The following is a 57,671-nucleotide window of genomic DNA, read 5'->3' on the forward strand; positions in this document are numbered from 1 at the left end:
TTTTGTATTAAACAAGCATTGTTTTATTTGAATAATTCAATCACTTTGTCGTACGACAGTTCCTGGTAATCGTTGATGTATAAATCACATTTTGGCAGTTCTTCAATGGTATGGGAGGTCAAAACACCTACTACACGCATTCCTGCATTTAAAGCAGCCGAAATCCCCGAATAAGAATCTTCAAATACCAGGCATTGATCCGGTGTGACGCCCAGATTTCTTGCAGAGGTCAAATACACTTCCGGATCTGGTTTATGTTTTTTTACATCTTCACTGGCCAGGATAGAACCTAATTTTTCCCTGATGGCTACTTTGCTTAGGATCAACTCGAGGTTGGCATAAGGGGCAGAGGTGGCTACACCTAATTTTACACCATGGTTTTCCAGGTCGGCAATGAATTCTTCAATTCCGGCAATTGGCTCGATGTGGTCTTTGTAGATTTCGCGAAATAGACCTTCTTTTTCTTCTTCCAGGTCCAGGAGCTCAGTGCCAGTAATTGGTCGGTTAAAAAAGTGGCTGAAGATGTAACTATTGCTTTTTCCATACATGTGCTGGGCAAATTCAGCTTCGGTAGGGGCCAGGTTTCTAAGTGCAAAGAAATCACGGAAGGCAAGAGAATGATAAGGATTGGTATGGCAGATGACGCCATCCATGTCAAAGATGACTGCAATTTCTTTATTCATTCCGTAAAGTTAATGACTATAGGGAAAGATAAAAGCTTATGGAATGTATTCTGGCAGTTTTGACAAAAAAACAACCGCCTGCATTTTCCGGGGGAAGAAAATACAGACGGTGTTAAATTAGCTGTAGCTAATTATTATTATTAGGGTATTAGAGGAATTTCGGATCGGAGGTCCCTGCGATTTCGGCAGTGATGTCTCCAATTTTAGATACGAATTTTTTATTGGTCGCATCCCACTGGAAGAAATAAAAGGTCTTGCCTTCAAACTCAATACCTGGCATAATGTAAATGCCTTTGGTACCATAACCTAAACCTGCTCTTCTGGTCAATGTTTTGGTTACCGCTCCAGTAGTTGGATTGGTTGTTTTGGTATATAAGGCCACAGTTTTAGTTCCAGTCTTTGTCAAAGTAAGTATAGAATCTTTTAGTTTCGTACCCTCACGTGAGGCGCTGAATAGATAACCTGGTGCTACGAAATCAGTAGCCAGAATATTGCCAATCGTAGCATTCATATCTACCCAATCCTCTTTCGTTGCTCTTTCGAATCTCAGCTCCACATGTTTTCTGTTGGTTTGGAAAATCAGGTCTCTGTCGGCTCTGCCATAACTTAAAAACTCAAACTCTCCGCCTCTGGCTCTACCGCCCATCCCTGGTTCTGCGAAAGAAGCATCTGCCAGGTCATGAAGGATGCTGTAAGTGCTGAATTCTAATTTCAGGGTTGATCCTAGTTTAAGCGCGTACTCGCTGGTCTCCAGTCTGCTTAGGTCTAAAGTAGACTTCATCTGTACATGCGTATCGTCAGTGAATTTGAATAAGAAGGAATAGCTTTTGTTTGCGCCAGGTACAACTGATAATGCCTCAGTCGACATTGGGAAATAAACCAGCTTCCAGCCTTCCGGTGAGGATTTTAAATCTGCACGCAGTTCCTGCTTGGCTGTTTCCAGTCTGATTGTCGAGCTTTCCTCGAATATTTTATCGTCTTTTTTACTGCAGGAGGCCATGAGGATGACTAGTGCCATAGCCGCGGTAGTAAATTTTATTTTAGAAGTGGTCTTCATCTTTGTAAGTTTCATTTTCTATTAAACAATTTTGAGTGATGGTTCTTCCCGGTTTCCCGGGCGGTACAATTAAGGTTTACTCAAATAAGCGGTTCTTTTTTGCGCTGTTTTTTCCTGCAGTTTATAGATGTCAATGCCATAAACTTTAGTGAAATAACTCACTACCAAGCCTTCTTTTCTTCTCAGGTCTTCTTTGGCTTTAGTGGCCGTAGTAGATCCGTCGACATCCTCAATGCTATTGATGAAATTGTCCCATTCCGGGCGGGTCATCGTTAGCATAAATTTCACCATTTCGGCAAAATCTTCACCTACATTCATTCTTGCATAACTCGATACAAAGCCTTCCAGATTGGACTCCCAGTCATCGAAATTCTGCCAGTTGGCGGTATAACCTGCAGGGGTAATCTGCTTATAGGCAGCCTCGTCAAAATTTCTGATCTGATTCAAAATGTGTGCGTACTCATGGTGAATTAGGCCACTGTAACCGTTATAGACACCTGGGGTTTTCAAACGCTGGGCGGTAATTTCATTGACACTGAAAAGCGTAATGGTTTTTCCTCCTGAAGCTTGTCCCCATGCACCGTTACCACCATTTGTGGTCAAGTCATCACCACCTCTGAAAATTAGTTCTCTTGGGGCAATTTTCTTCACAAAATCAGGACCTGCAATCTCCGAATAAGACTCGATCCAGGTATTTTGAAGCAGTTCCAGTAAAAGTCTTACTTTTTGTGGCTCAGGTGGGATGTTGTATCTTCCGAAGTCGCTCATGTCGCCTTCATCCCATTTGTATTTCACTTTGATGTTGTAAGGGCTGGTATAATTGCTGGTAATCCATTCGTCAAAAGCAGTTTTAACGGGATCACTAATGTCCAGCTGACTTTGATCAGGCAGCACTTCTTTTTTAGCGCAGGACGTGAGTATTAATATATATAGGGCGAAAAAGGGAATTATTTTTTTCATGATTATCTTTCGTTAGGTTCTAAGCCAAATTCCAAAGCCACTTGTGGGATTTGAAGTTGTTTTCTCGGGTCATTTTTGGTCAATACAATATTTTGCAATCCGGTTAACGTATGGGTTACTTCCATATTGAATCTTCTATTGTCAAACCACCTCATGCCTTCAAAAGTGAATTCTCTTCTTTTTAATTCCGATACTGCTTGTACTAAACTCGCCTGGATATCTGATGTGAATGGATAAGATGGCGTTAGTAAGGTTTTTGCATTCGGGTAAGTCGTCAATATTCTGGCTTCTGTCAATGGTCTTGTAGCAGGGTTGTAATTCACCAGTTTTTTAGTGTAAAGCAGGGTCAAATCTGCGATGGCATTGGCATTGTCACCTTTCATGGCATAAGCCTCTGCGCGGTTCATCAATACCTCATCGTAAGTCAGGGCTACATAAGCCATGTAGTCATTTCCAACTCCAGCCTCAGCATTGGTATACACGAAATTGTTTCTGAATTTTCTGATCACAATATTTCCACCCACTTCATACTGCACATAACCGTAAGCCCATGAAAGTCCTAATGGATTGGTATTTGCAGGAAGAATGACCGTTTGTCCAAGTCTAAGCGTCAATGAGAAACGGTTGAAAATGCAAAAATACCAGTACTGACTGCAGTTACCACTGGCTACCATCACATTGGCAGGCTCTTCAGTAGAAGAATAAAGCGGTAGTACATTGTCAGAACCCAATGCTCTGTATTTTACAGCCCAGTCTCTCAGCAGGGTACCAGGATTTTTCAGGATATCCGAAGAGTACTGAATTACTTTATCCCAATCCCCTTTATACAGGTAAAATCTGGAAGCAAAAGCTTTGGCTGCTTCTGGAGAGAATTTGAATTTTGGGGCAGTAGCATTGGTTTGAATGAGTGCCATTCCTTCCAGCATATCTCTCTCTATAAAGTCGTAAACTTCTTTTACAGAAGCACGTTTGTAACGTTTGAAAGGCTCATCTTCTACTTCCTGAACATAAGGAACACCAAGATCTGTTGCAGCAGTAGCAGGATTGTAGTGTTTAGCCCAAAGGTTAACCAGCATAAAATGGTAGTAGGCTCTGATTAATAAAGCTTCTCCTTTTGATGCGGCGATATCAGTTGCGCCTTGCAGTTTCTCGATGCTGGCCAGGGCTTGATTAGCTACCGCAATAGATTTATAGCAAGCCAGCCAATAGCCGATCGGACTGGATCCGTCTTCATCAATATCATTAGTTTTCCAGCGGTAAGAGAAATCATTTACCTGATCGAATGCAGTCACCTTTCCGCCATCTAAGACGTTGTCTGACATGGTTTCGGTGAATGCGAAATGCGCAGGGCCATCGTAGGCACCTGCCAATAATTTATCCACCTTTTCTTTAGAATTGATGGTTGTTCTGTTATCTGGCATTTCTGACAAATACTTTTTGCAGCCCGACCCGGTGATGCAAATCGCTAAGACAGCTAGTGTATATAGTAAGTTCTTATTTTTCATGATAATTTCAGGGATTAAATACCAATGTTCAAGGATAGGATGTATTGTTTAGAAACGGGTTGAGCTACCCCACCAACGTTATAAAATTCAGGATCTGCACCGTTAAGTTTTTTATCCGAATAGATTAACCATGGGTTGGTTGCTGCAAGACGCACAGAAACATTGTTCAAGCCAATTCTTCTCACTAAGGTTTCATTCAATTTATAAGATAGTGCCACATTTCTCAGGCGCAGGAAAGTACCATCAGCCACTTGTGCAGTAGAGAAATTGTAAGAGTTATAAGCTCTTGCCAGGTTTCCATCCTCTGCCAGTAAACGCTGATCCGCAATTACAGGCACGTTCGTACGCAGTTCATCACCAGCTAACAACCATCTGTTGGCAAAGTCTTTTGTAGGGACAAAACCTTCGGTATAGCTAGAAGAGAAAATTGGTGTTTTACGGATTTTATTTCCTGTAGAACCATATAGGAAGAAACTGAATCCCCAGTTTTTGTATTTAAAATTGTTGGATAGACCCATGGTCATGTTTGGATCTACTGAACCCTCATTTACCAGGTAGCTCAACACGTTATTACGGTCTTGCATGTTTACATCACTTACTGTGATCAGGTCGCCTTGAGCATCTTTAACTTTGAATTGAGGTAATCCTTTATCATTTAATCCTACAAAATTCAGGGAGAATAATGAACCTCTAGGGTAGCCAATGCTATTACCACCATTCTGCTGAACCAGGTCAAACACAGAAGATCTTACTTCCAGTTTTGTGATTTTTTGTTTGAAATGGTCAAAGTTAAGGGTGGTCTGCCAGCTGAAATCACCATTGGTAATATTGGTGGTCTGGATAGCTACCTCTATACCTCTTGTAGTCATATCTGCATTATTTGCTGTTTTTAACAGCTCACCACCGATACCGCTGGCCTGAAGATCATCGATCAAATCAAAAGATTTTTTCTGATAAACATCCGTGGATACCGTCACTCTATTGTTTAGGAAACCTAAGTCTAAACCAAGGTTGGCAGAATATTGTTTCTCCCAGGTCAGGTACCTGTTGGCCAGTTCACTGATGTTGATCACTGACTCTCTGTCTGCACCATTCACACGGTTAATGCTGACGTTATTTTTGTAAATCGTATAAGCATTTGTCGCAGGACCAGTATTTGCCGTTAAACCATAAGAAGCACGGAATTGTAAAGCACTCAGGTCAATGCTTTTATTGAAATCCTGCATGAATTTCTCCATATATAGATCCCATTTACCACTCACCGTCCAGGTAGGTAACCATCTTGCAGAAGAGGCTTCTCCCTGTCTGTTGGAACCATCATATCTTCCTGAGGCAGAAATCACATACCTATCCAGGAATCCGTAAGTTGCCTTACCAAGGAAGGCCACAGAACGCTCTCTGAATGCTGGCACTTCGAAGTAATTGATTCCTTCATTGAATGCTTTTTTCAAGATTGAAATGTCTGTGTACGGTACATAGCCATCGTCAAACTGCATCCCGAAACCAGTGAATGAACTTCCACCACGGTCGATGTAACGCATTTCCTGAGCAGCAAGGATGTCTAAATCATGTTTTCCATTAAATTTATCATAGTAGTGTAGGGTATTTCTCAGGTAATAATTGGTCAGAGAGTTGTCGTATTTAGAGTAAATACCACCGTTTGGAATGGCTACAGTTGGAACATAACCCACTACATCCGGATCTCTGTATAAGAACCTGTTATTTTCTCTGATTAAAGCAGTAGAAGCTGATCGGTAGGCGCCAACTCTGTTTGATTTTTCCAAAGCAAAAACTTCTCTTTCTGAGTTCACAAAACGTGCAGAACCAATAGAAGAGAAATCGATCTTATCGGTAATTTTGTATTTGAAATCTGCCTGGAACTGGAAATCTTTAACATTGATGTCCATGTAATTGTTCTCAATTTCATTCAGGATGTTAAAAGGAGCAAAGTTTTTACGGTAATATTCCAGATTGCCATTTTCGTCATACGGTCTTAACACACGACTGGTAGATAAGGCGTAACTGAACGGATTGATGTCAAAATCTCTGGTCACTGTACCGAAATACGAGTCAGGAGAGGAGTTTAATGTTCCTGGTGCTTTTTGCTTCCTGATCGAACTTAAAGTCGACAAGGTCAGGTTCACTTTATCTGAAAAATAGAATGTGTTTTTGAAATTTACTGCCAGCTGATCTACTTTGTCCGCTTTTGTCCATCCCGGATCATTCAGGTAACCTACCGAAGCATAGTAACCATTTTTAGCACCACCACCAGAAAAAGTAAGGGTATGGTTGTTCATCAGTGATGGTCTGAATAAAGTGCTGAACCAGTCGGTATTGGCCATTTCATATTTCTGAAGGAAACGGTTCAGGTCCTGATCTGTATTGCCCAATTGGAAGGTTTTCGTAATTGGGTCATAAGTATTCATTTTGTCATAAGCCATTCCATAAACACCGGAATTACTTACCCCAGCTAAATTGCTTTGGTTCAGGAATCCTTTAGATTTTAATTCCGTTAAAATACCCATGTTCTCATAAGAATTCAGGATGTCAAACTGGTTGTAACTTGGGGTTTGACGTACCGAGAATTCTCCAGTGTAAGTCACAGCAGTAGGGGTATCTCTTCTTCCTTTTTTTGTGGTGATTACAATCACACCATTCATGGCTCTTGCACCATACAATGAGGTTGCAGAAGCATCTCTAAGGATGTCAATACTCTCAATGTCATTCGTGTTGATACCGGCTACGGTAGAACCGATTAAGGTTTCCGCATTTCCTGAAGTCAGGTCATTTGTAGTTTGTTCTACAATATCTTCCCTTACTACTCCGTCAATTACCCATAATGGTGCAGTCTGACCTTTGATCGAGGAACCACCCCTGATGCTGATCTTTGGTGCAGCCCCAAAAGTACCCGAGATATTCTGAACGTTTACCCCGGCAGCACGACCTTGAAGCATACCGGTAATGTCTGTAGCTCCGTCCAGTTTGATCTGATCCATTTTCAGTGTTTGTGTAGCTCCGGTAAATAGCTTACGCTTGATGGTCTCCATACCGGTAACGACTACGCCCGATAAAAGATTTTCATCTTCTTTCAGCGTTACATTCATTACGGTTTGGCTGCCCACTGCTTTAGCCTGGGTCATATAACCGATATAGCTGAATATCAAGGTAGAACCCTGGTTTTCCAGTTTAATTGAATATTCTCCTTTGGCATTGGTGCGGACTACATTTTTAGTATCTTTTTCCGATACACTGGCCCCAACTAATGGACCGGTTGCGTCGGATACCTTACCTGTAATCACTTGCTGCTGAGAACGAATCAGGAAAGCCTGTTCCGCTTTTGGCGACAAAGGATTGATCAGAATGATATTGCCTTCAATTTCAAATTGAAAAGGCTGATTGCTCATCGCCTGATAAAGTGTTTCATTGATGGTAGCGTCTTGTACCGAAATACTTACGGGCCTTGATTTTTGCAAGAGGTCTGTGTTGTATACCAGTTTATAGCCGCTTTGTTTTCTAATTTCCTGCAAGACTTCTCTCAGTGGTGTATTTTTTACCGATAAGGTTATCTTTTGAGAGAAAGTTTTAGCTGAAATCTGCAGACTGGCAATGACCATTAAAAATGCTGTCAATTTCATGGTTAGTGAAAGTTTGGTGGTTAGGTTTTTCGCAAGGATTATATTCCGCCTAAGGCAGAGCAATAGCTTGCGCTGAACATTTAAATTCATAGATTTGTTTAGTTGTAAGGTAATTGGTTAATTAATTGTTTTCGGTTGCCTGAATCATCGCCGGTTGCATTGCAGTGCAACCGGCTTTTTTCTTTAGTAAACTTTTACATAAGCATTGGTTTTTAGTGGTTTAGTTTGATGGTGTTATTTACGATTTGAAATTTCAGATTCCCTGTTTTCTCCAGCATTTGAAGCACTTTTAAGAGTGTTTCATTTCGGGATACCAGGATATTATATCGGGTGTTGGGAATGTCATTGTAATCGACTTCTACATTGTACCATCTGGCGAATTGCTTTAAAATTTCTTTTAAATGCACATCCTCAAACAGGAAATTGCCATTCTTCCAGGCACGGGCGCTCTCCGGATTTACTTTCAGCACGGAAAGCTGATGATCGGAGTTCAGGATCGACTGTTCTCCAGGGCTTAGTGTTTTACTGTTATTGCCTGTTTTGCCACTCACATTGACTATTCCAGACATTAAGGTGGTTTTTACCAATTGGTCATCTTCGTAAGCGCTGATGTTGAACTCAGTACCCAATACCTGAACGACTTGTCGGGATGTCTCTACAAAAAACGGAAGCCGCTTTCCATCCACAGTTACTTTCTCTACTTCAAAATATCCTTCTCCACTTAAAGAGACACGTCGCTCATTTTTTGCGAATTTCAGTGGATACCTTAAGGAAGAAGAGGTGTTTAACCATACGCGGGTGCCGTCTGGAAGCAATACTTCATACTGCGCTCCTTTAGGCGTTCTCAATTCATTATAGGCCGGGACTTCAGAAGTCACGTTTTTGCTGTCTACTTCATAAACAAGCATGCCGTCTTTAGTTTTACTGATGGTGATGCCTTTTTGATTCAGCACGGTATCGCTGTCGTCAGCAGTCAATGCAATCGTAGAACCGTCTTCCAGTACAAGCGTAGCTTTACTACTGCCCGGCTGTACATCATGAACCACCGCTGGTGTATCATTAATGACGCCTTTTTGATACTCCTGGAAAAACAGGTAAGCTGTGCCCAGCATTAAGCCGGTCATCGCTGCTGCAACCAGATATTTCTTATAACGGTATAAGAAGAATTTATGGGTTTCTTTTTCAGGGAAGAGCGTGTTTTTCAGGTATTGATCTGTTTGCTCAAATACCGCAACCACCTCCGGCTGTGATTCGAAATCTTCTGGTGCTGCTTGAGCAAGTTCTTCCAGGATCAGCGATTTTAGTTCCGCATCCTCCTGAATTTTGCCAAAATGGTGCAGCAATGCTTTCACTTCTTCAGGACTGCATTGATTACTTAGGTAAAGATTAAATAGCTGAGAGACTGGTTTCATTGTATTCCTCTTTTAAGCTAATACGCTTGAAAAAGAAAAAGCAACTACTCCAATTGTTGATTTTAGTTAAAATATGTTAAATAAATGATGAACAATACAAAATCTATATGCGAAAGATTCTTTTTAAGGATGCTGGTAGCCTTCACAATGTGATTATTTACCGTAGCAGGGGAGATATTTAACATCAAACTCACTTCATTATAACTTTTGCCATCAATTTTACAAAGCTTAAAAACGGTGCGGCATTTAGGAGGCAATTGCTCTATTTGCTGTTCAAGCAGGTTAAAGTTTTCTTTGAGATGAAAAGCATCTTCAATCGGATTGTATTCCTGCCCGATGGTCAAGGCGATCAGTTGCTCTTCCAGTTTTTTATCACGACTGGCTTTTCTGAAAAAATCATAGACTTTATTCTGAGCAATACGGAAAATATAATGTTCAATGGGTTGTTTGGGATCTATGTAATCCCTGTTGTGCCAAATGGTGACAAACGTTTCCTGAAGCAGGTCGGAAGCCAATTCCGAAGACTTTACCATTTTTAGAATATTCGCATAAATACGACCTCTGTATTTCTTATAAAAGAAATCAAAAGCACTGCTGTCTCCGGTTTTTAATCGAACAAGCATTTCCTCATCTACAATCAACTTACTTTTCTCCATCCTATGAGTGTAATTCTAGTTCAGTTATACTTTTTGTTGTTTTTATACGTTATGCTTTTCCTGTTTTTTATTAGAAAAATGGCTGCATATTGCCCATTTCTCCCTATTAAAGCATGTTTTATTTGTTTTTTGGCTATTATTTTGATCTAGAGTTAGTCAAAATTTTGATTCAAATTAAGAATTTTTCCAACAATAGATTGAAAAATAAAAGAATTATATTTTTATTGATTTATCGACATAGGGTTTAAAGAAGATTTTTTTTAATTGTTTTTAAGGGAAATAAAGGAGGATGGAATCTTTTATTTTACATTCAAAAACCGGGAAAGAAATCCTGAAAAATAACACAGCCCTTGTAGGATTTTCTACAAGGGCTGTGTTGTTTTTAATTTTTTAGAGAAGATTTAAAGGGTCTTATTTATGCGTTCTCTTCCTATCATTGTCTTTATTGGAAGTCTGATCAGATCGTTGTCCACCACCATTGGTAATGCCTACTTTTTTCTTGTCGTCTTTAACATTGTGATGAATGCGATCTGAGGTCGGATTCCCCTGGCTGACGCCACTGTTTTTGGGATGCTGTTCTTTGTTCATGATGATTCCTTTCTTTTGTTATGATTAAAAAACAAGTCCTGAGGTGTTTAGTTTTAATAACCTGTTATGTGGAGTTAAATAAACTGGAGTATTTAAGTTAAATCGCGGTATCTAGAAGATTTTCCAATTCTGTTTCTTCGAGCACAAAGCGTTTGGAGCCGACATCCTTAATAAATTTCCATTTGATCAGGCGGATTTTTCCATCTCCGATCTCTATGCCGGTAATGTCTCCATCATTAAAACAACAGCATCCGGTATTGAAGTAGGTGTTCTTAGAATATACTTGCCGGGGACTGGTTTCCCCGCTAATTTTACCGGCAATCAATTCAGCCTCCAGTTTCTGGACCCTATCCTGCTGTCCGTTTTTTCTGGCTTCATCCAATCGGATGTAGGTTCTTTCCAGGTGGGTGAGGGAGTTGAATACCGGTTGATGGGTATGCCCGGTGATTAAAGCCATGTTATTTTGCAGGGCAGTCCAGTCGTACATGATCGCATTGTGCGCAGATTTTAACTGGTTGTCGAAAGCAGGTGTATTCGGGTTGATGCGGAGGTAAGCCTGAAAAGGGGCCCATACATTGGAGACAAACCATTTGCTGAACCAGTTGCCGTCACTTTGCAGGTCGCCCTGGTGGCCATGGGTTAACAAAATATCCAGGATTCTGGAATCCAGCCGAATGCGCAGTACCATGCCCTCATAAATTTTCACTTTGCGCCCATATATTTTTTTTAGATGGTATCCGGCCAAAGGGTCATTGTCCCAGTATAAATCATGATTCCCAAAAATCTTAAAGAAAGCATCCCGTTTTAAAAACTGGGCTTCCTGCTCAAAAGTTGCTTTATTGTGTTTCAGGACACTCCATACCGGGTATTTCCAAAATTCTTCACTATCTCCTAAGCTGCAGTATAGAAACTGCTCCTCATTGTAGTACTGTAATGCCGCGAGGTAGTTTTTTTCCGATAAAGCGAAATCATCCCCGGGATTTCTGTTGCCCTTGTGCTGATCTGAAAATATGATGAGTTTTTGGTCTGAATGGAAATCAAGGATTAGCCCCTGCTTCCCCTGATCTTTCAAAATATTTTGAAATAATGCGCTGAGTGCCTCATGTACGTGTTTTGGCGATGGTTTGGAGCTGTATTTATTGGCCAGTTTAATGACCCGTTCTGTGAGTAGCTTTTGTAAAAATACGCGCATGTTTGTAAAATATTTTCGATTTTATGTAACCTTCTGTCGGTTAGATACATCTTATACATAGAAAATACCATCACCATAACCATTCACCTTACCTGATGATATGCTTAAAAGCGTAGGTGGAAAAACTATGTCTATATGAAAACGAAAATATACTACTTCTTTCCCTTGTTGTTCAGTCTTTTGTTATTTATTTTCAGTGGAACACAAGCACAAAATTCGGTTGTCATTTCGGGAGAGATCTCAGGGAAAGTCCTTGATGAATCACAAAAAGCATTTCCTTATGCCAGTATCAGTTTATTGAATGCCAAGGATTCCAGTTCTGTAAGGGGAACTTTAACCGGTGACAATGGAAACTATGAGTTCAAAAGCATTCATCCTGGAAAATACCTGGTTTCAATTTATGTGGTAGGTTACCGGAAAATAGTAAAAGGTCCTTATCAGATTGGAACGGATCAACGTTTACATCAGGTTGCACAAGTTCAAATGGTGGTGGATGCGCAGGAATTGAAAGGTGTCAATATTGTGAAACAAAAGCCTTTGATAGAAAGACAGATTGATAAAACCGTCTTGAATATAGAAAACAGTATCCTCGCGACTGGCAATACTGCATTGGAGATTTTACAGAAATCTCCGGGCGTGACAGTAGATAAGGACGGGAAGATTGCCTTGAGGGGAAAACAGGGAGTGACGGTGATGTTAGACGGGAAACCTACCTACCTTTCGGCAGAACAGCTGGCCAATTTATTGCGTTCCACAGAAGGCAGTGCCATTCAATCTATTGAGTTGATTACCAATCCTTCTGCTAAGTATGATGCGGCTGGAAACTCAGGGATCATCAATATCAAACTAAAGAAAAACCGTAATTATGGTACGAATGGCTCCTTATCGGCAGGAGTTGGTTATGGCACAAATTATAAATTCAATACTGGCCTGAACCTGAACCATAGAGAGAAGAAGTTCAATATTTTTGGAAATGCAGATTTCGGTCTGAACAACCGTTTCCAGGAAACTGACATTATGAGGGTCAACAATACGGCTACTAATCAGACTTATTTCGACCAGACTGGTCATACCGATGCCAGACGCAGAAACCGGAATTTTAAAGCCGGAATGGACTATTTCATCAATGACAATAATACCATCGGCTTCTTTGTAAATGGTTACCATAGCAACAGAAAATCTAATGCAGATGTGCTGACTTTAATCGGCGACAAGCCCGGTAAGACGGATTCTTCGGTTGTAGCGCCAAATACCAGTACTGGAAAGTATACCGGAATTACCTATAATTTAAACTATAAAGGAACATTGGATACTTTGGGACAGGAGATCAGCATGGATGTCGATTATTCCCGTTACAATGGTGATGAAGATAATATTTTCAATAACCAATTTAAGAATGCCAATGGAGCACCTTTAAAACCATCTTATATTTTTAGAAATTCAACTCCCTCACTGGTGAAAATATGGGGTGCAAAAGTAGATTATACCTATCCCATCAATAAAACGATGAAGCTAGACCTCGGGGCAAAATCCAGCTTTGTGAGTACAGACAATAGTTTCCTTTTTGAAAACTTTGTTCAGGACCAATGGCAGATTGATGGGGTAAAAAGCAACCAGTTTATATACGATGAAAACATCAATGCTGCTTATGCGAATTTTAAAACTAAATTTAAGAGTACCACAATTCAATTGGGCTTGAGGGCGGAGCAAACCAATTCTAAAGGAAATTCCATCACGGAAAAGAAAGTGGTGAAAAGAGATTATATCAATTTGTTCCCTAGTGTATTTATCAATCAGGAATTGTCAAAAGACCATGAAGTAGGGGTATCGTATAGCCGCAGGATCGATCGTCCGGATTACAGTTCCTTAAATCCCTTTATCGATTACCTGGATTTATATTCTTACAGACAAGGGAATCCTTTCTTAAAACCACAGTTCACCAATGCATTTGAGTTTTCATATTCCTTCAAAAAGACCTTAAATGTGACCGTCGGCTATAGCCATACCAGTGATGTAATGACGGATGTATTGCTCACCGATACCGCAAGGAAAACTATTTTTATCTCTGTGCAAAATCTGGCCAAACAGGATTCTTATAACCTGAATCTGAGCTATCCAATAGCCATTACAGAATGGTGGAGTACCAATAATAATTTAACCACCTATTACAACCGTTTTCAAACTCCTGATATTTTAGGGAATCCTTATAAAAGCGGCCGATTGGCTTATAATCTGAATACAACACAAACACTGACCTTAAACCCAACTACAAAATTTGAATGGTCAGGTTATTTACAGTCCAAACAAGTCTATGGAACGCTGTTGATTGCGGCGCAGTATGGAATAGATCTGGGCGCCAGTAAGTCCTTTATGGACAATAAGCTGAACATTAAATTCGCTGCCAATGATGTGTTTAAATTGCAAAAAAGCAAGATTACCAGTGCGTTGGCCGATCAAAATTATGTAGTGAATGAAAGATGGGAAAGTCAGGTATTTCGCCTAACTTGTACCTATCGTTTCGGAAGTAAAGATGTTAAGGGGGCCCGTCAGCGCTCAAGTAGTTCCGAAACAGAGGGAAGACGGGTAAAATCCGGCCGTTAAGGCCATATAAAATGATGGGTATATGATGTATACTTCTGAAAGAGATTATCATTCAACAAAATTGATTAAAAGGGGAGAGAAGGAATTGGATAGTTCTTTTTCCAAATTTGCAGACTGGGTTTTAGAAGAATTTGGCTGCCGGCCTATCAATATTATTTACGATAAAATTGACCCGAATGACCGGCCTAAACTCAGCCTGATTTTTGAACTTCAGGGACAGGCCTCGGTTTTTCATAATGGCCGTGGTTACGATGAAGTGAAGAGAAAGGCCGTTGTCGATAAGTTTAAAACTTTTGCCCATGAAGGCAGTGGTATTTCTGATAACTCGGATATCTGGGTGATTTTTCAGGAGTTCGAATCTGCAGAGCAGGCTGCTTGTAATGAGCGGATTTCAAAGGAAGAAGTGGAAGCTTTTAAAGCAAAATATGCAGATCAAAACCTTTGGGAGATTTCCCGTTTTGGCGCTTATACCACCTTTTTCTTTTTAACCAAAGACCAGATGCTGCAGAGTAAAGACAGCGGAATACAGTCGGAAATCAGAGCTGAATACCTGAAACTGCTGAAACCTTACGATGAGTTTAATTATTTCAATCTGGAGAATTTACCGATTGTATTTGATAATAAGGAAAACTTTGATGAGCATTACCAGGGAAGCTGGCATCAATTTTACAGATAGAAAACCAGATGAGGTGATACCTGCGGAACTAATCCGCAGGTATCACTGGTTCCAGGTCTTTCAATTCTTCCTCAGTAAATAACCGGGAGTGGATTAGAAAGCCCATATCAAGGGTGGATTCAAGAGAAAAACTAGCTGCTCTTCCAGGGATGACATCCAGTGTCAGCTTCGTATGTTTCCAATATTCAAACTGATCTCCGGCCATGTAAAATTTACAGCCTTCAATTTCGCCAATACACACATCATTGGAGCCAACGAGGAAACCTCCTTTCTCAAAGCAATGCGGATAGGAGCCTTCGCAGCATCCACCACTTTGGTGAAACATGAGTTCTCCGTATTCTTCCTTTAGTTTTGCGATGATGGCTTTGGCTGCTGCTGTCGCCTCAATTCTCTTGATTCCCATTTTCTTATGATTTATTGATCCGCAATTTGTAAGACCATCCTTCCATCAATCTTTCCGGCCTTCATCTGATCGAATACTTCATTGATGTCTTCCAGTTTTGCTGCGGTTACCGTTGCTTTAACTTTTCCTTCAGCAGCAAATTCGATCGCTTCCTGTAAATCTTTTCGGGTACCTACAATGGAGCCACGGATCGTGATCCTGTTCAATACCGTATCAAAAATAGAAAGGTCGAAATTTCCCGGGGGAAGTCCGTTTAAAGCCATGGTTCCTTTTCGTCTCAGTGTTTCCAATCCCTGTTTAAAGGCAATTGGAGAAACAGCAGTGACCAATGCACCGTGCATCCCACCAGTTTCTTTTTTGAGGAATTCTCCTGGGTTCTGTTTCATCGCATTGACCACTAAATCTGCGCCAAGTTTGGTGGCCAGCTCCAGCTTATCATCGGCCACATCAATTGCAGCCACGTGCATGCCCATCGCTTTTGCATATTGAACTGCAACATGGCCCAATCCACCAATTCCAGAAATGGCTACCCATTCTCCAGGTTTTACTTCTGTCTCTTTTAGTCCTTTATAAACGGTTACCCCGGCGCATAAAATTGGCGCCATTTCCAGCAAATTGGAATTTGCAGGTAAATGACCTACATAGCGGGCATCAGCAATCACGTACTCCGCAAAACTGCCATCTACACTGTAGCCGCCATTTTGCTGGCTTTCGCAGAGGGTTTCCCATCCGGTAATGCAGTGGTCGCAACCGCCACAGGCACTGTAAAGCCAGGGTACGCCTACCAGGTCGCCTTCTTTAACATTAGTCACTTCAGGGCCAAGGGCTACTACATAACCTACGCCCTCATGACCAGGAATTAAAGGCATTTTCGGTTTTACAGGCCAATCTCCAGATACGGCATGTAAATCTGTATGGCATACGCCACTGGCAATTACTTTAACCAGTATCTGATTTCTGCCTGGTCTTTTAACTTCTACTTCTTCAATCTGCAATGGTTTTCCAAATTCGGAAATCACAGCGGCTTTCATCGTTTTAGGGAGCATAAAATATGGGGGTATAAATGAGAATAAAAAAAAATCCCGGAAAACTACCTGCTGTCCGGGATTGAATCATCAACCATTAAAAGAATCCTAATTTGTTTTTATCGTAAGAGATGAGCATGTTTTTGGTGCTGCGGTAATGATCCAGCATCATTTTATGGTTTTCTCTTCCGAAACCTGATTTTTTATAACCTCCGAAAGGGGCGTGTGCAGGATAGGCGTGGTATTGATTTACCCAGATTCTTCCTGCCTGAATCGCGCGTGGCACCTGATATAGTTCATGTGCATCACGGGTCCATACGCCTGCACCCAATCCGTATAAGGTGTCGTTTGCAATTTCTATCGCTTCTTCTACCGTTTTAAAGGTGGTCACACAAAGTACAGGACCAAAAATCTCTTCCTGGAAAATGCGCATTTTGTTGTGTCCTTTTAATATAGTAGGCTCGATGTAATAACCAGTCCCTAATTCTCCTTCCAGCTTGTTGGCCGCACCCCCAATCAGGAGTTCTGCACCTTCTTCTTTACCAATGTTGAGGTAAGAAAGTATCTTTTGATACTGCTCATTTGAAGTCTGCGCGCCCATCATACTGGTTTTGTCTAATGGATGGCTGATTTTTATCGCTTTAGTACGCTCGATCACGCGGGCGATAAATTTGTCGTAAATGCTTTCCTGAATCAGCAGACGCGAAGGGCAGGTACAGATTTCTCCCTGGTTTAAGGCAAACATCACGGCACCTTCCACCGCTTTATCGAAAAAGGCATCGTCTTTATCTGCTACCGATTCAAAGAAAATATTCGGAGATTTTCCACCCAGTTCCATCGTGGAAGGGATGATGTTTTCTGCCGCATATTGCATAATTAGACGGCCGGATGTGGTACTTCCTGTAAAAGCAACTTTCGAGATCCTTGAAGAAGTAGCCAATGGTTTACCTACTTCAATTCCGTATCCGTTCACAATGTTCAGCACACCTGGAGGCAGGATGTCGCCGATCAATTCCATCAGAATGATGATCGAAACCGGGGTTTGCTCAGCAGGCTTCACTACCGTACAACAACCTGCTGCCAGCGCAGGCGCGATTTTCCAGGTCGCCATCAATAAGGGGAAGTTCCAGGGAATGATCTGGGCAACTACGCCGATTGGCTCATGCAGAGCAATGCTCACCGTATGCTCATCATGCTCTGCAATCGAACCTTCATCAGCCCTGATCACTCCTGCAAAATACCTGAAATGGTCTACTACCAATGGTAAATCTGCAGCCAGTGTTTCCCGGATCGCTTTTCCATTCTCTATGGTTTCTACGGTAGCCAGGTATTCTAAATTGTCTTCTATTTTCTGTGCAACCTTTAATAATATATTACTTCTGTATACTGCCGAACTTTTGCTCCAGGTTTTGAATGCCTCATGCGCGGCATCTAATGCCAGTTCTACATCTTCTTGACTCGACCTTGCGGCTTTTGTGAATACTTTTCCATCTATCGGAGAGATGTTGTCGAAGTAAACGCCCTTTACAGGAGCTACAAATTTGCCGCCAATGAAATTGTCGTAATGCGATTTAAATGACGGTCTTTTTACTAGATTTTCCATGAATATATCGTCTTTTTAATGATTTTTAAAGTAAATTGAACTTGAGAGGGCAAGTAGCCGCTATACAAACCTAGGGCAATAGCGCAGGCGGAGGTAGGAGAATTGTTTCATAGTATAGCACTATCGTCTCATTGTATGAACCAAATAATATTTTTGATATGCAGCACAAATTAAATCCATTCGGACTCAGCAGAGCGGAAAGTTTAAAGACACTCGTAGAAAATAGAACCGCATATACCTTGCAGAACTGTGAGTTAAATGTCTTTGAGACCTATACGGAATCTTATCGCGTGCCGCTTGTATTTAATGATTTTGTGATCACCAGTATGTTAAGAGGGAAGAAGGTGATGCACCTGTCGGGGAAATCTGAATTTGAGTATTATCCCGGACAAACGGTGATTGTACCCCCTGCATTGTGTATGAATATCGATTTCCCTGAAGCAACAAATGAGAATCCAACGCAATGTATTGCACTGGCGATTGATCCCGACCAAATCAGAAAAACAATCACTTATCTCAATGAATTTTTTCCTAAAGAAGCTGCCACAAGTTTGTGGCAATTGAATTTTGAGGAATGTCATTTTCAGAACAGCGAAGATATTGCAGGCTTAATTAATAAAGTGGTCAGAATTTGCTCAGAACGCTCTGGAGCCACAGATATTTTAGCCGATCTGACTTTAAAAGAATTGCTGCTGCGCATCATGCAAAAACAGCATCTGAAAAGTCTGGGGGCAGATTTATCGGAGCAGAACCGCAATCCATTGGCTTATGTACTCCATTATATCAAAACTAATCTGAATGAAAAAATCAATATCAATAGCTTGTCGGATAAGGCCTGTATGAGTAAAGCCACGTTTTATCGCTTATTTAAACGCGAATTGGGATTAAGTCCGAATGAATTTATCCTTTCTGAGAAAATCGCAAAAGCAAAACAGCTGTTGAGTAATCCAAAAGCCAAGGTCGCTGCCGTTAGTTATGAGCTTGGATTTAGTGATGCTAATTATTTTATACGTGCATTTAAGAAGTTAGTAGGCATGACACCTGGTCATTACCAGCTGCAGGTAAATGCCGGTTTTTAATCGTTTTACGGAATTTTGACTATGTTTTAAGAAATTAATTTTGGTGTTTTATAGTTTTTAGGAATATAATGAATGAATTGAACGGAGTGAATTTCTTGATTATTAGCTAATTTTAGTTAAATCCCCCAGCAATAGAAACGCTCCTCATAATCATTTTATGAAAAGCTGAAGGTCCTCCTTCAGCTTTTTTTGTAGCAATCCCTGGCATAAAAAAAGCAGGTTAATTTTTTAGCCTAATCAGTAGGTAAAGAGTAATCATTGTGATTTACTGTTTATGTTTTATATTTTGCAGCATTAACCTAGCATTTGACCCACAGCTGAAACACCAAATAAACCAAATATAAAATGAAACATTTAATGCCTGCAAAGCTCTTTTTGAGCTGTTGTCTGCTGTTTACAGTATCTAGCAGCCCGACTTTTGCAAAAGAACTCTACATTTCTGTAAAAGGAAATGACCATAATCCGGGTACAAAAGAAAAGCCCTTGGCCAGCTTTAAAAAAGCGCAGCTGATGGCAAGGAAAATCAATGAAGCGCTGACCATTTATGTTCGTGGCGGAACCTATTACCTAAATGCCCCAATAATTTTCGGGAGGGAGGATGACAGGTCAGCAAAAACAGCAGTAGTCTATAAAGCATTTCCTGGGGAACAGGTGAAAGTAAGTGGTGGAATACCGCTGCAATTGACCTGGGAATCATTTTCCGCTGGAATTAAAAAAGCAAAGGTTGCGGATGATATCGCTTTTGATCAGTTATTCGTTAACGGAAAACAGCAGCGCATGGCGAGGTATCCGAATTACAATCCTGCAGTCCGGTTTTTTGGCGGAGCTTCGGCTGATGCCATCAGTCCGGAAAAGGTGAAAAGTTGGAAACATCCGGAGGGAGGATTTGTGCATGCCCTCCATAAACATGAATGGGGAGGATACCAATACGAGATCAGTGGGAAAGATGAACAAGGAAAATTAGCGCTGAATGGCGGCTTTCAGAATAACCGGCAATTAGGAATGCATGATAAATACCGTTTTGTAGAAAATATTTTCGAAGAACTGGATACCGCCGGGGAATGGTATTTTGATAAAAAAGGTAAAACACTGTATCTGTATCCAGAAAAAGGAGTTGATTTAAGTAAAACTCTGGTAGAGGTTGCACAATTAAAATCACTTTTTGAATTCCGTGGAACTGCCGCACAACCGGTTCGAAATATTCGACTGGAAGGAATGGAGCTCAGCCATACGTTAAGGACTTTCATGGAAACCAAAGAACCCTTATTGCGGAGCGACTGGACGATTTATCGTGGCGGAGCCGTAGTAATGGAAGGTGCGGAAAATTGTGTCATCAGCAATTGCTTTTTCAATACAGTTGGTGGAAACGCTGTTTTTATGAGCAATCATAACAGAAAAAATGTGGTCACAGGTTGTCATATTCTCAATGCAGGTGCCAGTGGGGTTTGTTTTGTGGGTGATCCAGCTGCAGTGCGTTCTCCAAGTTTTGAATATGGACAGTTTGTTCCTTTAAAGGATATGGACCGGGAAAAAGGCCCTAAAACGAATAATTATCCTGCGAATTGCAGTGTTGAAAACACTTTAATGAATGGACTGGGCAGCGTAGAAAAACAGGTTGCCGGTGTAGAGATTTCTATGTCGATGGACATAAAAGTAAGCCACAATACCATTTACGATGTGCCCAGAGCAGGAATAAACATCAGCGAAGGCACCTGGGGCGGACATTTGATTGCTTATAATGATGTGTATGATACTGTATTGGAATCGGGAGATCATGGTGCTTTTAATTCCTGGGGCAGAGATCGTTTCTGGCATCCTGATTATGCTTCAATGGCCGAAATTGCTAAAAATAATCCCGAACTGATTAAAGCTGATGTGATCAAACCGATCGTCATTCATGACAATCGGTTCCGCTGTGACCATGGCTGGGATATTGACCTGGATGATGGTTCTGGTCACTACCATATTTATAACAATGTTTGTCTGAATGGCGGACTCAAACTAAGGGAAGGTTTTTTCAGAACCGTAGAAAACAATGTGATCCTCAACAACTCGTTTCACCCTCATGTCTGGTTTAAAAATAGCGGAGATGTTTTTAAACACAACGTGGTGATGCGTCCTTACTATCCGATCCGGGTGGAAGATTGGGGTAAAGAAGTGGACTATAATCTTTTTCCTGATCAGGATGCCCTGCTGCAAGCTCAAAAAGCAGGCACAGATGCACATTCGGTATTTGGAGACCCTCAGTTTATCCATCCTGAAAAAGGAGATTATCGTGTAAAAGCAAGTTCTCCTGCCTTGAAAGTAGGCTTTAAGAATTTTGCAACAGACCAGTTTGGGGTAAAGAGCGCCAGCTTAAAAGCATTGGTTCGTCCGGTAAAGCTGCCGGTAATCGTTTCCGATGGGAAGTCTGATGAGGTGGTCTATTATCACTTCCTTGGCGCAAAGGTGAAAAATCTAAATACGCTGGGAGAACGTTCTGCCACAGGCATGGCTACTGAAACAGGTGTGTTAATCCTGGAAGTCCCAGAGAAAAGTATTTTGCATGGCTTGCTGCAGGAAAATGATGTGCTGCTGATGTGCAGTAATCAGCAAATTGGTAACTGGAATGATCTGGCTAAGGTACAGCGAGCTTTTAAAGCTGGACAAAGAGTACCCATCTCTATTTTTAGAAATCAGAGTTTAAAGAAAATGGAGATCCTGATCAAATAGTGTCGGATGAGTAATGAGCAGCTGCTGATGCTGCTCATTAAAAAATTGGTAACAATATGGTACTGTTTTGAGGATAATGAATGGGTTTCTTTAAGTTTGAATGTTTAACCAAGCCAATAACCGGATTCTATGTCAGATTTTCGTCTAGAAGTATTCTATACCGTAGCCAAACGTCTTAGCTTTACAAAAGCCGCTGAAAGCTTATTCATTACCCAGCCAGCTGTGACAAAACACATCCATGAATTGGAGCAGCAGTATAATAATAAGTTATTTGTTCGTAAGGGAAATCGGATTGAATTGACACCTGCAGGTGAATTGTTATTGCAGCATGCAGAAGAATTATTTGCGATCTATAGAATCATTGATTTTGAGATGAATGCCCTGGTAGACAAGAAAGAAGGGCTCTTAAACCTGGGTGCCAGTACCACGATTGCGCATTATGTCGCCGCTCCGCTGCTTGCCGGTTTTAGAAAGAAATTCCCCGACATTCGTTTGAACCTGATCAATGGCAATACCGAGCAGATTGAAAAAGCTTTGATTGACAGAGCAATTGATCTGGGGATCGTAGAGGGCAAATCTAAAAACCAGGAAATCAGTTATACGGAATTTATAAAGGATGAAATTGTGCTCGTTTGCGGGAAAGATCATCCATTGGCAAAGAAAGACCAGCTGAGTCCGGAAACACTCAAAGATTATGCTTTTGTGCTGCGGGAACAGGGATCTGGAACGAGAGAGGTGCTCAGCCATGCGCTAAAATCCATAGGCTTAAAAATGTCCGATCTGAAAGTTGAAATCCAGCTGGGCAGCACAGAAAGTATGAAGTCCTATTTAATGAATTCTTCTTGTCTGGCCTTCATCTCTATTCATGCCCTTAGTAAAGAACTTCAGAATGGTAGTCTGACTGTGATCGATGTCAGCGGATTGAGTATTGAACGCTATTTTTACTTCATTCATCTTCAAGGGAAACCGGATGGTTTGTCTGACGTATTCTTGCGCCATGTTCAGTTGGTGTATAACTTAAGGTAATACCGGATCAGGTTTTTGAATTTGACCAGTCTCCCCATTCTTCTCAATTTTGTGTTACAGAAAAGGAGAAATTATGGAACTGAGCGAGCGAACACGGAAGGTTATTTTTATCACAGCAGCATTGTTTTGTCTGCTGCCATTTATGTCTGCTCCATTGGCCTTATTATTAGGTTTGGTTATGGCGCAGCTGATGAAACATCCGTATCAGGAACTCAACCACAAAGCGACCAATCTCTTATTGAAAGTATCTGTGGTCGGCCTAGGTTTTGGAATGAACGTATTTGCCGCCATGAAAGCCGGAAAAGAAGGGGTATTGTTTACCATAGCCTCCATTGCAGGGGTGCTGATGCTCGGCTATTTCCTGGGCAAAGTCTTCAAAATTGAACGTAAAACTTCTTATCTGATCTCCGCCGGAACCGCAATCTGTGGTGGTAGTGCGATTGCCGCATTGTCGCCGGTGATGAAAGCAGAAGAAAAAGACATCTCTGTTTCTTTAGGGATCGTCTTTATTCTGAATTCTGTAGCCTTATTCCTTTTTCCAATGATTGGACATGCGCTTGATTTAACGCAAACCCAGTTTGGAATGTGGTGCGCTATTGCCATTCATGACACCAGTTCAGTAGTGGGCGCGGCCAGTAAATATGGCGAAGAGGCACTAAAAATTGCGACTACAGTGAAATTAGCCCGTGCGCTATGGATTGTTCCACTGGCATTCGGAACGGCCTTTCTCTTTAAAAGCGATCGCTGTAAAGTGCAGCTGCCTTATTTTATTGGCTTGTTTATCCTGGCCATGCTGGCCAATACCTACCTGCCTTTTGTGAGCGTAATATCGCCTTATGTGCTGAGTATTGCTAAAGCCGGATTGACACTAACGCTGTTTCTGATTGGTTCCGGATTGTCCTTTAAAGTAGTTCGGGTGGTGGGCATCATGCCATTTTTGCAAGGCCTTATTTTATGGTTGGCGATCTCCGGCGCTTCCCTCTGGGCAATTGTAACTTTAAGCTAAAAAGACGCCATTTTATTTCATTAAAATGAGAATAGATCCTTCGTTTTTAACGATTTTTGAAGACACACCAACCCCATCGTTATGACAAAACAAGATTACATCCATATTTACGAAAGAGATCTTCAACGATTAATTACGGAAATGGAGGCTTATGGCCAGCAAGAAGAAATTTGGTTAACAGCTCCTGGCATCAGTAATACTGCCGGGCACCTGGCACAGCACCTGATTGGGAATTTAAGAACCTTCGTCTGCCTGCCAATGGGTGGTTTTCCTTATGAACGCGATCGCGAAGCTGAATTTAAAGCAGTCAGGTTTACTTATGAAGAATTACTAAAAGAACTGTATGCTTTAAAAGCAGATGTAAAGACAAGTATTGAAAAGGTGGAAGACCTCGATGCGGCTTATCCAATTGAAGTCAAAGAAGTATGTGAAGGCCAAACGAACGACTTTATGCTGTGTCATTTATTAGCTCATTTGGCCTACCATACCGGTCAGATCAATTACCACAGGCGATTGCTGACCAAATAAATTGATTGCTGAGTTTATTCCAGTTCAAAAATAGCCTGGATTTCAACAGCGGAATTCATTGGGAGAGAGGAAGCGCCAACAGTAGCCCTGGTGTGCATTCCACTCTCTCCAAGTATTTCTACGAGAAGATTTGAAGCTTCATTCATTAATAAGGCATGCTTGGTATATCCTGCGGCAGTGTAAAAGAATCCGGTTAATTGTACCGCTTGTTTCACCTGGTCTAAATTGCCGCCAGCCGCTTGTTTTAACACCGCAAGTACGTTTAAAAGCGTTTGTCGTGTTGCCAGTTTAGCCTGTTCTTCTGTAACCTCAGTACCCACCATTCCTGGGTGATCTACTTTCCCTGCATTTAAAGCAATCTGGTTAATGAAAACCTGTTTTCCGGAAATGCGGAAAGGTTTGTAATTTCCAACGGGTGCAGGAGCTTCAGGTAAAGTGATGTTCAATGCTTTCAGACGCGCTTCAATTTTACTCATTTTAGCTGCTGCAATAGTACTGCTGCCAGGAGCAAGGGTACCAGTAATGGAATGGGGATGGGCACTGTTTTTTGTCTCCTGATAACCTTTAGCGGCTTTCGCCAGGGCATAGCCTTGAAGTGCTGCCAGGTGTAATTCGCCTGCTGAAGGTCTGGTCACCGCATTTGCACCTGCTAATGAAGTAGTGCCAAATGCCGTATTTCCCTGTGGGATGGTTTTGTCAATTTCCTGATTTCCCATGATGCCCGTAGGAACGATCAACATGCCATGTACGGCAAGCGTACTCCAGAACGATAAAATCGCAGCCTCGCGTCCAGCACCACTTCCTGCCGACATAAATACTGTTGCAGGTTTGCCTTCCAGCTTACGGGCTGTCCAGATGCCTACACTCTGGTCCAGAAAATACCGCATATCTGCCGACATATTTCCAAAATGAACCGCTGAGCCAAAAGCGATCCCGTCATATTCTGGTAATTCGTCAATCACAGCATATGGAACGTTAGCAAATGCTTGTTTATCCTCATTGGCCAAAGGTTTAATTCTTGGCACCTGCTTCAATACCGCAGTTGCACCCGGAAATTTTTCTATGCCGTCAGCCATCGCTTTGGCCATTTTATAAGATCCACCACTTTCTGTATTGAAAAGTACCAGAACTTTCAGAGCTGAAGATTTTGTGTTCATTTTACGCTGGGCTTTTAATGATACGATGCTCAACAGGCATAATCCAACTAACAAACCTGTTTTTACACGTATTGAATTTATAAAATTCATTGAATATTGATTTAAAGATGTAATAAGAGCACAAAGGTCGCTAAAGCTGCTTGTCTTTAAATGTCTATATTTGCCAATAACATGTCATTTTACGACACATGAATAAAGCAAGATTTTGTCATTTAACGGTTGATTCGGTAAAAAAGGAAGCCTATGTATGGCATGAAGCAGATTGGAAGTTTTCTGACGATTGGCATGCCCATCAAATGGGACAGTTGATTTTTGTAGAAAAGGGACTCCAATACCTCCATACGGCAGAAAGAACTTATTTATTGCCTAGTCAGCATTGCGCCTGGATTCCTCCCGGATTGGCCCACCGGACCTCCAGCCCCTTGAACCAGGTATACCTGCGCTGTATCTTTTTAAATAAAACCAGCGACAGTCCCTTTTTTAAGGAACTGAATATTTTCCATACTTCTAAGGTGCTGCGGGAGATGATCCTGTTTACAGAACAATGGTCGAGACTGGAAGAAGAAGAACCCCTGGAACAGGATTTTATAAAGGCCCTGATTGGTATTTTACCACTTACTTTCAATGCCGCTTTGCCATTGGTACTTCCGGTACCCAGAGATCCCAGGATTACTAAAATGGTAGATTACCTTGCTGAATGTGTAGATAATGGAGGTGTGATGGTCAATGAACTCAAAATTCCTGATGTCGCTGCAAAGTTTAACCTCTCTGCAAGAACAATGGAAAGGTTGTTTAAACAGGATATTGGCATCACCGTGGCCGGATACCTCAAATTGTATAAAATGATCAAGGCTGTAGAATTACTTTCTATCTCTGGAGAAACCGTGAAAGGAGTATCGATGAAAGTCGGCTATGATAGCGTATCTACTTTTAGCAATACCTTTCAGCAGGTATTAGGGCTTCGGCCGCATGAAATGATGGTACCTTAATGGAGCAGATATTTTAAAAAAACAAAAGGCTCATCAGTGTTTGCTGTGAGCCTTTATATAAAGGGGGCATTAATAACGTGTGGAAATAAAGGGTAACTTATACTTTGGAAGGATCGTAATGTAATCCCGGCGACAACCAGTATAAAAGCACCATTCTGGAATACCTGTAATTGAATGGGGAGAATAAGAATACACCCACCAATAAGATGGCCACATAGTACCACAGGTTCTCATAAGTTAAGGGCAGGCCTAAAACATACGCTGCAACACTTATAGAGATCATTTGTGCTACGTTCATCGCATAACTCACAAACATCGCTACATAGAAATAGCCAGGTTCGCGCTCAAATTTTAAACCGCAGTGTGGGCAGAATTCATTCATTTTCTGTACTTTGAAACCGTAGGTAGCGCCTGTGAAAACATTACCTGTACGACATCTCGGGCATTTAGAATGGGTGATACCATACCATTGGGAAACATGCGGTGTGTGATTTAACTGGTCCGTACTGCTCATATCTTGTGTTTTATTTATCTTGTTTTCTAAATTTATCTGGGGTTGAACCCACGTGTTTTTTAAAGAATTTTATGAAGTAAGAGGGGTCACTAAAAGCGAGCTTATCTGATATTTCAGCAATGGAAAGCTCCATATTAATCAGTAAACGCTTAGCTTCTAAAATCACCCGATCCCGGATGAGCTGACCTGCAGAGATGCCCAAAAGATCATTGCATAGTGCATTCAGATGATTTGGAGTGATGTATAACAGCGCTGCATATTGTTTAGGAAACCTCAATTCTATAAAATTAGTTTCAATTAATCTTTTAAAACTCTTCAGCAGCGTCTGGTTGTAGGAATTGGTTTGTGGCTGCTGTTTCAAACTCAATCCTCTCGATACCTGAATAAAAATATTCAGCATCAAAAGCCTTACCAGATCGGCATCAAATGGCCTGGCTTCTTTTCCTTCATGCAGGATCTCTTCAAAAAGGGAAACCACTTTTTCCATCGTCAATTCTGGCAGTACCAATACTGCATCACCGGAATGCTCGTCAAAGAAGCTGAAATTCTCCAGGTATAGCGGATTGTATAAAAACGACTTGAAGTAATTTTCAGAGAAATTGATGATATATCCTTCCACTTCCGATTCAAAAGCCCAGCTGTGCACCTGTCCTGGAGTCATAAAATAAATCATGCCCGGTAGTACAGGGTAATTTTTAAAATCAATCGTCTGATTGCCGCTTCCTTTTGTGAAGCAAACCATGTGGTAAAAGGAGTGCCGATGTGCCGAATGTAAGTGTAAGTACTGCTTAGAATAATGGCCAAACCTGCTGACTAGGATACCCGCATTTTTGTATTCTTCAAAAGTACTGATGTCATAAACAGGGATGTCATTCTTCATATACAAAGATACTGCTTCAGCTGGATTTTTAAGCGGTACTAATTCTTCATAAAATGGTACTTTTTACTGATTGTAATGTGGCGTTTTATCGGATATTGCCCAAATTAGCCTTTTAGGTCTGCTGGCTGTGGTATTTTTGAATCAGTAGTACTTTTTTTAAAGACCCAGTATTTTTGCAGGGTATAATTAAAGCCCAGCGATACAAGGATGTCTACCATGATCCTGGTTATTTTATAATCCAGGCGCAATAGATTACTGAAAAGATAAGTTCCTGAAGATTTCAGGAGAATACTTCCGGCAACTACAAATACGAATTTGACCAGTTGATTGCCTACAGGTAATTGCGTGGATTTATTTGCATTAAAGGTCCAGTAGCGGTTAATGGAAAAATTAACGATGGCGCCGATGACGCCCCCAATAGCGATGGAAATGGTATAATGAATGTGCAGGAATTCTGTACAGGCGATCATGATCAGGTAGTCGATAATACCACCTGAGAAAGCGGAAACCTGTGCCTTTGCAAAAACGTATACAGATTTCTTAATGCTCATTAACGCGCCTTTTGTTGTTTTGCTTCACGCTCTGCATTGTCCCTGATGTCGCCCAGTTTCAATAGTTTCCTGGTATCCAGGAAATTGATAATGAATAATACCAAGCAGATTCCAGTAGCAAAATATTCAATTAAATGACCAAAAATAACTTCTAAAATAATGATGATGGCAAGAATAATCCTGATCTCAGTAGGACCAACAATCCCTGCATCAATGCTGTAAATGTCAGTAATTTTATAACGCAACTGAGAAATGATCATCGCCCAGCCATATAAGGCTACAAATATAAAGGCAATTAGTTCATACTCATTTCGGGCATAAACCAGGTAGCCTAAGCCAATCAGAACGGTACTCATCCAGTCCATAATGATGTCTAATGAAAAACCATACCATTTACGGGGTGTGTTTCTATAATAAGCCATTCTTCCATCCAGGGAATCACCAAACCAGTTGATCGCTAAACCTAAGGGGCCTAATAATAGATAGTCTCTGCTGATGTAAGTACCCATGATAAAGCCTAATAGTACAATTACAGAACCGGTAGTACCGATAAATGTCAGCATGTCTGAACTGATGAAACTAGGAATGCGTTTTACCAGCCAGGAAATCGTGCTTTGCTCTATGCCGCTTAAAATATTGGTTCTTTTTCTATCCTGGAATATTCTTTTTAAAATGCTGTTGTCGCCAGTTACTTGATGCGCCTCTACTCTCAATTTATTTTCTTCCATTCAGGTTGTGTAATTATACTCTTATAGAATATGCTGCAAAAATATGGAATTGAAACTTCAAATGAAGGGAAATTCCGTTATTTATTAGCTTTAATTAGCATTTATATGACCGAAATTCAAAAATTAATAATTTATTTAAAAAAGACTATTGAATTAGTAGACTTTATTACATCTTTGCTGATAGTAAAGTTCATTCATTTATTTACTTATCCAGAAAGACTGAGGGAAAGGCCCTGTGATGTCTTAGCAACCTGTTATTTTAATAAGGTGCTAATTCCTGTCCGCCATTTGGCGGAAGAGATAAGTTGTTAGAAAACCTGTAGTTGGATTTTCTGGTAAACTCATCCATGCCTTATTCTTGTAAACTGATTAAGTAGATTTTCTTAAATCTATTAAAGCAATTCACATGAGAATTTATTTAGACAACGCCGCAACCACACCTTTAAACAGAGAAGTTTTCCTGGCAATGGAGCCCTATTTTTTTGAAAACTTTGGGAATCCATCTTCTTCGCATCACCATGGCAGGGGAGCGAAAGTAGCCATTGCGCATGCCCGTGGCATTATCGCAGACCTGCTCAATAGCAGTCCAGACCAGATTGTGTTTACTTCGGGTGGTTCAGAAGCGGATAACACTGCGATCCTTTCCGGGATTCGTAGCAATGGCATCCGACTTGCTATCACTTCTGCTTTTGAGCACCATGCCGTATTGCATACTTTGCAGGCCTTAGAGAAAAACGGAGAAATTAACCTGGTTTATCTTCAGCATGATGCAGCAGGCAATATTTCCCTGCCTCATCTGGAAAAATTACTGAGTACCAATGAAAAGGCATTTGTTTCCTTAATGCATGGAAATAATGAGATCGGAAACCTAAATGATATTTCGGAAATCGGAGCATGCTGTAAAAGATATGGCGCAGTTTTTCATTCGGATACTGTGCAGTCTATGGGGCAGTACCGTTACGATACCCCCGATTTGAAGGCAGATTTTCTGGTGGGGTCTGCACATAAATTCCATGGCCCGAAAGGCGTTGGCTTTTTATACAGAAGTACCAAACAGACGCTTTATCCTTTGATTAACGGGGGTGCTCAGGAGCAAAAGCAACGGGCAGGTACAGAAAATGTGACCGGCATTGTTGGATTGGCAAAAGCATTGGAAATCAGTTATAGAAACCGGGATGTTGCTCAGCGGCATTTGATCCAATTAAAAGAACGCCTGATCTATAAACTAAAAGAAAGGGTTGCTGAAGTAACTTTTAATGGGAACTCTGCAAATACAGCGCTCAGTTTAAATAGTGTGTTGAGTGTTTCTTTGCCTGATCCGCAGAATGGAATTGACCTTTTAAGTTACCTGGATCAACAGCAGATTTCAGTTTCTGGCGGCAGTGCCTGTAATAGTCATTCTGGTGCAGGTTCTCATGTACTTACCGCTTTGGGACCTCAGTTTGGCAGATCAACAGTTCGTTTTTCTTTTAGCCGGTACAATACCGAAGAAGAGATTGATTATGCCGTGGAAAAACTGGCGAAATGTTATGTGGGAACGGGAAAAGGGGTTTTTACAGAAGAGTTTTCGCTCTAGACTGTATTTACGTATAGGCCTTAGATTGTATTTGCCTATAGATTGTACTTAGCAAACCTGCATCGGATGATCTGTTTTGATACTATGCAGGTTTGCTGATTATAAATATGCTTGATTGGCTGAATAAACTGATGTTATCTTCTCGTTTTCTTCAATTCGATGACGGTTATTTCCGGCCAGATGCCCACTCTTCCTGAAAAACCAAGGAAGCCAAAACCCCTGTTGATATTCAGATACCTGCCATTTGCACTGGTAACACCAGCCCAATGTGCATAGCGGTATTTTACAGGACTCCATTTGATGCCAAAGGCTTCGATTCCAAATTGCATCCCATGGGTATGACCAGATAGGGTCAATTGTATTTTTGAAGGCCAGTTTTTCACTTCAGATTCCCAATGGGTAGGATCATGAGAGAGCAAAACCTTAAAATCATCCGGGTTTACGTTTTGCAATGCTTTTTTCAGATCGCCGCGCTCCCCAAAGCCAATCCCCCAGTTTTCTACTCCTGCAAGGATGATATGCTGTCCATTTTTTTCAATCCGTACATGTTCATCTAACAGCAGTCTGTAGCCCATTTCGGCATGGTGCTTTTTTAGACTTTGTAAATTAGTCTGTTTCTCTGTATCGTTTTCCCATTTGATGTAATCTCCATAATCATGGTTTCCGAGAATAGAAAATTGACCATGAGGTGCTTTCACCTGTGAAAAGTGCCCCATCCAGGGTACGATTTCCTCTGCTTTGTTGTTCACCAGGTCTCCGGTAAACACAAAAAGATCGGATTTTTGTGCTTTGATCAAGTCGATGCCCCTTTGTACTGCTTTCGCGTTTTTAAAGCTGCCTGCATGTACATCGGAAATCTGTGTGATGCGAAAGCCGTTAAATTGTTCCGGCAGTTCGTCGAAGAATAAAGTATGTTTGATCACGCGGTAAGCGTATTTACCTTTAATAATACCATATAAGAAAATCAATACGGTGATGACAAATAAAGCCAATCCGAATTCTACCCAGTACACGCTTCTTGTACCACCGGTAATCACCCGGTAACCGTCGCCAAGAATTAAAATAACCACAAAGACAAGCTCACTGGTGATCAAGACTAAGAAAGTATGGGTAGTGATCTTGAAAAAGATATCCATGCCATTGTCGCGCATGCGCTGAATGGAATAGGTAAGGGAGGCCAGAATGAAAATGAGGAAGCCCCAGAACACCGGACTCAGCCAACTGCTGTTTGTTAAAGTTTCAATGCCAGAAAGGACATACCAGTTGAGTAAAAATACAAAAGTGGCGATAATGGCGAAAGGTAAAAGGTTGATTTTTCTTTTCATAAAAGACTTAGTATTATAAAAGTAAGTGTTCAGATGAGATTTTGTTTTGATCCTGATCAATTTGACAATTTGCCGATGATTAAGTATGGAGAGGAATCCTGGAAAGGTTTGGTCGGGAATCAGCGCAATAGGAATCTGTCGCAGGGATTAGATATAGTGAACAAATGATTCCGGACAGGTTTCGTATAATTCCAGATCAGTACTTAAAGGCTAAGGAATTGAATAAAAACTACTAGGCTTAATTCGCTTGTAATCAACGTTATTGGTTTTATTGCAATTAATTCCATAGAATTGGTAGTAAATTAATACATTGAAATACAGTGAGTTATAAATATTTTACCAATCTAATGTACTACTAAACCTATATACTTTATATATTTGCTTTATGAACCAAACAGTTTACAACGGAAATCTAATGTTAACTCACTGCATGTGTGGGTAATGATTTCGGCTGTAAAGAGTAAAAATATTTAAAAGCTTCTTCAGTCTCCCCGACAGAAGAAGCTTTTTTCAAATAAGACCAAACGTACTATGCAAAGTTTTAGAACAGAGTTAGAAAATCCTGTTGTTGAAAAGGATATTATCGATCTTGAGAAAAAGATCAGAGCCTTTCGCGAAGGAAAAATTCATGAGGAAAAATTTAGAAGCCTGCGCCTTGCCCGTGGTGTTTATGGACAAAGACAGCCTGGCGTACAAATGGTGCGTATTAAATTGCCTTTTGGAAAAGTAACCTTCAAACAACTGTTACGCATCGCCGATGTTTCTGATGAGTATGGCAGTGGAAACCTCCACTTAACCACCAGACAGGACATTCAGATTCACTATGTGAGTTTAGACAGGACCCCTCAATTGTGGGAGGAACTGGAACGTGATGATGTCACGATCCGTGAAGCTTGTGGAAATACAGTAAGGAACGTAACCTCCTCGCCGGATTCAGGAATCAATCCAAACGAATTGTTTGATGTTTCTCCTTATGCACATGCGTTTTTCACTTATTTCCTGCGTAACCCGATTTGTCAGGAAATGGGAAGGAAGATTAAGTTTTCTTTCTCATCGGATGAAAAAGATACGGCCTATAGCTATATCCATGACCTTGGTTTTATTCCTAAAATCAATGAAAAAGGAGAGCGTGGTTTTAAAGTGATGCTGGGTGGTGGATTAGGTGCACAGCCTTTCCTGGCCAGTTTGGTACACGATTTCCTTCCGGAAGATCAGATCATTCCTTATGCGGAATCCGTATTAAGGGTGTTTGACCGTTACGGAGAGCGTACCAATAGAAACAAAGCACGTCTTAAATATTTAGTACAGAAATTAGGATTAGAAGAATTATTGAGACTGATTGATGAAGAAAGAATCGCCAATAAATCAAAGTCTTTTAAAATAGATAGAGATGCCGTGCTTTCTCCGGAGCCTCCTGCTTTGCTGGAATATCCAGAATTAGAAGTCGTAAATACTTTGGAATACCAGCATTGGCGTGCTACAAACGTAATTGCTCAGAAGCAAGAAGGTTTTTATGGCGTCTATGTAAAGGTGCCGGTAGGGGATATTAAAACCGACCGCGCCCGTAAATTGGTCGCAGGAATCAGTCCTTATGTGGCTGATGAAATCCGCATCACTCAAAATCAAGGACTACTTTTAAAGTTTGTCAGAGCAGGTGCTTTACCAGCTTTATATGAGGTATTGAAGGCGGTAGATTTTGCGACTCCTGGATTTGACAGCATCGGTGATGTGACCACCTGCCCGGGAACAGATACCTGTAACCTTGGGATTTCAAATAGTATGTCGCTTTCTGTAGCACTGGAAGAAGTGATCTATGATGAGTTTCCAGAATTGATTTACGATAAAGACATTAAAATAAAGATCAGCGGATGTATGAATTCTTGTGGTCAGCATGGTCTGGCACACATTGGATTCCATGGCAGTTCCGTGAAAGCAAACGGAAAAGTAGTACCTGCAGTACAGGTGATGCTGGGTGGCGGTACCGTTGGTGATGGCGCAGGACGGGTAGCGGAAAGGGTGATTAAAGCACCTTCTAAGCGTGCTACTGATGTGTTAAGAACCATATTAAATGATTTTAGCGGAAATCACCAGGAAGAAGAAAGCTTCCATGCTTATTACGACAGACAAGGGAAAGATTATTTCTACCAGCTGTTAAAACCACTGGCAGATCTGACCACCTTGAAAGAGGAAGAATATGTAGATTGGGGGCATGAAGAGATCTTTAATACGGCAATTGGTGTCGGAGAATGTGCAGGTGTGGTGATTGATTTAGTGGCTACTTTGCTGTTAGAAGCAGAAGAGAAATTAGGTTGGGCAAGGGCTTCCTTTGAAGCAAAAGCTTGGTCTGATGCTATTTATCATACTTATGCCGTATTCGTAAACGCAGCAAAAGCGCTTTTACTGGATAAAGCAGTCAACAGCAGTACACAGATTGGTGTGATCCGTGAGTTTGATACCCATTATGTAGAAACAGGAGAGTTTAAACTGAAAAGTACTTTCAATGAACTGGTGTTACAAATCAATAAGAATGAGCCTACAGCAGAATTTGCTGCCGCTTACCTGGCTGATGTCACCGACTTTTTTAATCAGATCAATGCAAAAAGAGAGGAGCAAATCTAATGAGCACTAAAAATATAAATAACAAAGAACCAAAGATTACTTTGGTAGGTGCCGGCCCAGGTGATCCTGAATTGATTACGATGAGAGGTGCAAATGCCTTGAAATCTGCCGATGTGGTATTGTACGATGCTTTAGTAAATGAAGGTGTATTGGATTATGCCAATCCTGAAGCCATCAAAGTATATGTGGGCAAACGCTCTGGCGAACATTCTTATTCTCAGGATGCTGTGAATAAACTCATGATTGATTATGCCCTGAACTACGGTCACGTGGTGCGCTTAAAAGGTGGTGATCCTTTTGTATTTGGCAGAGGCTACGAAGAATTGGATTTTGCTGCGGGTTATAGCATTCCGGTAACCGTGATTCCAGGCTTATCGAGCTCTATTTCTGTTCCTGGCTTACAGCAAATTCCGGTTACGCACAGAGGATTAAGCGAAAGCTTTTGGGTGGTGACAGGTACCACGGCTTCTGGGAAAATCTCCAATGATTTGTATGAAGCTGCAAGGTCTAAAGCTACGGTAGTGGTATTGATGGGATTAGGGAAACTGAAAGAGATTGTAAAACTTTTCCAAAATGAAGGAAAAGGAAAACTTCCGGTTGCTGCGATTCAAAGCGGTTCGACACAAAACGAAAAACTGGCGATTGGAGTGGTAGATACGATTGTAGAATCAGTAGAAGAAAAAGGAATTGAAGCACCAGCATTGCTGATCTTTGGCGAGGTAGTGTCTTTGCACCCTTCTTTTCAACCCATCAAAGAATTTTTCAATGCACTTAAAGAAGAACTATAACTAATATGGAAGGCAATCAATTATTTCCTGTCTTCATTAAATTGAACACCATTCGCACAGTGCTGATTGGTGCAGGTCCGGTTGGACTGGAGAAATTAGCAGCCATATTATCAAATAGCCCTGAAGCTCGCATTAGGGTGATTGCAAAGGAGATTTTACCGGAATTCAGGGAATTGGCTGCCGCACATGAAGGGGTGATCATCCTAGAAAGAGAATTTATGACCGGAGATCTGGATCATGCCGATCTGGTGGTGGCTGCAACAAATAATAATGCGCTAAACCAACAGATCAGACTGGAAGCCGATCAGCGAAATCTCCTGGTGAACTTTGCGGATAAGCCTGACCTGTGTAACTTTTACCTGGGGTCGATCGTGAAAAAAGGAGACCTAAAAATTGCGATTTCTACCAATGGGAAATCACCAACGATTGCGAAACGTTTAAAAGAAGTGCTGAATGAAAACCTGCCGGAAGCACTGATTGATACTTTAGGAAACATGGAGGCACTAAGAAATACTTTAAGCGGGGATTTCGCGGAAAAGGTGACCAGGTTGAATGAAGTCACCTCTATTTTAGTTGCTGAAAAAGCTCCAGCGAAAAATGGTGTTTCAAAAAACAGTAAAGTCTTGAATGATCAGGCAATTTCAATTGAAACCGGGAACTTTATGGAAAGTCAGTCGGCGGTAATTGATGTAATTTCAAATGAGTATTCAGGAGCGGGAAATGGTATAGTTTCAAATGAAACTCTGGTAGCCGAGAACGATGCAGCTCCTGAAAAGAACGTAGATAAGGTTAAGAAAAACTTCAAATGGCTGATCTGGACCTCAATCGTGCTTTCTTTTGCTATAGTCATCACTGCTTTCTGGCATAAGGAACCTGAATTTCAGGCTTATCTGACGCAATTGGATCCTATGTTTTACTGGTTTCTGATTGGTGGGTTTGTATTCGCCATGATCGACGGTGCCATTGGGATGTCGTATGGCGTAACCTCCACTTCATTTTCTCTGGCAATGGGTGTGCCCCCTGCCTCAGCGAGTATGGGTGTCCATTTATCAGAAATTCTGAGTAACGGGATTGCCGGCTGGATGCATTACCGTTTTGGAAATGTGAACTGGAAGCTGTTCCGCATGCTGTTGATACCAGGGATTGTGGGGGCTGTAGTAGGTGCCTACCTGTTGTCGTCATTGGAGCATTATAACCATTATACAAAGCCCATCATATCAGTGTATACCCTGATTCTTGGTGGTGTGATTCTTTCCAAGGCCTATAAAATCAACCGCAGGCTGAAAAATCCGAAAGGTAAAATCAAAAAAATCGGTCTTCTCGGCTTATTTGGTGGTTTTATCGATGCTGTTGGCGGCGGTGGCTGGGGATCCATTGTTTTATCCAGTTTAATCGCAGGTGGAAGAAACGCACGTTTCTCTTTAGGAACGGTGAAAATTACCAGGTTCTTTATCGCCCTGATGAGCTCCCTGACTTTTATCACCATGTTAAATGGTGCACATTGGGAAGCTGTTGGTGGTTTGGTGATTGGTAGTGCCTTGGCATCGCCGATTGCGGCAAGGGTATCGAACAAGATCTCTGTGAAAACAATTATGGTGTCAGTAGGTGTGTTAGTGGTATTGGTGAGCTTACGCAGCATCATCAACTTTATCCTTAAAGAATTTTAGTCATGAAAGAAGAATTAACAGCAATAGCTGAACAAATAAAAGATAAAGATCCGGTAGAGGCCCTCCGTTATTTTGCCGCTAATTATCCGGGGAAAATAGTATTCTCTACCAGTTTCGGCTGGGAAGATCAGGTGATTACACACCTGATTTTTGCAAATGATATTCCGATTGAAGTGTTTACCCTGGAAACAGGCAGGCTATTCCCGGAAACATATTACGTATGGAACAGGACATTAGAGAATTATAAAAAACCGATCCTGGCCTATTATCCCCAAGCAGAAGCGCTCCAGGAAATGGTGAATGCGAAAGGACCAAATAGTTTTTATGAATCTGTAGAGAATAGAAAAGAATGTTGTCATATTCGTAAGTTAGAGCCATTAAAAAGAGCGATTAGCGGTAAAGATTGCTGGATCACGGGCATCCGTTCTGAGCAATCATTAAACCGTACAGATATGACCAACCTGGAATGGGATGAGCAAAATAACCTGCTGAAATTCCACCCTATATTTTACTGGTCGCTGGAAGAAGTAAAGGCGTATATTAAGAAACATAACATCGTTTATAATACCCTCCACGATAAAGGGTTTCCGAGCATCGGTTGTGCTCCCTGTACCAGAGCGGTGCAAGAAGGGGAGGATTTCAGAGCAGGACGCTGGTGGTGGGAAGATCAATCAAAGAAAGAATGTGGTTTACATGCCACTAAGTAAAAGATAAGAAAATGAGTAAGTATAATTTAGATTATTTAGACGAACTGGAAGCCGAAGCCATTCACATTTTACGTGAAGTGGCCGGGCAATTTGAAAAGCCAGCATTGCTATTCTCCGGAGGAAAAGACTCGATTACCCTGGTAAGACTTGCCGAAAAAGCATTCCGCCCAGGAAAATTTCCCTTCCCACTGGTACATATTGATACTGGACATAACTTCGAAGAAACCATTTCCTACCGTGATAAAATGGTGGAACGCCTGGGTGAAAAGCTCATCGTTGGTCATGTACAGGAGTCTATTGATCAAGGAAAAGTAGTAGAACAAACCGGAAAAAGTGCCAGCAGGAATTCTCTGCAAACGGTAACTTTACTGGACACGATTGCCAAACATGGTTTCGATGCCTGTATTGGTGGCGCACGCCGCGATGAAGAAAAAGCAAGGGCCAAAGAAAGGATTTTCTCTGTAAGGGATGAATTCGGACAATGGGATCCTAAGCGCCAGCGTCCGGAACTCTGGAACATCTATAATGGTAAAATCCATAAAGGAGAAAATGTACGCGTTTTCCCAATCAGCAACTGGACGGAACTGGATGTCTGGAACTATATCAAAAGAGAAAATATTGATCTTCCTTCTATCTATTTCGCACACCGCAGAGATGTGATCACCAGAAATGGTCAGCTGATGGCCGCTTCACCATTCCTGAATATGGACGCAGATGATATCGTAGAAAATAAAATGGTTCGTTTCCGTACCGTAGGTGATATGAGCTGTACCGCAGCCGTAGAATCGGAAGCCGATCAGATCGAAGACATCATCAGCGAAATCAGTGCATCAAAAATTAGTGAACGTGGCGCCCGCATGGACGATAAAGTATCAGAAGCTGCTATGGAAGACCGCAAAAAAGGAGGGTATTTTTAATGAATTTATTGAAATTTTTTACAGCAGGAAGTGTAGACGACGGAAAGAGTACACTTATCGGAAGACTGCTTTACGATACAGATTCTATTTTAGCGGATCAACTGGAAGCCTTACAGCAATCTAACCGCAAAAATGACGATGGTACCATTGACCTGGCCATTTTAACAGACGGTTTAAGAGCAGAAAGAGAACAAGGAATCACCATCGATGTGGCCTATAAATATTTCCAGACGGAGCAGCGTAAATTTATTATCGCCGATACCCCTGGTCATATTCAATATACCAGAAACATGGTTACCGGTGCTTCGACCGCTAAATTGGCCATTATCTTAATTGATGCCAGAAATGGGGTAGTAGAACAAACGATCAGACATTCTTACCTGGTTTCTTTATTGGGAATCGAGCATGTAGTGGTAGCCATCAACAAAATGGATATGGTGGATTATAGCGAAACGGTGTTCGATGCGATCACTGAAAAGTATAAAACACTGGCCGAAGAATTGAAACTCAAAGCCGTAACCTTCATCCCTGTTAGTGCGTTAAAAGGCGATAACATCGTTCATGAGTCACAAAATATGGTTTGGTACCAGGGACGCAGCCTGCTCCATTTCCTGGAAACAGTGGATGTTGAAGATAAACAAAGTTATAACCTGGCTAGAATGCCTGTGCAATGGGTAGTGAGGCCTCAAACGGATGCGCTTCATGATTACCGTGGTTATGCCGGCAGAGTATTAAGTGGTTCATTTAAACTGAATGATAAAGTAACCGTATTGCCATCAGGAAGTAGTTCTACCATCGATAGGATCGAAATATTTGACCTTAGACCGGAAGAAGTGCATGCCGGACAATCAGTTACGCTTCACCTGAAAGACAATATCGACATCAGCAGAGGCGATGTTTTAGTCAATGCAGCCCATTTACCGCAAAACTCGAAACTGATTGAAACAGATGTTTGCTGGATGGATAGTCGCCCGCTTGATGAAAGTATCACTTACCTGTTACAGCACAATAGCAAGGTCACAAAAGCGAAGATCAGCGAGATCATTTATAAAGTAGACATCAATACTTTAGAGAAACAGGATGCGGCGGACTTCAAATTGAATGATATTGGCAGGATTTTAATTAAAACAGCTGATGAGCTGGCTTTTGATCTTTATACAGATAATAAAGCGAATGGTGCAGCGATCCTGATCGACAGCAGAACGAATTTAACGGTTGCTGCGTTGATGTTTAGAGCGGTTGCAGATTAATTTTCTAAATTAAAAAAAGCATTACCAAGTTTAAAAAAGAAGCATTACTAAGAAAAGGTTGAAATCTTTTGCGCTGAAGGGCGCAAAACTTTCTATACCATTTCCTTAGAACGCTTCTTTTTTTTTATCAATCAAGTAAAGAATATTACTTGATTTTCCCTTCCCCGCTCTCCAGCTCCCAACTTTCTCTTCTCCCTTTTTCCCTCCACAACTATTCGGCGTTAATTTTGCTTTAAAAATTTATGCTGTGGAGAGACCTAGAAAATATTGCGCCCTTCAGCGCAAAACATTTCAGACTCGAATAGCTAAATTTTTAAAGTAAAATTATTTGCAGGAATAATTGCCATTTTACCTTGTATTACCTATTTTATGATACTTTTAATCCTTTGAGAATTATGGAGATTATCCACCTGAGTGCAGAATGTTACCCTATTGCTAAAGTAGGTGGTTTAGGCGATGTTGTTGGCGCTTTGCCAAAATACCAGAATAAGCTTGGCCATGTTGCTAAAGTGGTAATGCCCGCTTATCAGACCAAATTTATGCAGGAAAATGAGTTTGAAGTGGTGTATGATGGATGGGGGAAGTTGGGCTTTCATGATTTTCCGGTCAGAATATTTAGAGAACTGACCAATAAACTGGGTTTTGATTTATACCTGGTCCATATTTCCGGTTTAATGGACCGACCAAATGTTTACGGCTATGACGACGATACAGAACGTTTTTTAGCTTTTCAGATTGCCGTATTGGACTGGATTGCGCAGTGGGAACATAAGCCAGATGTGATCCATTGTCATGACCACCATACGGGATTAGTCCCTTTTATGATGGCGTATGGACATCAGTTTAAAAAGTTAAGTCAGGTGGCTTCGGTATTGACCATTCATAATGCGCAGTATCAGGGGCAGTTTGGTTGGGATAAATTACACTATTTACCACCATTTGATTTATGGAAATCTGGACAGCTGGACTGGAAAGGATCGATAAATCCATTGGCTGCGGCAATTAAATGTGCCTGGAGAGTCACTACGGTGTCGCTAAGTTATTTGGAAGAAATTAGTTTTAAAGCCAATGGTCTGGAGGATTTACTCGCGCAGGAGCGCTCCAAATCTGTGGGCATTTTAAATGGGATTGACAATGAGGTATGGGATCCGCAAAACGACCCAATGCTGGAAAAGAAATATGCGATTCGTACTTTAGATAGTGGAAAAAAAGCTAATAAAGCGGCGCTATGTAAGGTGTTTAACCTGGATCCTGAAAAGCCATTATTTACTTTTATCGGACGATTGGTAGGAGAGAAGGGGGCAGATTTATTGCCTGAGATTTTTTATAATGCCTTGTTAAAAGGAAATGGCGCGATTAATGTATTGGTTTTAGGATCTGGAGATCCTCAGGTAGAAGGTAGATTGATGCAGTTGAAAGAGGCCTTTCCAGGAAATTATAATGCGTATATTGGCTACAACGAACAGTTGTCGCACCAGATTTATGCCGGGGCCGACTTCCTGCTGATGCCAAGCAGAGTGGAGCCATGTGGATTGAATCAGATGTATGCCCTGCGTTATGGAACCGTTCCTATTGTTCGTAGGATCGGAGGATTAAAAGATACGGTGATAGATATTGGAGATGGCGGTTTTGGTATTTGTCATGACCAGACTAGTGTTTGGGATGTAGGGCACGCGATAGGTAGGGCTTATGAACTATATCAGGACCAGCAGAAGCTAAAGGAAATCCGTAAGTATATGATGCGATTAGACCACTCATGGGATAGAGCGGCTCAAGAATATATTGATTTGTACCAAATGTAAACTGAATATTTATGACTGATAAAGTATTAGGCGTCATCCTGGGCGGTGGCCAGGGATCTAGGCTTTCCCCACTAACACAAACGCGATCCAAGCCTGCTGTTCCTATTGCTGGAAAATACAGATTGGTCGATATTCCTATTTCTAACTGCTTAAATTCAGGCATACATCGCATGTTTGTCCTGACGCAGTTTAATTCCGCTTCGCTGAATAAGCACATTAAGAATACTTACCATTTCAGCCATTTCAGTGCTGCTTTTGTAGATATTCTGGCAGCTGAGCAGACTCCAGACAATCCAACCTGGTTTCAGGGAACTGCAGATGCCGTTAGACAGGTGATGCACCATTTGCTGAACCATGAGTTTGAGTACGTACTCATCTTATCTGGTGATCAGCTGTACCAGATGGATTTCAATGAAATGGTCAATGCACATATTGAGAGTGGTGTACACCTGACGCTGGCAACTATTCCGGTAACAGCAAAAGATGCCACTGATTTTGGGATTCTGAAAACCAATTCCGATAATATTATTACCTCATTTATTGAGAAACCAGCCGCAGAATTATTGAAGGACTGGACTTCTGATACTGGAGATGAGATGCGTGCAGAAGGACGTGAACACCTGGCTTCAATGGGTATTTACATCTTCAGCAGAGAATTGCTGATCAAGATCTTTGCGGAAAATGCAGAAGAAAAAGATTTTGGAAAAGAGATTATCCCAAGGTTATTACAGTCGAACCGTGTGTTGAGCTATCAATATGAAGGATATTGGACCGATATCGGTAACATTTCTTCCTTCTTTGAAGCTAACTTAGGGCTAACAGATGACCTGCCTAAGTTCAATCTTTTTGATAGTAAGCATAGTATTTTTACCCGTGCACGTATGCTGCCGCCTTCTAAAATATTAGGTACTACACTGGATAAAACCATTATTGCCGAAGGCTGTATTTTACATGCGAAATGTATCAAGCATTCGGTGATTGGTATCCGAGCAAGAATTGGTAAAGGAACCACGATAGATAGCTGTTACATTATGGGCAGTGATAAATATCAGACATTGGACGATTTGGAGATCGATCTGGAAAATAAAAAACCATGGATCGGGATCGGCGACAATTGTACCATTACCAATGCCATTCTGGATAAAAATTGCAGGATAGGGAATGACGTGCAGATTAATGGAGGAGCACAGCTTCCTGATAGCGACCACCCTTTGTATACGGTAAAAGATGGTATTGTAGTCGTTAAAAAAGGCGCAATTATTCCTGATGGAACTGTGATTTAAAATTGCAGGGCTAAATAAATAGAATTTTTATGAAAAGCAGTTGTAGGTGTTAAGCCACGCAACTGCTTTTTTTATGGATACCCGGAAATTTTATTGATACCTGAAAATCAGAGAGAATACCGTTTTTTCATAAGGGATGGAGTTTACTTCCAAATTCCCATGGTGCATTTTCATAATATTTCTGGTGATGGTAAGCCCGATTCCTGAACCATTTTTTCTGGTGGTAAAGAAGGGTACAAAGATCTTTTCAATCAATTCTGTATCAATACCTTTTCCATTGTCGATCACCTCCAGATAAAGTTTATTCTGATCCATCCGGTAATTGATTTCTATAACCGGATGTTCTACTCCTTCCAAAGCATAAATACTATTCGTCACCAGGTTGATCAAAGCCTGTTCCACCAGTTTCAAATCAATTTGAATGGTGATCTTGGAGGAGGTTTGTTCCACTTTAAGAATGATGTTTCTGCCGCTGGCAAAAGGTTGCATCAATACTTTAATGTGCTGCAGGATTTCTCCTATAGTATGGTATTCCAGATCAGGAGTTGGCAATTCTGCAATTAAACGGTAATCTTTTACGAAGTCCAGCAGCCCCTCAGACCTTCTTTTGATGGTTTTTATGGCTGGTTTTAAATCTTCCAGGTCTTCCTGGTTTAAGGATTGTTTATCCGCAATCATGCTGTTTACGGTGTCGGATAATGAGCTGATTGGTGTGATGGAATTTAGGATTTCGTGGGAGATTACGCCAATTAAGCGGTTCCAGGCCTCGGATTCCTTTTGCTCTATCTCATCTTTAATGTTTTGGAAGGAAATGATGGTATAATCGGTCAGATACAGGTTTAAAGGGATCACTTCTGTAGAGAGCTGGATTTGTTTATCCTGGATTTTAAGTTCCATAAAGCGTTTTCCCCCTTTGCCAATGTCTTCTATTTCTTTGGCAAATGCAGGACTATGCTGTGCCAGTCGGTGCCAATATTTATAGGCTGGTATCCCTAATAAACTGGTGGCTGCCTGATTGAAAAATACGATTTCTGCTTGTTTGGCATCCTGTTCATTGTCTTTCACCACGATGACCCCTACAGGCACTTGTTCCAATATGGTTTTGATCAATTGAAACATGGAATCTTTTTCCAGCTGCATGTCTTTTTGTGTCTGTATGATGTCGTTAAAAGACTCATACAGCTCTGGAAAACTTCCACTGGTTGCTTTATTCCTGAAGTTTAAAGTGCTGTCGCGGGTTTTTACTGCCAGGATGAAGCGTTTGATGTCGTCTCTGATCTGATTTATATAGTAATATAAATTTGTTAATGCGGCGATCAAAAGGATGCTCAATCCGGAAATGGTAAACCAGAGTTCTGTTCTTTTGATCAAATGATACAACAGGATCCCCAGCACATTGATTAAAACTAATCTGCAGAGGAGCTGGAAAGTGAATCGGTTATAGAACATCATAGGTCAAACTTTTCTATGCGCCGGTAGAGTGCAGCACGGGTGAGGCCCAGTTCCAATGCGGCTCTGGAGATGTTTCCTTTATGTTTATCGATTGCTTTCTGCACCATCAGCTTTTCCATTTCTTCCAGTCCCATTTCCGGCTGGATGACGGTACTGCCTCCAAATTTCTGCGGACTCAGCTGCAGGTCATGTGCAGAGATCTCCATGCCATCGGCCATAATTACGGCACGCTCAATGACGTGCTGCAATTCGCGCACATTCCCCGGCCAGTGATAACCCAATAGCAGCGTTTCCGCCTTTGGCTCAAATTTGTACAGGTTTTTATGGTATTTGGTGCTGAAGCTATGCAGAAAGTGGTTGGCCAGCAGGGTAATGTCTGCTCCACGCTGCGCTAATCCCGGTAATAAAAGTTCTACAGTATTGATACGGAATAGTAAATCCTGTCGGAAAGTCCCTTTTGCAACCATATCATTTAAAGGCATGTTAGTGGCGGTGATCAGCCTCACATTTACCTTTCTTTCTTTACTTTCGCCCAATCTGGTGACCGTTCTATTTTGCAGTACGCTCAATAATTTAGCTTGCAGCGGCTGAGATAAATTGCCGATCTCATCCAGAAATATCGTTCCGCCCTCGGCAAGTTCGAACCTGCCGGGTTTATCTTCTTTTGCATCCGTAAAAGCACCTTTAGCATAGCCAAAGAGTTCACTTTCGAAAAGGTTCTCATTGAGGGAGCCTAAATCCACATGCATGAAAATGGCGTTTTTCCTGAGAGAATGCTTGTGTAATTCATAAGCGAATACCTGTTTTCCTGTTCCGTTTTCGCCCAATATCAATACATTGGCATCGGTGGGGGCCACTTTTATCAATGTGTTCTGTAAGTGTTTGATCGGTTCGGAGTTTCCAACAATATGATCAAATTGTCTGGCCTGATCCTTTTGCAGCGAAGAATGGATCTTTTCCAGTTTCTTCACCTTTTTATTGGATTGCCTTAATCGGGAGGCAGAAGATAGGGTGGCAAACAGTTTTTCATTTTCCCAGGGTTTCAGGATAAAGTCTGTTGCGCCTTTTTTGATTGCCTGAACAGCAAGTTCTACGTTTCCATAGGCAGTCATCAGAATCACGACATAGTCTTTATCAATTGATAAAATGTGCTCCAGCCAGTACAATCCTTCGCGGCCATCACTAGCCCCTTTCTGATAGTTCATGTCGAGCAAAATGAGGTCTACGTCATTGTGACTCAATAATACATTGATCTCTTTAGGTGATTTACAGGTGATCACCTGACTGAAGTGCTGCTTCAGGAATAAGCGTGCACTTAACAGGATGTCATCGTCATCATCAATTACTAAAACATTTGCAGCTATCATTATGGTATGAATTTAAAATCAAAAATAAAAGAAACTGTTCGATGCTGTACAGCTACTGTCCGATTATGAACGGTTTTTGATGTGGTGTTGAATTAAGTCATTGATATATAGCGATATAATTGTGTTTATTCGGATTGGCACAGCCTTAGCTTATGGCTCAGCAATAAGCGTAAGATAAAAATGGATAAGATTATACAGAAGAAACGGTTCAATAAGAAAACGATATTAACTATTGCAGGTGTGGTTGTTTTAGTGGGGCTGGTGGCCTATGGGTATAGCTTATCCTTGAATAAGGTGTACAAAGCAGATGCAGAAAAATTAACCATCAACCAGGTCTCTTTTGGTGATTTTGAAGATGTCGTATTATTAAATGCCAGTGTTGTGCCCTTAACTTCTGTGATTGTAAGTTCGCCGGAAGGTGGAACGGTGGCGGAGATTTTTACAGAGAACGGAGCATCCGTAGTAAAAGGAACACCTTTATTGAGAATCACCAATCCAAATGCTTTATCTAGTTATACTTCCAGCGAAACCAGCATTACTGAGCAGATCAACCAATTGAGAAAACTAAGATTGGACCTGGAGCAAAACCAAAGGGTAATGGGTCAGGATATGATGGATATTGAAAACAGTTTGAGAACTGCAACCCGTAAATATAAAATTGACAGTGCTTTGTTCAAGAAAAATGTGATCACCAGGGAGGAATTCAATACTTCCAGTCAGGATTACGAATACTATCAAGGCAGAAGAGGGATTTTAAGACAAGCAATCAAACAGGAAAATGAAGGTAGGGTTATGCAATTGAAACAAATTGACATTTCTATCGGAAGAATGAATGAAAGCCTGGAAACCATCCGACAAAATATAGAAAACATGACAATTAAGGCGCCTGTAGCCGGTCGTCTCTCCTCTTACGATCCGGTTATAGGTAAGTCTTATGCTCCCAATGAGATGCTGGGCAAGATTGATGTCATGCAAGGTTATAAACTACAGGCCAGTGTAGATGAATATTATGTGAACAGAGTGAAAGAAGGGCAAACTGCCAGTGTGGAGTTTAATGGGAGTACTTATAAGTTAGTGGTGAGGAAAGTAATTCCTGAGGTAACTGCCGGACAGTTTCAGGTGGAGCTTGTGTTTGAAGGCAAAGCACCGGAAGACCTGAGAAGAGGTTTGTCTATGCAGGTGAAACTGACCTTATCTGACAATAGTAAATCATTGCTGATTGCTCAGGGACAGTTTTTCCAAAGCACTGGAGGGACCTGGGTATTTGTCTTGAAAGATGGTAAAGCCACCAAGAGAAATGTGAAGATTGGCCGTAAAAACCATAAATATTATGAAGTATTGGAAGGGCTGCAAAAAGGAGAGGATGTGATTACTTCATCTTACGATCAGTTTAATCAATATGATATTATAGAAGTGAGTAAATAAGATAAATTTAGGTTAGTTAGCCCGTGGTTATGCGTTGACCCGGGCGCTCATCTACTAAAAAGAAACCCTGAAAGAAAAAATATAGCCATGATAAAAATTGAAAACCTGGAGAAAGTTTACAAAACAGAAGAAATTGAAACTACCGCTTTGAATGGAATTAACCTTCATGTTAAAGAAGGAGAATTTGTCTCTATTATGGGGCCATCCGGATGTGGTAAATCTACCCTTTTAAATGTGATGGGTTTACTCGATAAACCAGAAAGCGGCAGCTATAAATTTATAGATACGGAACTGCTGAAACTGAACGATAAAGAACGTTCTAATTTCAGAAAACGCAACATGGGATTTGTATTTCAGAATTTCAACCTGATTGATGAACTGACCGTTTTTGAAAACATTGAACTGCCTTTGATTTACAATAAAGTAGCTGCTCCGGAGCGCAAGCGCCTGGTGAATGAAATCATCGAGAGGATGAATATCGTGAATAGGAGCGGGCACTTTCCTCAGCAGCTTTCCGGTGGACAGCAGCAGCGTGTGGCCGTAGCCAGAGCGCTGGTGACTAAACCTAAATTAGTACTTGCCGATGAGCCAACCGGTAACCTGGATAGTTCTCATGGTAATGAAGTAATGGAGTTGCTGTGTGAACTTAACGAAACAGGAACCACTATCGTTATGGTGACCCACTCTTCTCATGATGCCAGTTTCTCCAACCGCATCATCAACTTAAAAGATGGTCATGTGATCTCAGAGAAAATTAATAAGACCCGTACCGAAGAATTAATTTAAAATACCAAATCCTGATGTTCCGACTCAACTTCAAAATCGCCATGCGCAACCTTTTAAAACAGCCAGGAAAAATCCGGTTGATGCGCTTAAATACGAATAATTAAAGCAGAGATATTAATATGTTCAGACTTAACCTTAAAATCGCATTGCGTAACCTTTGGAAAACCAAGGGGTATACCTTGTTGAACATCTTCGGGCTATCCATTGGTCTGGCGGGATTTATCATCATCCTTCTATACGCAAATCTGGAAAAAAGTTATGATACCTGGAATCCGGAGGCGAAGAATGTATACCGTCTTTCTATTAAAGGCGGACCGGATCAGGATGAATACGCTTCAAGCCCTGCAGAGTTAGCACCAGCGCTAAAGGAAGTGACTCCAGAAATTGAGGATTATGGGCGCTATTATGTTTGGGATACTCGTCAACGCTTGTTGAGTTCAGGTCCAACAGAAATGTATGTAGACCATATTCTTGGTGTAGACAGCAACTGGTTTAATCTTTTTCCTTATAAATTCATTTATGGGGATGCGAAATCATCCATCCAATCAAAAGATCAGATTGTACTGAGTCAGCCGGTAAGTGAGCGGTTTTTCGGAAAAACTAATCCTGTAGGACAGTCTTTATTGATCAATACCAATGAGCGTTATACAGTAAGCGGTGTTTATGAATTGCCAAATACGCCTGAACATCTCGAAGTGGAAGGTTTTATAAAGAAAAGTTCTGCGGGAGATGGCTGGAATAATGGCAACTTTTATACTTATCTAAAAGTAAAACCAGGAACAGACCCAGTGGAATTTGGCAAAAAGCTCAATGCTGCATTTCAAAAATTACCGCTGGTGAAAAAAGAGGCGAGTATGCAGAAAACCCAGCTGATCGCTATACCGGTAACTGATGTTTACCTGCATTCTACCAGCATGATGGATCCTTCTAAAAGAGGAAATCCTTCCATGGTGACTCTTTTGGTGTTATTTTCTTCTTTATTACTCATTATTGCCTGTATCAATTTTACCAATTTATCAATTGCACAGTCTGTAAAAAGAGCAAAAGAAACCGGTATCCGAAAAGTGCTGGGGGCTGCAAAACGTAACCTGATCACCTATTTTCTAACAGAAACAACGATTCAGTGTTTGGTAGCGCTGCTGCTGGCCTTAGTGTTTGCGGAAGTAGCGCTACCTATCATGAACCGGTTGATGGATCTGAATTTGTCTTTATTAACTTATAATAATCCTTTGCAGCTGGGTCTTCAATTAGGATCAGTGATGTTATTGGTGATTGTCCTTTCTGGAGGATATGCCGCCTTCTTCCTATCCAGCTATGAGCCAGTAAAAGTATTGAAAGGAAATTTTTCCAGAGGGAATGGAAGTCTTTGGGTGCGTAAAGGATTGATCTCTGTCCAGTTTATAGTGGCCATTGTATTTATTGTGTCTTTAATGATGATCAAGCAGCAGGTCAATTATATTAAAAATCAGGATGTTGGTTTTAAAAAAGACCATGTATTAATATTTAAAATCAGAAAAGGGGATACCAGAAGTAATTTTCAGCAGGTAAAAGATCGCTTATTGAAAATTGATGGGGTAACTGGGGTAAGCAGGGTAAATTATTATCCGGGCGTTAAAGCAATGCAGGTGATCGGTCGTGAGTTCAACGGTCAGTATGTAGATAACCTAAGTGTGGTGACTACTGATTTTGATTATTTTGACGTTATGGGAATGCCTGCGATATCAGGAAGATTGATTTCCAGCAAATTTAAGACAGATAGTACCGCTGTGATGGTCAATGAAGCTGCGGTTAAGAAATATGCATTGAAGGACCTCATCGGAAAAAAATGGATCAATGATCAGGTTATTGTGGGGGTGGTAAAAGATCATGTTCAGAAAGGGATGGAGTTTGCTGCTGAACCTACGGTTTTTATGGTAGAGACCAAAAACTCAAACTCAGCTGATCAGGTGGTGGTAAAGGTGAATGGACAGCATACACAAGAAACGATCACCGGGATTAAGAACATTTGGCAATCTGTGGAACCTTTTCCATTTCAATATACCTGGCTGGATCAGAGTTTTGCCAATGTGTATGTGCAGTATGTAAGGTTAGATAAGATCTTCAATATTTTCACGTATGTAACGCTCGCACTTGCCATACTCGGTTTATTTGCATTGGCTTCCTTTACTGTGCAGGAACGTACCAAAGAAATTGGCGTAAGAAAAGTGCTGGGCGCGGAAACCCGTGATATCCTGAAAATGATCAATAGCACTTTCCTGATCCTGGTATTGATCGCCAATCTAATCGCCATTCCGATCGCTTATATTTTAGCGAGTACCTGGTTGTCTGGATTTGCCTATCGCAGCACCATCACCATCTGGCCATTCCTTGTCGCAGCGTTCGTTTCGGTATTGGTGACGGTATTAACGGTTAGCCTGCAGACGTATAAAACCGCCAATGCGAAACCGGTAGATGCACTTAAATACGAATAACCGATTAACCTAAAAGATATGTTTAGACTGAACCTAAAAATCGCCCTGCGTAACCTTTGGAAAAACAAAGGTTATACCCTCATTAATGTAGGTGGACTGGCTATTGGCTTGGCGAGCTGTATGCTTTTGTTATTATATGTAGCCTACGAATGGAGTTACGATAAACATAGCTCTGGTTACGACCGTACTTATGTGGTATATAGTAATCAGAAGAATGCAAACGGTATCGTGAGTTATGCCTGGACACCTGGTGTTATGGCGCAGACTTTGAAAGAAACAGTGCCAGAGGTGGCTTATGCCTCTCATTCCACTTATCCTAATGAGTTCTTAATTAGTAACCTGGATAAATCCTATAAGAAGAAGGGGGTGTTTGCTGATCCTGCTTTTCTTAAAATTTTCGATTATAAATTTATTAAAGGAAATAAAGATCAGGCTTTGAACGCCCCTAATGGGATCATTCTCACTGAAAGACTGGCTAAAATTTTATTTGGAGCGGAAGAGCCCTTAAATAAAACGCTGAAGTTTGCCGGTGAAGAATTGCTTACCGTGGAGGGGGTGATCGAAGATGTGCCCGTAACCAGCAGCATTCAGTTTGACTATCTGCTTTCCTGGCAGTTTTATGAGAAATTAAATCCATGGAGTAAAAGGGCTGGCTGGGGAAGTAATTTCTGTTTAACCCTGCTGCAATTAAGGGATAATAGTTCCTTTGAAAAGGTAAGCAAGGAAATCTATGGTGTCTATGGCAGAAACGAAAAAGACAATGACAATGCTACGATTATCCATCCTATTGCTAAATGGCATTTATACGATCATTTTGAACAGGGAAAATCTGTTGGAGGTAAAATTGATATGCTGAGGATTTTCTTTATCCTTGCTTTTTGTATTCTACTGATTGCCTGCATCAATTTCATGAATCTTTCTACGGCTAGGTCTGAAAAGAGAGCAAAAGAAGTAGGGGTGAGAAAGGCCATTGGTGCAGCAAGGAAATCATTAGTTGGTCAGTTTATTCTGGAATCTATGTTGCTGGCCTTTCTGGGAATGATCGTTGCCTTTATACTCATAGAAATTAGCCTTCCTTATTTTAATAATTTGCTGCATGTGACCTTAACAATCAATTATTCCGATTGGAAGTTTTGGTCGGTGTTATTTGCATTGACACTTTTTACCGGTTTTATTGCCGGTAGTTACCCCGCTTTTTATCTGTCTTCTTTTGAGCCCGTAAAGGTATTAAAGGGATTCAGCAGAAGTGGTGGCACTTCTTTATCGATCAGGAAAGTATTGGTGGTCTTTCAATTTGTATTCGCTTCCTGCCTGATGATTTGTACTGCGGTGATTTATCAGCAACTGATGTTTATCAAGGACAAACCAATCGGGTATGATAGAAATGGTTTGATTGAAATTCCCATAGAAGGAGTGTTAAAAGATGCCTCAAAAGCGACGTTATTTCGTGACAGGCTGCTAAAAAGCGGCGTTGTTAGTCATGTGAGTACTTTTAGCCGGAGTTTAACTCAAGGAGGAAATAATACAACTTCTATCGCCTGGTCCGGTAAAAATCCAAACGAAAATATCCTGTTTAACTTTAGGTTTGCCTATGATGATTTTGCAGCTACACTGGGAGGAAGTATGCTGGAAGGAAGAGATTTTTTACCCCGTTTTCAGGATTCCACCAGCGTGGTCATCAATGAAGCTGCGGTTAAAGTAATAGGACTTTCAAAACCTGTGGGCTCGGTCATTACCTGGAATGGAGACAACTATACTGTAGTAGGGGTGATGAAAGATTTTGTCATGGAATCTCCTTATCAAAGCACTACGCCTATGGTGATCCTGAAAGGTATTGAAACAGAAGGAGTGATGGCAATGCGCTTGAATCCTGAACAAAACCTCAGTAATGGTATAGCAACTGTGGAAACTATGATGAAAGAAGTCAATCCTGATTTTCCAGCCTCTATTACCTTTGTGGGAGACAGTTTTGAGGCGAAGTTCAATGACGAAAAATTAATGGGTATACTGGCCAATTGGTTTGGTGGTTTTGCCGTGTTTATTTCTTGTTTAGGACTGCTCGGACTCACCCTGTTTATGGCTGAACAGCGTAAAAAGGAAATCAGCATCCGCAAAGTGTTAGGTGCAAATACCTTCCATATCCTTACTTTATTAAATAAAGATTTTATTAAACTGGTGGTGATTGCTAATCTAATCGCCTTTCCTATAGCCTACATTGTCATTAGTAAATGGCTTTCTAAATATGAATTCCGGGTGGACATCTCCATGATCCCTTTCGCAATTGCCCTTGCCTTATCCTTGATTATTGCCGGGTTTACAGTGAGCATGCAATCTGTGAAAGTAGTGAAAGCAAACCCCGTTGACGCACTTAAATACGAATAGATTATGTTCAGACTCAACCTCAAAATCGCATTGCGTAACCTTTGGAAAAATAGGGTATATACTGCTATAAACATCTTTGGACTAGCCATCGCTTTAGCAGCTTTTATTTTAGTAGCCATCTATGTACGTTTCGAGACTACTTTTGACCACAATATTCCTAACTATAAGCAGATCTATCAGGTGGGAAGAATATTACCTGATCACAAAACGAATTATACTGCGATGTCTTTGGCAAAAGCATTGAAAGATGCGATTCCGGAGATTGAAAATGTAGGGAGGAGCAGGCAGACGAATTTTGAGTTCGCATTTAGTACTCAGGATGGCCGTGTGTATGGAAAACAAGTGATTTCCGTTGATTATACCCTGGCTAAAATGTTTGATATCAAACCGGAGAATGGCTTGACTAAACCGGCAGACGGAGCATTGGATTTATATGTCCCGAAAGAGTTTGTTTCGACCATGTTTCCAAAGAAAATGCCATCTTTTCCCGTTAAGGTTGGTATTGGGCCATCAAATGCGCTTCAGTACGGTGATATTATGGGAATTATCAATCATAATTCTGCACATTCCAATCTGGTTTTCGATGCTTTGATCATTACTGATGATGTGGGTGCCGGACAGGAACCAAGTGCTAATAATTACCAAACTTATATTGCAGTAAAGGAAGGTACTGACCTAGAGCTCCTGCAGAAAAAGGTGGATGCTGTTTTTAAAGAAGAATTGAAAAAGTCGCGTTTGACTGCCGCTGCCGGTCGGGAGGGCACATTAAAGACCGAAGCTGACGTGACGATGGCTGCGGATCTTAACGCGCTTGACAAATCAGGAGTTTTTCTAGATCCCCTGGATAATTTACATTTAAGACCGATTGCAGGCAGCAATACCAATTATAAAATTGTAATGGCCTTGTCGGTACTGACTATATTGGTGATGGTGATTGCCTGTATTAATTTCACCAATCTGACCATTGCACAAACTAATAAGAGAGCAAAAGAAGTAGGGGTGAAAAAGGTATTGGGGGCATATCGCATCCAGCTGACTTTCCAGTTTCTGATAGAGATTTTTATGCAGTGTCTGGTCGCTTTGCTGATTGGAATTTTGCTTGCAGAATTATTCCTGCCGCTATTTAATGATGCTTTCAGTGTTTCTTTTTCACTATGGAGAGACAACACGGCTCTGGCCTGGCAACTGCCATTGGTATTGCTGATCATTACATTGATTTCCGGTGTTTACCCTGCATTAGTATTGTCAGGGTTTAAACCGGCTTCCGTGTTAAAAGGGAATCTTCAAACCAGCTATAAAACTTTATGGCTTAGGAATGCCTTATTGGTGACACAGTTTACAGTGGCGATTATTTTCATGGCTGGTTTGCTGATTGTGAGCAGTCAGCTGAAATACATGAGGACAGAAGATACCGGTTTTAAAACTGGACAGGTGGTATACATCAAAAATATGGTGTGGTTCGACCGTGCTTATTTTGAGAACATGAAAGCGCGGATTCTGGCTATCCCTGGGGTTAATTCTTTTACCGTGACTTCGGATGTTCCTGATGGCTCAAGGCCAGGAAGAGTCAATTACTCCGCGGAAGGTAAGGAACTAGGAATGGACATTGTTCATACCGATTTCGACTATTTTGAAACCCTTCATCTGAAACTTAAAGACGGTCGCTTTTTCTCCAAAACTTTTCCTGCTGATGCTGAGAATGGAATTGTGCTCAACGAATCTGCAGTGGCAGCTTATGGGATTACGCATCCTGTTGGAAAGACGATCAGAGGTTGTAATATAGACTACCGAATTGTAGGGGTGGTTAAGGATGCCAAAATGCAGGGCTTTGAAGCTGCGGTTGAACCTACAGTTTATGCTGTGAATAGTCCCTGTGCAAATGGTAAAATGAAACTGATGGTGAATATAGACCCTGACCGCATGGCGGGGGTACTTGCTACTCTAAAGTCAGACTGGAAGCATTTGAATAAGATGGATGGTGATGACTTCAGGTATGAGTTTATGGACGAGTTGTATGGCCGCTTGTTTAAAAAGCAAGAACAACTGCAATCTGTCTTTTATGGCGCTGCTTTGCTCACTATTTTCATTGCTACCTTAGGTCTTTTCGCATTTTCTGCCTTCACGATTAGCAGTAGGATGAAGGAGATTTCTATTAGAAAAGTGTTGGGCGCTACAGATTTAAATATCCTCAGCTTGCTGAATAATTTCTTTATCCGAATTGTTTTGGTAGCCAATCTCATCGGCTGGCCTGTTGCTTATATCGCTGCGCAAAGATGGCTGGATACCTTCGCTTACAGAATTGAAGTTCCTGTACTGCCCTTCCTGATTGCCGGATTTATCAGTATCCTATTGACTTTATTAACCGTAAGTTTTCAGGCTAGGAATGCCATAAAAACCAGTCCTGTTGATGCTTTAAAATATGAATAATAATTATTTAAACCATGTTTAAACTTAATCTTAAAATTGCTTTACGGAACCTTTGGAAGTATAAAGGTTATACTGCGATCAATGTAATCGGGCTGTCCATAGGATTGGCGAGTTGTCTTTTGATTTTTCTTTTTCTAAGATTTCAAACCAGTTTTGATGCGAACTATGATAAACAGGACCGTATTTATCGGGTCGTGTCTTATTGGACTTATCCGGATGGGGATTTCTTTTCCAATGGGGTACCTGTCCCTCTGGCCCCTGCTTTGCGCAATGACTTTGCACAATTGGAACAGGTGGCTGCAGTTCGGAGCAGGAATGGGGTTGTTTTAATAAAAGCAGCACCGGGAGTAACAGAGGTGAAAAGAAAAGAGCAGCTCTTTTATGTGGAGCCTCAGTTTTTCGATATTTTCAATATAGAATGGTTGTCGGGGAAACCTGCTCAGGCATTGTCCGGTCCGGGAATGATGGCTTTGTCTGAAAAAACGGCTGTTAAATATTTCGGTTCCTGGCAGAATGCAATCGGAAAAAGCTTGAATTTCAGTCAAAAGACAGATTTTAAGATTACAGGTGTTTATAAAGATATGCCGCAAAACAGTGATTTCCCATTTAAAATGATCGCTTCTTATGCTTCTTTCGCCGGAAAAGATTCTAAAGCATGGGGGCAAGTCACGAACCGTTCAGAATGTTTTGTATTGGTAAAACCTGGCGTAATCGCAGCGGATCTTGAGGCACCCTTGAAAAAGTTTGTAGCAAAATATTATACGGATCCAGGGCCTGGAAAAGAGAACCATATTTTCCAGCCAATGGCAGAGGTACACCATGATACGCGTTTCAGTAATTTCAGCTACAATACCATTTCTTATCAGGAACTGACAGGATTAGGTGTGATTGGTCTTTTTCTTTTGATCACTGCCTGTATCAATTTTATTAATCTGGCTACCGCGCAGGCCATCAGCCGCTCTAAAGAAGTGGGGGTACGAAAAGTAATGGGCAGCCGCCGCGGACAACTGATCTGGCAGTTTTTAAGTGAAACCACACTGATTACTTTGATTGCCTTGTTATTGGCTTGTGTGATCACTGAATTGTCCATTCCTGGGATGGAAAGTTTAATGGAGGGTAAGGTTTCATTCCGTTTGTTTTCTGAGCCTATGATTTTTGTATTTATGCTGCTGCTGGTATTGGTGGTGAGCTTCCTGGCAGGTCTTTATCCGGCTTTCGTGATTTCTGGATTTAGTCCGGCGCTGGCCATTAAAAACAAAATCAGCGTGGCCAATGCCGGAGGTTTAGGGTTAAGAAAAACATTAGTAGTGGTACAATTTGCCATTACCGCAGTATTGATCATTTCTACTTTGGTAGTGATCAGGCAAATGAAATTCGTGAGAGAGCAGCCTTTGGGTTTTAACCATCAATCGGTTGCTGTGATTGATGTTCCGGCAGATAGTATCAACTTGTCTAAATTAAGTGGCTTTAGAGAAAGAATCATGCAGCTGCCTGGTATCGAGGAAAGCAGCTATTTCAGTGCAGCCCCATTGTCGAATGGCAACAATGAAGTTAATTTTTCTTATGACCACCGTTCAAAAGATGAGGCGTTTCAATTGAATGTAAAAGATGCAGATGAACATTATCTGAAAACTTTCGATATGAAATTAGTGGCCGGACGCGGTTTGTCAAAAAGCGATACAGTGAAGGAGTTTATGGTCAATGAAACGTTGCTGAAAATGTTGAATGTACTGCGTCCGGAAGATGCAATTGGTAAGCGTATTGTGATGAGTGCAGGGGAAGGGCCTATTGTTGGGGTAATTAAAGATTTCAACAACAAGTCACTCAAGGAGGCAATTACTCCTGTAGCGATCTTCAGCAGAACGAAAGCCTATAGTTCCATGGGGTTGAAAGTTGATCCGAAGAAGATGAGTCAAATTATGCCTCAGGTAGAACAGCTATGGAATAGTACTTTTCCTAATCATGTGTATGACCTCGAATTTATGGACCAGTCTATTGAAAGTTTTTATAGAACAGAGCAGGTAATGGGCGTGCTTTTTAAAGTGTTTGCAGGAGTGATTATTTTCATCTCTTTTATTGGCTTGTTCGGATTGGTGTCTTTCATCGCTACACAAAGAACAAGGGAAATTGCCATTCGGAAAGTATTGGGTGCTTCCACATTGGAATTGGTGAAAATGCTGAACCGTTCCTTTTTATACATGGTGCTTATTGCCAATCTGGTGGCCTGGCCGCTGGCTTATATTCTGGCTTCCAAATGGCTT

43 protein-coding genes and 1 riboswitch (1 of these 44 cut by a window edge) are annotated in these 57,671 nt (G+C 41.2%); of the genes, 23 read left to right on the forward strand and 20 right to left on the reverse strand.

What is annotated here, in order from left to right; translation table 11 throughout:
- Positions 1 to 23: 23 nt before the first annotated feature.
- The 9 genes from K7X70_RS05875 to K7X70_RS05915 all read right to left on the reverse strand — a co-directional run bounded on the left by K7X70_RS05875 (position 24) and on the right by K7X70_RS05915 (position 11,688).
- Positions 24 to 683 (reverse strand): HAD family hydrolase, encoded by a 660-nt coding sequence (locus K7X70_RS05875; RefSeq protein WP_222536174.1) that lies wholly within the window; start codon positions 681 to 683, stop codon positions 24 to 26.
- 148 nt (positions 684 to 831) lie between these two features.
- Complete coding sequence (locus tag K7X70_RS05880; protein WP_222536175.1) at positions 832 to 1,755, reverse strand: DUF4302 domain-containing protein; 924 nt, start codon at positions 1,753 to 1,755, stop codon at positions 832 to 834.
- 54 nt (positions 1,756 to 1,809) lie between these two features.
- A complete protein-coding gene (locus tag K7X70_RS05885; protein WP_222536176.1) occupies positions 1,810 to 2,700 on the reverse strand; it encodes a substrate import-associated zinc metallohydrolase lipoprotein in 891 nt (296 codons plus the stop codon).
- 2 nt (positions 2,701 to 2,702) lie between these two features.
- Complete coding sequence (locus K7X70_RS05890) at positions 2,703 to 4,205, reverse strand: RagB/SusD family nutrient uptake outer membrane protein (protein ID WP_222536177.1); 1,503 nt, start codon at positions 4,203 to 4,205, stop codon at positions 2,703 to 2,705.
- A gap of 14 nt (positions 4,206 to 4,219) precedes the next feature.
- Positions 4,220 to 7,840 carry a SusC/RagA family TonB-linked outer membrane protein gene (locus K7X70_RS05895; RefSeq protein ID WP_222536178.1) on the reverse strand — a complete coding sequence of 1,207 codons (3,621 nt, stop codon included), beginning with the start codon at positions 7,838 to 7,840 and terminating at the stop codon, positions 4,220 to 4,222.
- A 212-nt stretch (positions 7,841 to 8,052) separates the two neighbouring features.
- The gene (locus tag K7X70_RS05900; RefSeq protein WP_222536179.1) at positions 8,053 to 9,252 is read right to left on the reverse strand and encodes a FecR family protein; all 1,200 of its coding nucleotides are present in this window, start codon (positions 9,250 to 9,252) and stop codon (positions 8,053 to 8,055) included.
- Between the two features lie 62 nt (positions 9,253 to 9,314).
- The gene (locus K7X70_RS05905; protein ID WP_222536180.1) at positions 9,315 to 9,908 is read right to left on the reverse strand and encodes an RNA polymerase sigma factor; all 594 of its coding nucleotides are present in this window, start codon (positions 9,906 to 9,908) and stop codon (positions 9,315 to 9,317) included.
- A 411-nt stretch (positions 9,909 to 10,319) separates the two neighbouring features.
- Positions 10,320 to 10,496 carry a hypothetical protein gene (locus K7X70_RS05910; protein ID WP_197286306.1) on the reverse strand — a complete coding sequence of 59 codons (177 nt, stop codon included), beginning with the start codon at positions 10,494 to 10,496 and terminating at the stop codon, positions 10,320 to 10,322.
- 97 nt (positions 10,497 to 10,593) lie between these two features.
- Positions 10,594 to 11,688, reverse strand: coding sequence for a metallophosphoesterase (locus K7X70_RS05915; RefSeq protein WP_222536181.1), 1,095 nt, complete (start codon positions 11,686 to 11,688; stop codon positions 10,594 to 10,596).
- A 135-nt stretch (positions 11,689 to 11,823) separates the two neighbouring features.
- Between K7X70_RS05915 and K7X70_RS05920 the strand changes: the two genes are divergently transcribed.
- Positions 11,824 to 14,289 carry an outer membrane beta-barrel protein gene (locus K7X70_RS05920; RefSeq protein WP_222536182.1) on the forward strand — a complete coding sequence of 822 codons (2,466 nt, stop codon included), beginning with the start codon at positions 11,824 to 11,826 and terminating at the stop codon, positions 14,287 to 14,289.
- Between the two features lie 22 nt (positions 14,290 to 14,311).
- Positions 14,312 to 14,965 (forward strand): hypothetical protein, encoded by a 654-nt coding sequence (locus K7X70_RS05925; protein ID WP_222536183.1) that lies wholly within the window; start codon positions 14,312 to 14,314, stop codon positions 14,963 to 14,965.
- A 28-nt stretch (positions 14,966 to 14,993) separates the two neighbouring features.
- Here the strand turns inward: K7X70_RS05925 and K7X70_RS05930 are convergent, their stop codons facing one another.
- The 3 genes from K7X70_RS05930 to K7X70_RS05940 form a co-directional block, all read right to left on the reverse strand.
- On the reverse strand, positions 14,994 to 15,368 hold the full coding sequence (locus K7X70_RS05930; protein WP_222536184.1) for a DUF779 domain-containing protein: 375 nt from the start codon (positions 15,366 to 15,368) through the stop codon (positions 14,994 to 14,996).
- An 11-nt stretch (positions 15,369 to 15,379) separates the two neighbouring features.
- Positions 15,380 to 16,414, reverse strand: a complete 1,035-nt coding sequence (gene adhP, locus K7X70_RS05935; RefSeq protein WP_222536185.1) for an alcohol dehydrogenase AdhP — start codon at positions 16,412 to 16,414, stop codon at positions 15,380 to 15,382.
- A gap of 76 nt (positions 16,415 to 16,490) precedes the next feature.
- Entirely contained in the window at positions 16,491 to 17,996 is a 1,506-nt protein-coding gene (locus K7X70_RS05940; protein WP_222536186.1) for an aldehyde dehydrogenase family protein, read from the reverse strand.
- Between the two features lie 158 nt (positions 17,997 to 18,154).
- Between K7X70_RS05940 and K7X70_RS05945 the strand changes: the two genes are divergently transcribed.
- The 5 genes from K7X70_RS05945 (at position 18,155) to K7X70_RS05965 (ending at position 24,347) form a co-directional block, all read left to right on the forward strand.
- Positions 18,155 to 19,075 carry an AraC family transcriptional regulator gene (locus K7X70_RS05945; RefSeq protein WP_222536187.1) on the forward strand — a complete coding sequence of 307 codons (921 nt, stop codon included), beginning with the start codon at positions 18,155 to 18,157 and terminating at the stop codon, positions 19,073 to 19,075.
- A 345-nt stretch (positions 19,076 to 19,420) separates the two neighbouring features.
- The gene (locus K7X70_RS05950) at positions 19,421 to 21,787 is read left to right on the forward strand and encodes a right-handed parallel beta-helix repeat-containing protein (protein WP_222536188.1); all 2,367 of its coding nucleotides are present in this window, start codon (positions 19,421 to 19,423) and stop codon (positions 21,785 to 21,787) included.
- A gap of 129 nt (positions 21,788 to 21,916) precedes the next feature.
- Complete coding sequence (locus tag K7X70_RS05955; protein WP_222536189.1) at positions 21,917 to 22,813, forward strand: LysR family transcriptional regulator; 897 nt, start codon at positions 21,917 to 21,919, stop codon at positions 22,811 to 22,813.
- A 73-nt stretch (positions 22,814 to 22,886) separates the two neighbouring features.
- Positions 22,887 to 23,819: a YeiH family protein gene (locus K7X70_RS05960; protein WP_222536190.1), complete on the forward strand. Its 933-nt coding sequence runs from the start codon at positions 22,887 to 22,889 to the stop codon at positions 23,817 to 23,819.
- Between the two features lie 81 nt (positions 23,820 to 23,900).
- On the forward strand, positions 23,901 to 24,347 hold the full coding sequence (locus tag K7X70_RS05965; protein ID WP_222536191.1) for a DinB family protein: 447 nt from the start codon (positions 23,901 to 23,903) through the stop codon (positions 24,345 to 24,347).
- A 14-nt stretch (positions 24,348 to 24,361) separates the two neighbouring features.
- Here the strand turns inward: K7X70_RS05965 and wrbA are convergent, their stop codons facing one another.
- Entirely contained in the window at positions 24,362 to 25,594 is a 1,233-nt protein-coding gene (gene wrbA / locus K7X70_RS05970) for an NAD(P)H:quinone oxidoreductase (protein WP_222536192.1), read from the reverse strand.
- Between the two features lie 98 nt (positions 25,595 to 25,692).
- Between wrbA and K7X70_RS05975 the strand changes: the two genes are divergently transcribed.
- Positions 25,693 to 26,493 (forward strand): AraC family transcriptional regulator, encoded by an 801-nt coding sequence (locus K7X70_RS05975; RefSeq protein ID WP_222536193.1) that lies wholly within the window; start codon positions 25,693 to 25,695, stop codon positions 26,491 to 26,493.
- A 97-nt stretch (positions 26,494 to 26,590) separates the two neighbouring features.
- Here the strand turns inward: K7X70_RS05975 and K7X70_RS05980 are convergent, their stop codons facing one another.
- The 4 genes from K7X70_RS05980 to K7X70_RS05995 form a co-directional block, all read right to left on the reverse strand.
- Positions 26,591 to 27,007 (reverse strand): DUF983 domain-containing protein, encoded by a 417-nt coding sequence (locus K7X70_RS05980; RefSeq protein WP_062547295.1) that lies wholly within the window; start codon positions 27,005 to 27,007, stop codon positions 26,591 to 26,593.
- Between the two features lie 10 nt (positions 27,008 to 27,017).
- The gene (locus K7X70_RS05985; protein WP_222536194.1) at positions 27,018 to 27,887 is read right to left on the reverse strand and encodes an AraC family transcriptional regulator; all 870 of its coding nucleotides are present in this window, start codon (positions 27,885 to 27,887) and stop codon (positions 27,018 to 27,020) included.
- A 104-nt stretch (positions 27,888 to 27,991) separates the two neighbouring features.
- On the reverse strand, positions 27,992 to 28,438 hold the full coding sequence (locus K7X70_RS05990) for a GtrA family protein (RefSeq protein ID WP_222536195.1): 447 nt from the start codon (positions 28,436 to 28,438) through the stop codon (positions 27,992 to 27,994).
- Positions 28,438 to 29,166 (reverse strand): CDP-alcohol phosphatidyltransferase family protein, encoded by a 729-nt coding sequence (locus K7X70_RS05995; RefSeq protein WP_222536196.1) that lies wholly within the window; start codon positions 29,164 to 29,166, stop codon positions 28,438 to 28,440. Before K7X70_RS05995 ends, K7X70_RS05990 begins: the two co-directional genes overlap by 1 nt.
- Before the next feature lie 203 nt (positions 29,167 to 29,369).
- A riboswitch (SAM riboswitch) is annotated at positions 29,370 to 29,473 on the forward strand.
- Between the two features lie 99 nt (positions 29,474 to 29,572).
- Between K7X70_RS05995 and K7X70_RS06000 the strand changes: the two genes are divergently transcribed.
- The gene (locus tag K7X70_RS06000) at positions 29,573 to 30,742 is read left to right on the forward strand and encodes a cysteine desulfurase family protein (RefSeq protein WP_222536197.1); all 1,170 of its coding nucleotides are present in this window, start codon (positions 29,573 to 29,575) and stop codon (positions 30,740 to 30,742) included.
- A gap of 134 nt (positions 30,743 to 30,876) precedes the next feature.
- On the opposite strand, the gene K7X70_RS06005 is transcribed toward K7X70_RS06000, so the two are convergent.
- A complete protein-coding gene (locus K7X70_RS06005; RefSeq protein ID WP_222536198.1) occupies positions 30,877 to 32,067 on the reverse strand; it encodes a metallophosphoesterase in 1,191 nt (396 codons plus the stop codon).
- Positions 32,068 to 32,598: 531 nt separating this feature from the next.
- Here K7X70_RS06005 and K7X70_RS06010 point away from each other — a divergent pair.
- The 8 genes from K7X70_RS06010 to K7X70_RS06045 all read left to right on the forward strand — a co-directional run bounded on the left by K7X70_RS06010 (position 32,599) and on the right by K7X70_RS06045 (position 43,100).
- A complete protein-coding gene (locus tag K7X70_RS06010; protein ID WP_222536199.1) occupies positions 32,599 to 34,686 on the forward strand; it encodes a ferredoxin-like domain-containing protein in 2,088 nt (695 codons plus the stop codon).
- The gene (cobA, locus tag K7X70_RS06015; RefSeq protein WP_222536200.1) at positions 34,686 to 35,474 is read left to right on the forward strand and encodes a uroporphyrinogen-III C-methyltransferase; all 789 of its coding nucleotides are present in this window, start codon (positions 34,686 to 34,688) and stop codon (positions 35,472 to 35,474) included. Before K7X70_RS06010 ends, cobA begins: the two co-directional genes overlap by 1 nt.
- Before the next feature lie 5 nt (positions 35,475 to 35,479).
- Positions 35,480 to 37,141 carry a TSUP family transporter gene (locus tag K7X70_RS06020; protein WP_222536201.1) on the forward strand — a complete coding sequence of 554 codons (1,662 nt, stop codon included), beginning with the start codon at positions 35,480 to 35,482 and terminating at the stop codon, positions 37,139 to 37,141.
- A 2-nt stretch (positions 37,142 to 37,143) separates the two neighbouring features.
- Positions 37,144 to 37,848 (forward strand): phosphoadenylyl-sulfate reductase, encoded by a 705-nt coding sequence (locus tag K7X70_RS06025; protein WP_222536202.1) that lies wholly within the window; start codon positions 37,144 to 37,146, stop codon positions 37,846 to 37,848.
- 11 nt (positions 37,849 to 37,859) lie between these two features.
- A complete protein-coding gene (cysD, locus tag K7X70_RS06030; protein ID WP_222536203.1) occupies positions 37,860 to 38,765 on the forward strand; it encodes a sulfate adenylyltransferase subunit CysD in 906 nt (301 codons plus the stop codon).
- Entirely contained in the window at positions 38,765 to 40,015 is a 1,251-nt protein-coding gene (locus tag K7X70_RS06035) for a sulfate adenylyltransferase subunit 1 (protein WP_222536204.1), read from the forward strand. The genes cysD and K7X70_RS06035 overlap by 1 nt, the downstream gene beginning before the upstream one ends.
- A 395-nt stretch (positions 40,016 to 40,410) precedes the next feature.
- Entirely contained in the window at positions 40,411 to 41,817 is a 1,407-nt protein-coding gene (locus tag K7X70_RS06040; protein WP_222536205.1) for a glycogen synthase, read from the forward strand.
- Positions 41,818 to 41,828: 11 nt separating this feature from the next.
- Entirely contained in the window at positions 41,829 to 43,100 is a 1,272-nt protein-coding gene (locus tag K7X70_RS06045; protein WP_222536206.1) for a glucose-1-phosphate adenylyltransferase, read from the forward strand.
- Between the two features lie 90 nt (positions 43,101 to 43,190).
- Here K7X70_RS06045 and K7X70_RS06050 read toward each other — a convergent pair whose 3' ends face one another.
- On the reverse strand, positions 43,191 to 44,552 hold the full coding sequence (locus K7X70_RS06050; RefSeq protein ID WP_255606942.1) for a sensor histidine kinase: 1,362 nt from the start codon (positions 44,550 to 44,552) through the stop codon (positions 43,191 to 43,193).
- The gene (locus K7X70_RS06055) at positions 44,549 to 45,919 is read right to left on the reverse strand and encodes a sigma-54-dependent transcriptional regulator (RefSeq protein ID WP_222536207.1); all 1,371 of its coding nucleotides are present in this window, start codon (positions 45,917 to 45,919) and stop codon (positions 44,549 to 44,551) included. Before K7X70_RS06055 ends, K7X70_RS06050 begins: the two co-directional genes overlap by 4 nt.
- Positions 45,920 to 46,099: 180 nt before the next feature.
- Here K7X70_RS06055 and K7X70_RS06060 point away from each other — a divergent pair, with 180 nt between their 5' ends.
- The 6 genes from K7X70_RS06060 to K7X70_RS06085 form a co-directional block, all read left to right on the forward strand.
- On the forward strand, positions 46,100 to 47,344 hold the full coding sequence (locus K7X70_RS06060; RefSeq protein ID WP_222536208.1) for an efflux RND transporter periplasmic adaptor subunit: 1,245 nt from the start codon (positions 46,100 to 46,102) through the stop codon (positions 47,342 to 47,344).
- A gap of 87 nt (positions 47,345 to 47,431) precedes the next feature.
- Positions 47,432 to 48,130 (forward strand): ABC transporter ATP-binding protein, encoded by a 699-nt coding sequence (locus K7X70_RS06065; protein WP_062547310.1) that lies wholly within the window; start codon positions 47,432 to 47,434, stop codon positions 48,128 to 48,130.
- Positions 48,131 to 48,249: 119 nt separating this feature from the next.
- Positions 48,250 to 50,601, forward strand: coding sequence for an ABC transporter permease (locus tag K7X70_RS06070; RefSeq protein WP_222536209.1), 2,352 nt, complete (start codon positions 48,250 to 48,252; stop codon positions 50,599 to 50,601).
- 18 nt (positions 50,602 to 50,619) lie between these two features.
- Positions 50,620 to 52,983: an ABC transporter permease gene (locus tag K7X70_RS06075; RefSeq protein ID WP_222536210.1), complete on the forward strand. Its 2,364-nt coding sequence runs from the start codon at positions 50,620 to 50,622 to the stop codon at positions 52,981 to 52,983.
- Between the two features lie 3 nt (positions 52,984 to 52,986).
- Complete coding sequence (locus K7X70_RS06080; RefSeq protein WP_222536211.1) at positions 52,987 to 55,410, forward strand: ABC transporter permease; 2,424 nt, start codon at positions 52,987 to 52,989, stop codon at positions 55,408 to 55,410.
- 14 nt (positions 55,411 to 55,424) lie between these two features.
- A protein-coding gene (locus K7X70_RS06085) for an ABC transporter permease (protein ID WP_222536212.1) crosses the window boundary here: on the forward strand, positions 55,425 to 57,671 show its 5' portion. It continues 147 nt past the right edge of the window; only the first 2,247 of its 2,394 coding nucleotides appear in the window; it begins with the start codon at positions 55,425 to 55,427; its stop codon lies off the right edge, out of view.

The sequence above is a fragment of the Pedobacter polysacchareus genome (assembly GCF_019802255.1).
Taxonomy (GTDB): domain Bacteria; phylum Bacteroidota; class Bacteroidia; order Sphingobacteriales; family Sphingobacteriaceae; genus Pedobacter; species Pedobacter polysacchareus.

Coding starts and splice junctions, on each gene's coding strand:
- K7X70_RS06070 (WP_222536209.1), top strand. CDS start 48,250: ATGTTCAGACTTAACCTTAAAATCGCATTGCGTAACCTTTGGAAAACC.
- K7X70_RS05930 (WP_222536184.1), bottom strand. CDS start 15,368: ATGGGAATCAAGAGAATTGAGGCGACAGCAGCAGCCAAAGCCATCATC.
- K7X70_RS05890 (WP_222536177.1), bottom strand. CDS start 4,205: ATGAAAAATAAGAACTTACTATATACACTAGCTGTCTTAGCGATTTGC.
- K7X70_RS05875 (WP_222536174.1), bottom strand. CDS start 683: ATGAATAAAGAAATTGCAGTCATCTTTGACATGGATGGCGTCATCTGC.
- K7X70_RS05985 (WP_222536194.1), bottom strand. CDS start 27,887: ATGAAGAATGACATCCCTGTTTATGACATCAGTACTTTTGAAGAATAC.
- cobA (WP_222536200.1), top strand. CDS start 34,686: ATGAGCACTAAAAATATAAATAACAAAGAACCAAAGATTACTTTGGTA.
- K7X70_RS05995 (WP_222536196.1), bottom strand. CDS start 29,166: ATGGAAGAAAATAAATTGAGAGTAGAGGCGCATCAAGTAACTGGCGAC.
- K7X70_RS06020 (WP_222536201.1), top strand. CDS start 35,480: ATGGAAGGCAATCAATTATTTCCTGTCTTCATTAAATTGAACACCATT.
- K7X70_RS05905 (WP_222536180.1), bottom strand. CDS start 9,908: ATGGAGAAAAGTAAGTTGATTGTAGATGAGGAAATGCTTGTTCGATTA.
- K7X70_RS05975 (WP_222536193.1), top strand. CDS start 25,693: ATGAATAAAGCAAGATTTTGTCATTTAACGGTTGATTCGGTAAAAAAG.
- K7X70_RS05950 (WP_222536188.1), top strand. CDS start 19,421: ATGAAACATTTAATGCCTGCAAAGCTCTTTTTGAGCTGTTGTCTGCTG.
- K7X70_RS06080 (WP_222536211.1), top strand. CDS start 52,987: ATGTTCAGACTCAACCTCAAAATCGCATTGCGTAACCTTTGGAAAAAT.
- K7X70_RS05925 (WP_222536183.1), top strand. CDS start 14,312: ATGATGTATACTTCTGAAAGAGATTATCATTCAACAAAATTGATTAAA.
- adhP (WP_222536185.1), bottom strand. CDS start 16,414: ATGCTCCCTAAAACGATGAAAGCCGCTGTGATTTCCGAATTTGGAAAA.
- K7X70_RS05915 (WP_222536181.1), bottom strand. CDS start 11,688: ATGCGCGTATTTTTACAAAAGCTACTCACAGAACGGGTCATTAAACTG.
- K7X70_RS06075 (WP_222536210.1), top strand. CDS start 50,620: ATGTTTAGACTGAACCTAAAAATCGCCCTGCGTAACCTTTGGAAAAAC.
- K7X70_RS06000 (WP_222536197.1), top strand. CDS start 29,573: ATGAGAATTTATTTAGACAACGCCGCAACCACACCTTTAAACAGAGAA.
- K7X70_RS05910 (WP_197286306.1), bottom strand. CDS start 10,496: ATGAACAAAGAACAGCATCCCAAAAACAGTGGCGTCAGCCAGGGGAAT.
- K7X70_RS06055 (WP_222536207.1), bottom strand. CDS start 45,919: ATGATAGCTGCAAATGTTTTAGTAATTGATGATGACGATGACATCCTG.
- K7X70_RS05900 (WP_222536179.1), bottom strand. CDS start 9,252: ATGAAACCAGTCTCTCAGCTATTTAATCTTTACCTAAGTAATCAATGC.
- K7X70_RS05885 (WP_222536176.1), bottom strand. CDS start 2,700: ATGAAAAAAATAATTCCCTTTTTCGCCCTATATATATTAATACTCACG.
- K7X70_RS06050 (WP_255606942.1), bottom strand. CDS start 44,552: ATGATGTTCTATAACCGATTCACTTTCCAGCTCCTCTGCAGATTAGTT.
- K7X70_RS05965 (WP_222536191.1), top strand. CDS start 23,901: ATGACAAAACAAGATTACATCCATATTTACGAAAGAGATCTTCAACGA.
- K7X70_RS05980 (WP_062547295.1), bottom strand. CDS start 27,007: ATGAGCAGTACGGACCAGTTAAATCACACACCGCATGTTTCCCAATGG.
- K7X70_RS05895 (WP_222536178.1), bottom strand. CDS start 7,840: ATGAAATTGACAGCATTTTTAATGGTCATTGCCAGTCTGCAGATTTCA.
- K7X70_RS06010 (WP_222536199.1), top strand. CDS start 32,599: ATGCAAAGTTTTAGAACAGAGTTAGAAAATCCTGTTGTTGAAAAGGAT.
- K7X70_RS05920 (WP_222536182.1), top strand. CDS start 11,824: ATGAAAACGAAAATATACTACTTCTTTCCCTTGTTGTTCAGTCTTTTG.
- K7X70_RS06060 (WP_222536208.1), top strand. CDS start 46,100: ATGGATAAGATTATACAGAAGAAACGGTTCAATAAGAAAACGATATTA.
- K7X70_RS05960 (WP_222536190.1), top strand. CDS start 22,887: ATGGAACTGAGCGAGCGAACACGGAAGGTTATTTTTATCACAGCAGCA.
- K7X70_RS05990 (WP_222536195.1), bottom strand. CDS start 28,438: ATGAGCATTAAGAAATCTGTATACGTTTTTGCAAAGGCACAGGTTTCC.
- K7X70_RS06035 (WP_222536204.1), top strand. CDS start 38,765: ATGAATTTATTGAAATTTTTTACAGCAGGAAGTGTAGACGACGGAAAG.
- K7X70_RS06065 (WP_062547310.1), top strand. CDS start 47,432: ATGATAAAAATTGAAAACCTGGAGAAAGTTTACAAAACAGAAGAAATT.
- K7X70_RS05945 (WP_222536187.1), top strand. CDS start 18,155: ATGCAGCACAAATTAAATCCATTCGGACTCAGCAGAGCGGAAAGTTTA.
- K7X70_RS06025 (WP_222536202.1), top strand. CDS start 37,144: ATGAAAGAAGAATTAACAGCAATAGCTGAACAAATAAAAGATAAAGAT.
- K7X70_RS05955 (WP_222536189.1), top strand. CDS start 21,917: ATGTCAGATTTTCGTCTAGAAGTATTCTATACCGTAGCCAAACGTCTT.
- K7X70_RS05940 (WP_222536186.1), bottom strand. CDS start 17,996: ATGGAAAATCTAGTAAAAAGACCGTCATTTAAATCGCATTACGACAAT.
- wrbA (WP_222536192.1), bottom strand. CDS start 25,594: ATGAATTTTATAAATTCAATACGTGTAAAAACAGGTTTGTTAGTTGGA.
- K7X70_RS06005 (WP_222536198.1), bottom strand. CDS start 32,067: ATGAAAAGAAAAATCAACCTTTTACCTTTCGCCATTATCGCCACTTTT.
- K7X70_RS06040 (WP_222536205.1), top strand. CDS start 40,411: ATGGAGATTATCCACCTGAGTGCAGAATGTTACCCTATTGCTAAAGTA.
- K7X70_RS06045 (WP_222536206.1), top strand. CDS start 41,829: ATGACTGATAAAGTATTAGGCGTCATCCTGGGCGGTGGCCAGGGATCT.
- K7X70_RS05880 (WP_222536175.1), bottom strand. CDS start 1,755: ATGAAACTTACAAAGATGAAGACCACTTCTAAAATAAAATTTACTACC.
- cysD (WP_222536203.1), top strand. CDS start 37,860: ATGAGTAAGTATAATTTAGATTATTTAGACGAACTGGAAGCCGAAGCC.